Source organism: Erysipelatoclostridium sp. An173 (assembly GCF_002160495.1).
GTDB lineage: Bacteria > Bacillota_I > Bacilli_A > Erysipelotrichales > Coprobacillaceae > Thomasclavelia > Thomasclavelia merdavium.
In genome coordinates, this window is sequence record NZ_NFKR01000004.1 from 57,672 (window position 1) to 115,342 (window position 57,671).

Consider the following 57,671-nt stretch of genomic DNA (forward strand, 5'->3'; position numbering starts at 1 on the left):
TGAAAATATACTCAATCCATAGTGATTCCCGATATGTTAAACCGTATTCAGTATTCTTTTGTATTGAAGGATTAAGTGTTGATGGTCATCGTTATGTTGAAGATGCTATCTTTCAAGGTGCTAAAGTAATTGTTCATTCTAAAGAACTAGACTATTATCATGATAAAATTATTTATTTTAAAGTAGCTGATACATTAGCAGAATTAAATCGTGTCTCTAATGTATTTTATGATAATCCTAGTTCTAAGATGAGAATTATTGGTGTTACTGGAACAAGTGGAAAAACAGTTGTTGCTTCAATGATTAAAGATGCGATGTCGAAGTTTTGCAGTACCGGATACATTGGTACAATTTCTCTTGAATACAATGGTCGAAAAGAGGATTGTCCTTACACGACTCCAGAATCGTTATTTTTACAAAGAAAGCTATTTGAAATGAATCGTGGTGGGGTAAAAGTTGTAGCGATGGAAGCTTCAAGTCATGGTTTAGCACTTGGAAGAGTTGATGGTATTAATTTTAATATTGCTGTTATGACTAATATTGGAGCTGAACACTTAGACTTTCATGGAACTAAAGAGCAATACGTTCTAGCAAAACAAAAACTATTTGAAAAAATCAAACCATCAGGATGGGCAATTTTAAATAGTGATGATTTGAATTTTCCTCAAATCAAGGATAGCACTCAAGGGCGAATTTTAACTTATGGAATTGAAAATGAAAGTGATGTTATGGCTAAAAATATTAAATTATTTTTAGACCATAGTGAATTCGATATTTCTTTTAAAGGCAATACATTCCATGTAAGTTCACCAGTACTGGCATTATTTAATGTTTATAATGTTTTAGCGCTTGTCAGTGTTTTAATTGCTATTGGTTGTGATGATCAAATGATCATTGATGCAATTGAAAATGTTAAACCGATTGAAGGAAGAATGGAATTAATTGAAACTGGTCAGGATTTTACTGTAATAGTAGATTATTGTCAGCATATTGCTAATTATGAAGCGGTATTTGAATATGTTGATAGTGTCCGTCAAAATCATGGTCGTTTAATTGCCGTTTTGGGAGCTCCTGGTAAACGAAATTACAAATTGCGTAAAGAATTAGGTAAGCTCGCTAATAAATATTTAGATCACGTTATTTTAACTAGATTAGATGATCGTGGTGAAGATGTACAAACAATTTGTGAATCAATTCAAGAAGAAATTACCGATATTAGTAGTGTGATCATTGAATCTCGTCAGGTTGCTATTGAACAGGCAGTAGAATTAGCATGTAAAGACGACATTATTCTTGTTTTAGGTAAAGGACATGAAAAGTTTATTTCTTTAGAAGTTGGTCAGGTTGATTATCCTGGTGATAAAGAAATTATCCAAGAGGCCATAAAACGAATCTATGGAGGTAGTGATGATGAAATATAATAAACTGATAGACCATACTATTTTAAAACCAGATGCAACAAAAGAAATGGTAAAAAAAGTTATTGAAGAAGCAAAAGAATATCAATTTGCTTCAGTTTGTGTGAATCCTTATTGGGTTAGTTATTGTGCCAAAGAACTAATTGATAGTGATGTAAAAGTATGTACAGTAATTGGTTTTCCTTTAGGAGCTAATACTAGTAGAGTTAAAGCTTTTGAAACTAAAGAGGCTATTGAAAATGGTGCTGATGAAGTTGATATGGTTATTAATATTGGGGCATTAAAAGATGGTAATGATGATGTAGTTTTAAACGATATTAAAGCTGTGGTTCAAGCGGCTAATGGTAAATGTGTTAAAGTAATTATTGAAACATGTTTACTAACTGATGAAGAAATTATAACGGCTTGTAAACTTGCTCAAGAAGCTAATGCTGCATTTGTAAAAACATCTACTGGTTTTTCAACTGGTGGGGCTACTGTTGAAGCTGTTGCTTTAATGAAGCAAACGGTTGGCTCAAATCTTCAAGTCAAAGCTTCAGGTGGTATTAAAACTAAAGGAGATTTAAAATCAATGGTTGATGCAGGGGCTAATCGAATTGGTACTAGTAATGGAGTTGTTTTAGTAAAATAATTTTGGAAGATGATTTTTAATCATCTTTTTTTGAAAAAAAGTAAAATAAAAAGGAAGTTTTACTTCCTTACATATTATTTTAATCAATTCGATTATTAGCAACAACAAAATGTAATGCAAGAAATGCTAATTCATCATCATCAAATGATAAATTTAATTGTTGTTTAACTACTTGGTTTAAAACTTGGCTATATTCAAATTCTGTTGGATGCCGTTTAATGATTTTTTCTTTTAAAGGGTTTTTTACAGGTTCATTTTTTGATAAGCGTTCTAAAGCTGGTTCTAAATGTAAACCGATAGCAACAATTAGTTTATTGTCACTGCGATAGTCTTGCTGGTATTCTTTATATATATTTTCCATTGTTTGATTTAAAATTTGATAAACATGATCATCTAATAAATCTAATCCTGAATTAAGTTCAAAATCCAGTTTTTGATTTTTTGATAAATACATAGATACTAACGAAACTTCAGCTTCAGGAAAACTAATACCAAATTCTTTTTCTAAACGATCACAAAGCATTTTAGCATATGGATAACTATATTGTTGTTTGTATGAAGAAATTTGACTATTGCTTAATGGAATATAGTTATCAGATTTAATTCTAATAATTGCAATAGATAAATGAACTGCTAAATTATTAATTGAATTATCAGAAAGAGTAAAATCATAGTCATTAATTGTGTCGTTTATGATATTGGTTATATGAGCTTTCGTTTGATTAAAAGCTTCATCAGAGTTGATTGTTAAATCCATTATGAAACCTCCTACAACATTGATAATACTATATAATAAAATGAAAAAAAAATCTACTATTAAATTAATTAATTTTATTAATAAAAAACAATATTATTTATTTTAAGTTTATGGCAATCGGATAAAAAAATTCTTTTTATTAATTAAAAAAAACATGTAAGCGCTTACAATTAGAGCGTTTTTTTGCTTATTAATTGCGAGTATGGATTTGTTAAAAATAATTTGTTTTTTTGGTGCAAATTACTTGAATTGTAAAATCATTTTATAATATAATGCAGACGTGGATAACAAAGGGAAAATAAAAAATTTCCCCAAATATAGTGTGTGTTATTCTTAAAATGTAAATGCTTACGGTAAGTAGATAATAATCTGAAATATCCCTTGCTTGAACAGAAAATTATTTTGCTTATGTAAGATTGCATTTAAAAAATTTCAAGGAGGAAAAAATTTATATGTTAAAGAAAGAACAATGGAATGGCTTTAAAGGTAGACTTTGGAAAGAAGAAATTAACGTTCGTGATTTCATCCAAAATAACTATAAACCATACTATGGTGATGAATCATTCTTAGCCGGACCTACTGAAGCAACAAATAAGTTATGGGGTAAACTTCAGGAATTACAAAAAGAAGAACGTGCTAATAACGGGGTATTAGATATGGAAACTCATGTAGTTTCTGGATTAACTGCTTATGGGCCTGGATATATTGATGAAGAACTTAAAGATTTAGAAAAAGTTGTAGGTCTTCAAACTGACAAACCATTAAAAAGAGCATTTATGCCTTATGGTGGTATCAGAATGGCTGAACAAGCTTGTGAAACTTATGGATATACACCAGATCCAGAATTACACAAAATTTTTACTGAATATCACAAAACACATAACCAAGGTGTATTTGATGTATACACACCAGAAATTAGATTAGCTCGTCGTAACAAAATTATTACTGGTTTACCAGATACTTATGGACGTGGACGTATCGTAGGAGATTATCGTCGTGTTGCATTATATGGTATCGATGAATTAATCAATTTCAAACAACATGATTTAGCTATTTGTGGTAGTGGATCAATGACTGATGATATTATTCGTCGTCGTGAAGAAATCGCAGAACAAGTAAAAGCTTTACAAGGTATGAAAAAAATGGCAGAAATTTATGGATATGATATTTCTGAACCAGCAAAAAATGCTCATGAAGCTGTTCAATGGTTATATTTTGGATATTTAGCAGCTATTAAAACTCAAAACGGTGCTGCAATGTCTGTAGGACGTATTTCTACATTCTTAGATATCTATATTGAAAGAGACTTAGCTGCAGGAGTACTTACTGAAGAAGAAGCTCAAGAATTAATCGACCATTTCGTAATGAAATGTAGAATGGTTAAATTCGCACGTATTCCTTCATACAATCAATTATTCTCAGGTGACCCAGTATGGGCTACACTAGAAGTTGCTGGTATCGGTTGCGATGGTCGTCCAATGGTTACTAAAAACTGTTTCCGTTTCTTACACACATTAGAAAACATGGGACCTTCACCAGAACCAAACTTAACAGTATTATATTCTTCTAGATTACCTGAAAACTTTAAGAAATATACATCAAAAATTTCTATTGAAACAAGTTCAGTTCAATATGAAAATGACTGTGTAATGCGTCCTGTATGGGGTGACGATTATTCAATTTGCTGCTGCGTTTCTGCAACTCAAACTGGTAAAGAAATGCAATTTTTCGGAGCTCGTGCTAACTTAGCTAAATGTTTATTATATGCTATTAACGGTGGTATTGATGAAAAAACAAAACAACAAGTAGCTCCTGAATATCGTCCAATTACTTCTGAATATTTAGATTATGATGAAGTAATGAGAGCTTATGATCAATGTATGGATTGGTTAGCTGATATTTATGTAAATACACTTAACTTAATTCAATATATGCATGATAAATATTACTATGAAGCAGCTCAAATGGCTTTAATTGATACAGATGTAAAACGTACATTTGCAACTGGTATTGCTGGATTCTCTCATGTAGTAGACTCTTTAAGTGCAATCAAATATGCAAAAGTTAAAACAATTCGTGATGAAGATGGAATCGTTGTTGATTACGAAACTGAAGGAGATTTCCCTCGTTATGGTAACGATGATGATCGTGCAGATGATATCGCAGTATGGTTATTACAAACTTTCTTAGAAAAAATCAAAAAACATCATACTTATCGTGATTCAGAAGCAACTACTTCTATCTTAACTATTACTTCTAACGTAGTTTATGGTAAAGCAACTGGTTCATTACCTGATGGACGTAAAGCTGGTGAACCTTTATCTCCAGGTGCTAACCCATCTTATGGTGCTGAAAAATCTGGTTTATTAGCTTCATTAAACTCTGTAGCTAAATTACCATATGAATGGGCATTAGATGGTATTTCTAATACTCAAACAATCAGCCCTGATACTTTAGGACATGATCTTGAAGAACGTAAAAATACATTAGCAAGAGTATTAGATGGATACTTTGATCAAGGTGCTCATCACTTAAATGTTAACGTATTTGGAACTGAAAAATTAATTGATGCTATGGAACATCCAGAAAAAGAAGAATATGCAAACTTCACAATCCGTGTATCTGGATATGCTGTTAAGTTCATTGATTTAACTCGTGAACAACAAATGGACGTTATTTCAAGAACTTGCCATAAATCAATGTAATTTATTCAAGAATATTGAAATAAAACAGCCTCTTAGTTAAAGAGGCTGTTTTGATAAATAATATGTGAAATGGAGAATAATATGGACAATGTAATAAAAGGACAAGTACATTCAATTGAAAGCTTTGGTTCTGTTGATGGTCCTGGAATTAGATATATTTTATTTTTATCTGGATGTCCATTACGTTGTAAATATTGCCATAATCCAGATACTTGGGCTAATGCTAAGCCAACAATGGAAATGACACCACAAGAAGCTTTAGAAAAAGCGATGAAGTATCAAAGCTATTGGGGTGAAAATGGTGGTATTACTATTAGTGGTGGAGAACCTTTATTACAAATCGATTTTTTAATTGAGTTATTTAAATTAGCTAAAAAAGAAGGAGTTAATACTTGTATAGATACTAGTGGAGGTAACTTTACACGTGAAGAACCTTTCTTTTCTAAGTTCAATGAATTAATGAAATACACTGATTTGTTATTAGTAGATATTAAACATATCAACGATCAAGAACATCGTGAATTAACAGGAAGAAGTAATGCTAATATTTTAGATATGGCTCGTTATTTATCAGATATTGAAAAACCAGTTTGGATCAGACATGTTTTAGTTCCTGGAATAACTGATAAAGATGAGTATTTAATGGAATTAGATAAATTTATTAGTTCATTAAAAAATGTAAAAAAAGTAGAAGTATTACCATACCATACATTAGGTACATTTAAGTGGGAAGAATTAAATATTCCTTATCAATTAGAAGGAGTTAACCCACCAAGTAGCGAACGTGTTGAAAATGCTAATAAAATTCTACATACTGATAAGTATAAATAATGATGGATAAACTTTAATGGTTTATCCTTTTTTATTCATTTATAATTAAATTTAAGTTATAATATAAGAGGTATATGACAAGGAGGAAAATTGAAAATGAAATTAGGTGCAATTGAAGCCGGAGGAACAAAATTCGTCGTATGTATCGGTGATGAAAATGGTAATGTTTTAGAAAGAGATTCATTTCCAACTGAAACGCCAGAAAAGACATTAGCAAATATCTTTAAATTTTTTGATGGTAAAGATATTGAAGCACTAGGGGTAGGATGTTTTGGACCAATCGATCCTGATTTAAATAGTCCAACTTATGGATATATTACTACTACACCAAAACCTGGTTGGGGTAATTTTAATATCATGGGTGCTTTAAAAGAACGTTATAATATTCCTATGGGATTCGATACTGATGTAAATGGAGCTTGTTTAGGAGAAGCTTATTTTGGTGCTGCTAAAGGATTAGACAGTGCTTTATATATGACTATTGGAACTGGAATCGGTTGTGGAGCTATCGTGGAAGGAAATTTAGTTCATGGTTTATTACATCCAGAAATGGGACATATGAAAATGATTGTTCGTGAAGATGATAATTACGCTGGAAAATGCCCTTTCCATGGAACATGCTTTGAAGGATTGGCTGCTGGACCAGCAATTGAAGCTCGTTGGGGTAAAAAAGGACAAGAATTACCAGAAGACCATCCAGCTTGGGATTTAGAAGCATATTATATTGGACAAGCATTAGCTACTTACGTGCTAGTATTATCACCAAAGAAAATAATATTAGGTGGTGGGGTATCTAAGCAAAAACAAATGTTCCCAATGATTTTTAAATATTTAAGAGAATTCTTAAATGGATATATCCAAAAAGATGAAATCTTAACTGATAAAATTGAAGATTATATTGTTTCACCAGCTTTAGGTGATAATGCAGGTGTATGTGGTGCCTTAGCACTTGCAAAACAAGCTTTAAGTAAAAAATAACAGGAAATTCCTGTTATTTTTTATTGAAACCAGTAATCATTATAATCATATTTGAAAACTCGATACCACCAGGTAGCTCCAGTACCTTTAACAGTTTGAATAAGCTGATTATTGCTATCGTATTCAGATGCTTCAAAAGCACCACCACTATCGATTAAAACATTATCACCTAATTTCTGGACAGAACTAACATATCCAGAATAAGTAACTGGAATTCTTTCCACCAATGAAAAAGTTCTATTGTTTTCATCAATTAAATATTTGTCATAATAAGAAGTTTCTCCATCGGAACCAACACCAGTATTATAATAACTGTTGTCTGATGAATAGTTATAATCTCTAGTAGAACAAATAGTATTATTGTTATTGTAGAAATACAAATAATATTGACCTGCTGGTAGGCTTTGATCTTCTTGATAAACTACACAGTGTTGACCAGCATTTATTGAAAAATCACCAATTTGATTTAATACTAAATTATCGTAATTACTTTCCTGCCAGAATTGTTTTGAACCAATAATATAATCAATTTCTGGTTCATCATAGATATTGTTAATTTTTATGATTGATGATGTTTCTCTCGAACTGATAATTATTGTATCGTCACCAACTAATTCAATAGAATTAATATGAATCCAATCTAATGGTTCATCATCACTGTTATTTGATAAATTAGAATAATAATTTTTAAATAATTCTTTTAAATCAATAAGTTCTCTTACTTCGCCACTAGCTTTATCAATGCTAATAATGATATCTTCTTCAGTAGAACTATCTTCCTTTGATGCTAATACTAAAAAGTTATTATCATTTCCAAAAATGTAGTCATGATGTAAATTGTAATTAGAAGTATCATAGATAGCAGTAATTTGACCAGTTTGATTCATAGCAGCAATTTTACTAGCGCTAATGCTAAAATACATCGTATTATCTTCAAATAATAAACGACAACTGCGATAACTAATAATCGGTATTTCACTGCGGATAGTACCATCGTTATCATAGATCAAAATAAAATCAATTTCTTCGTTATCTTCGGTAGTGCGATTACCTAGCATTGTATAAAGACCATCATCTAAAGCTTGTGTACTTTCCCCGCTAGTAACATCAAGCTGGATGTTATCTTCACTACCAACTAACTCTGGTGCATCGTAGCTCCAGCTTAAGGTGTCAATAACTTCATCGTTTTGATTAGTTAATGTTACAGTTATGAAATTTTTGACCCCTGGAATACTGCCAACTAACAAATATTCATGTTCATTAGTATAGCCATCTTCACTATTGTTGTTTAATGTTTTTGAAAAAGTGCTATAACCATCAGCTTCTATTGTATAACTGGCTTTACAAGCTTCATCACTTGAAAAATACATATAAATACCAGTTGTGTTAGTACCGTAAGGATTAGCAATTAATAATGGATTTTGCAAAGTATAATCATTTTTATCGATTAAATTACTTATCTGCTCATTAATTTCATTTTGATAATCTAAATCATAGATATCTTCAATATCATCATAATCTTTATTTAGATTTATATAAGTGATACTGTTATTGTCATCACTAGATTGTTCGCTAGTAATTGTTTCTCTATTTAGTATCAAAACGGCTCCTACAACAATCACTACAACAATAGCTAAAATAAATATTTTCTTTTTTGCCCTCTTCATTTTTACCTCCTTGTATTTATTATCAAATTGAATTATGGGAAAAATACCACTTAATTAACTAAAAAAACCAAATATTAAAATATTTTATTAGATATGTATTATAAATCTATAACAATATAATATTAATTGACAGATAATATTATACATCATATAATATTATTGAAATAAAAGTTAGGAAGGGGTTTGACTAATGATATTTAATACTGGAGCGGCATTATTAGATACAATTGTTTTATCAGTTATATCTAAAGAACCTGAAGGTACTTATGGTTATAAGATTACTCAGGACGTAAGAATGGCTTTAGATGTATCTGAGTCAACTTTATATCCGGTTTTAAGACGTTTATTAAAAGATAATTGTTTAGAAACATATGATCGACAATATCAAGGTCGTAATCGTCGGTATTATAAAATAACACCTCAGGGGAAGGCTCAATTATCTTTGTATAAAGAGCAATGGTATATCTATGTAAACAAAATTAATAAAATTATAGGTGGGGGAAATTAAAATGAATCGTAAGGAGTTTATAGAGCAGTTGTCTTATTTACTGCAAGATATTGAAGATGAAGAACGTCAGGCTGCTTTAGAATATTATGAAGATTATTTTGATGAAGCGGGAATTGAAAATGAAGCATTGATAATTGAAGAATTAGGGTCACCTGAACGAGTAGCGGCTATAATTAAAGCGGGTTTGGAAAATCGCTTTGATCAGGATATTGAATATACTGAAAGTAAGATGGATAATGCTTATTATCAACAAAATCAAGAAATTATTGAAGCCAAGATTGTAGATGACAAAACTAACCAAACAAAAGATAGTCATTTTAAAGGCAATCCTGAACGAAATCGGATATTATTAATAGGTATAATTGTTGGAGCAATATTTCTTTTTGGAATAGCAGGCAGTGCTTTAATATCGATAGCTTTTGCCTTATTCATGGCTATATTAGGAGTTTGCTTAGGTATCTTGATAGGTGGTTTTGCTTGTCTTATTGGTGCTGTTGTTTGTTTTATTAAAGGAATTATGCTATTAGGAAGTTATTTAGGTGCTGGATTGCTTATATTAGCAACAGGATTTGGATTATTAGCGTTATCATTATTGTTTTTCTATCTTGATGGCTGGATCATTAAGTTAATACCAAGAATTTTTAAAGCTTGTGTAAAATTGGCTCGAGAAGCGTTATATTTTTTACAACAATTTTTTAATCGGGGAGGGCAAACAGAATGAAGAAATTGAAGTATTTCATTTTAGGTTCAATCATAGTGTCTGTTGTTTTGCTTGTTTCGGGATCAATTTTAGGAGGCTTTGATCAATTGGATACTTTGTATCAACGTGGTGAGTTTGATATCGAAGTACCGTTTGTTGAAACTGTAGACATAAAAAATGAATATAGTAATATTGAGAACCTGGAAATTGATTGTCAAATTGGAACTGTTGATATTGTTGAATATGAGGGAACAGTTATTAAAGTAGAAGGCAAAAATATTAGTTCAACAATTAAAGTTGAAAAAGATAATGACACATTAGTTATTAAAGATGGTTCGCAGTTAAATCGTTTGATAAATTTTAATGATGATAATACTGGAATTACTATATTTGTACCATTTAATTATCATTTTGATAAAGTGGAATTAGAAGTTGATGCTGGTAAAATGAATGTAGCTAATATTTATGCTCGTGATTTAGAAGTGAATGTTGATTTAGGATCTTTCGATGCTGATAATCTAGTTGTTGAAAATGCTAAAATTGATGTTGATGCTGGAGATATCAAGATTAATTATCTTGATAGTCTTGATAGTGAATTTAAATGTGATTTAGGGGATATTGATGTCACCCTAGCTGGTTTAGAAAGTGATTATGATTATAAAACAGATTGTGATTTAGGTGATATCACGATCAGTAACTATGAAAGTGATATTTTAAAAGATAGTAATCAGCGTGGTAAGCGCAGTTTTACAGCTGATTGCGATGCTGGTAAAATAACGATTAATATGGGGGTGTAGTAAGTGAAAAGATTATATCGTTCAACTCATGATCGAATGATATTTGGTGTTTGTGGTGGTTTAGCTGAGTATTTTGATGTTGATCCTACTTTAGTAAGATTGGCTTGGGTTATTTTTTGTGCATTTGCTGGTAGTGGCATTTTGGCTTATATTATTGCTGCAATTATTATTCCAAATCGTTAAAGATAATAAAAATAGTGCTCGTATGAAGCACTATTTTTTATAGATAGTAAAATTAGTATTACTATTAATGTCATTTGATAAGTTGTAAACAATATTTGATAAAACATATTCACCATTATTAATATAGATTTCAATAATGTGCTGGTCATAGAAAATTTTTAACTCACATTTATCTAATTTGGGTGATGATAATTGTTTTAAACCAGCATCATAATTATAAACTAAGCTTCGATCAATATTTAATTTACCATCAAAACTGATTTGATAACCACCAATATTTAAATAATCCCCGATATCTAATTTAGTTGTAATTTTACATGCAATTTCATTATTAAAATCATTTGTTTCACTAACAAAAAGGTTATCGACATTAGGATGTATATCACTATAGATATGATTGTTTCGATACGTGATTATTCGAGGATAAGTAATTAATCCAATCCAGTTTTCATCATCTGGTGCAGGCATCCGCATCCAGGCAACATAAATTCTACGACCATCTTCATCAATTGTTGATTGTGGAGCGTAAAGATCCAAACCATAATCTAAATAATTTAATGGACCAGTAATTTCTAACTTACAATTTTCATGATCAAAATTAATAGTTGTAATTCGACCATGTGATGGGTAACCATCTTTATTAGTTCGTTCTGGAGACATAATTAAAATATCCTGACCATCAACATTAAATATATCTGGACACTCCCACATATCACCGTATTTAAGACCACGATAATTATTTACATATTTCCAATCTTTACCATCGGTAGAATTATAAAATAACAATTGACCATTGTAATTATTTGTTTCATCTAAATACTTACTTGCAAGAACCATATAATATTTATTGTCATGATACCAGACTTTTGGATCACGGGTGTGAGTAGGATGTCCGATTTGACCTTCTTTAAAAACAGGGATAATCATTTTTTTACTATTTAGATTATCGAATTTAAACCCATCTTCACTAATGATCATACTCTGACTTGATAAAAATTCATCACCGGTAAGAGTAGTATGGATATTTTCAGGATTTGTTTTAGTATATCTTACTGAAGTATAATAAATATACATTTTACCATCTATTTTAATGCTTGAACCAGAAAAACAACCATTAGCGTCAAAGTTTTTGCTTGGGTATAAAGCAATTCCTAAATCTTGCCAATTAATTAAGTCTTTACTTATTGCATGACCCCAGTGCATTGTTCCCCAACGGTTTTCATAGGGAAAATATTGATAAAATAAATGGTAATTACCTCGATAGTAGATAAAACCATTAGGATCATTGATCCAATGTTTAGGGGCTGTTAAATGATATTTTGGATGCATAAGTTCCTCCTTTTTATATAATATTTTCAGTTTTTATTTTACTATAGATAAAAAATAATTTAAATCTTATCTTTAATATTACAAAAAAATTACTGACTATATTATAAAATTAAAATAAATTTTAATACGTCGATATTATCATGATAATAATTTTATGTTGACTAATAATCCGTTTTGTAGTATTCTATAACTATACTAAGAATTGTATACATGTATGAAGTGATACAATTTGGAAGAAGGGGGATAAAAATGAAGAAATTTTTAGCAGTTCTTGCTAGTCTAGCAATGATGGTTTCACTAACAGGCTGTGGTGGTGGAAGCGATGAAAATGTTTTCTACTATGCTCTAGATACTGAAGCTAGTTCACTAGATTCTACAGTAGCTACTGACGGGGCATCATTTACTGCAATTCATCAATTTATTGATGGTTTAACTTGCCGTGGTGAAGATGGTGAAATTACTAAAGCTTTAGCTGAAGATTATAGTACTAGTGAAGATGGTCTTACTTGGACTTTTAAAATTAGAGATGATGCTAATTGGGAAAATGGAGACCCAGTTACAGCAAATGATTTTGTTTACGCTTGGACAAGATTACTTAAAAATGGTGGCGAATATTCATCAATGTTTGGACCAGATGGTGCTAACATCGTAAACGCTACAGCTATTATGGAAGGTACAATGGAAGCCGACCAATTAGGTGTAAGCGCAGTTGATGATAAAACTTTAGAAATCCATTTAGTTACTCCATGTACATTCTTCTTGGAATTAATGAACTTTGCGGTATTCTATCCACAAAATCAAGCATTTGTCGAAAAAGTTGGGGAAGACAAATATGCAACTTCTGCAGATAATTTATTATCTTGTGGCGCATTTAAAGTAACAGATTATCAACAAGGTTCTCGTATTTCTTATGAAAAGAATGAAGAATATTATGATGCTGATGCAGTTCAGTTAGATGGTGTGGAAATTTATCAAGCAGTTGAATCTGATACAGGTACAATGGGATTTGAAAATGGTGATTATGACTTTGTACCAATTAGTTTTGAAATGGTAGATAAATATACAGATTCAGATGCTTACTACACTTACCAACAAGGATATATGCACTTTATCATGTTCAATTATCAAAATGAACAATTACAAAACATTAACTTACGTCGTGCTATTTCATTAGCAATCGATCGTAGCGATTTTGCAAAGAACGTCTTAAAAGATGGTTCAGTTGCTGCTCAAGGTTTTGTACCTAGCAACTTATCAGAAAGTTCTGCAGGAACTGATTTCCGTGATGATTCTGGAAGTTATTTAAGCTATGATTTAACTCAAGCTCAACAATATTTAGATGCTGCTTTACAAGAATTAGGAGTTTCTGAAATTACATTAGAATTATTATATGGTAACAATGAAGCACCTAACGATACTTGTGCTGAATACTTAGAAAGTGCTTTAAGTAAATTAAATGGTTTAAATATTGAAATGAAAGTAGAAACTAAAACTGCTCGATTAGATGATATGACAAATGGTAACTTTGATATGGCAGTAACTCGTTGGGGACCAGATTTTGCCGACCCTACAACATATTTAACATTATATAACTCTACAAATAGTAATAATGATGGTAAATATTCAAATCCTGAATTTGATGCTATTTTAGAGCAAATCACTAATGAAAACAACGTTGATGCTCGTTGGCAATTAATGATTCAAGCTGAAAAAATGTTAATGGATGATTGTGCTATGGTACCTATCTTTGAAAAAGGTGGTACAGCTTTAATGAATACAGATTATGAAGGTTTAGTAATTAGAGTGACTGGACCAAACGTATTAAAATATGTTCATAAAGCTAAGTAATAAATAAAAAAGTAGGTAGAAACACATTATAAATTTATCTATAATGTGTTTCTTTATTAAAGGAGGAAAAAGATATGGATAAAGCAATGACTAAATATATAGCTAAGCGATTAGCCATTTCTCTAATAACTCTGTTTGTTATTATCATTGTATTGTTTGTGATGATCAGATCACTACCCGGTACTCCTTTTAATTCAGAAAGGATGACAGATGCCCAGCTTGCTGCGGCTAATGCTAAATATGGTTTTGATCAGCCGTTATTAGTACAATTTGTTATGTATTTAAAAGATATGGTAACTGGGGATTTTGGTATTTCATTTACATTATATAAAAATGTGTCAGTTGCTTCTTTAGTAGGTAATGCTGCTAAAATTTCATTTATTTATGGTATTGCAGCTTGTATTTTTGGTACTTTAGTAGGAATGCTTTTAGGTGTTATTGCTGCATTAAAAAAGAATACAATCTGGGATACTATAACTACTACGATTTCAGTATTAGGGGTTTCTATTCCATCATTCGTTTTTGCGTTATTGATGGTTATGATTTTTGCTTATGAATTGAAAATTTTACCACTCCAATATAGTAATCGAAATCCGTTTTTTAGTTCGATACTGCCGGTTTTAGCCTTGTCTATGAGTGTTATTGCCAATGTGGCTAGGTTTACAAGAACAGAAATGATTTCGGTGTTAAATAGTGATTATATTACTTTAGCTAAGGCTAAAGGGTTAGATGGTAGAACTTTAATTTTAAAACATGCTTTAAGAAATGGGTTAATTCCAGTAATTACAATTTTAGGACCTATCTTAGTTAACTTGATGACTGGGACAATGGTCGTTGAACAGATTTGCGGGGTACCTGGTTTAGGTAAATTGTTGATCAATGGTATTTCAGCAAATGACTATGATATTGTTTTAGCATGTGCATTCTTATATGCAGTTATGTATATAGTAATTGTTTTTGTTATTGACGTTTCTTATGGATTGATCGATCCAAGAATTCGTTTAGGAAGGGGGTAAGCTATAATGACTGAAAAATATGAATTTTTAGCTGATGATTTTGAATTTGTTAGTGAAAATAAAGATGATATTAAAGACGTCGTTATGCCAGCTAAACCTTTTTGGAAAGATTCAATAGGACGTTTTATTAAAAATAAAGGATCAGTAATTGGAATAATCTTTATTGCTGTATATATTCTTTTAGCAATAGTTGTACCAATGATAAGCAGCTGGGATTATGCGGCAATTGATACATCACTTGCTAATATTGAGCCTAATGCAACGCATCTTTTTGGTACTGATAACTTCGGACGTGATTTATTTGTACGTTTGTGGCGTGGTGCTCGTGTTTCATTGATGATTGCTTTTTTAGCAGTATTTATTGATGTTATTGTGGGAATGACTTATGGTTTAATTTCTGGATATTTTGGTGGTAAAGTCGATATGATTTTACAAAGAATTCAAGAAGTTTTAAACTCAATTCCAACATTAGTAGTTTTAACATTATTATTAACAGTAATGAAATCATCATTATTCACGATTGTAATTGCATTGTCATTTACTGAGTGGATACCGATGTCACGAATTACTAGAGCTCAGGTTCTAAAAGTAAAAGAAGATGAATTTGTTTTAGCTTCAAGAACACTAGGAGCTTCAAATTTCTTTATCATTTTTAAAGAAATTTTACCAAATATTATTAATCAGTTAATTATCATGTGTATGATGACAGTTCCAAATGCGATTTTCTATGAAGCATATTTATCATTTGTTGGATTAGGATTACCAGTTCCAGAAGCTTCACTTGGAACATTGATAAATGATGGTTTTGAATTCTTCTTGATCTATCCTTATCAAATGTTAATTCCTGCTGTTGCCTTAGCAATCTTGATGTTATGCTTCAACTTAGTTGCTGATGGACTTCGTGATGCATTAGATCCAACGATGAAGGAGATGTAATGATGGAAGCAAGTAAAAAAAGAGAAAGAATTTTAAAAGTTAGAGATTTGCATATCTCTTTTAAAACAGATTCCGGTAAAGTAAATGCAATTCGTGGTGTGGATCTTGATTTATATAAGGGTGAAACAATAGCTATTGTTGGTGAATCTGGTTCAGGTAAAAGTGTTACTACAAAAGCTATTTTAGGTATTTTAGCAAACAATGGTACTATTGACAGTGGTTCAATTGAATATGTCTGGTATGATGAATATACTGGTGAACGTCAAGAACGTGATATTGTTCAAATGAGCGAGCGAGAAATGCAAAAAGAAATTCGTGGTCGTAAAATTGCCATGGTATTCCAAGATCCAATGACTTCATTGAATCCAACAATGACAATTGGAAAACAAATCATGGAACCAATGATTTACCACTATAAACGTTCTAAGGAAGAAGCGTATGCTAAAGCAATTGAATTATTAGAATTAGTTGGTATCACTGATGCCCAAAAGAGAATGAAAAACTATCCGCATCAATTATCAGGAGGGATGCGTCAAAGAGTTGTTATTGCTATTGCTCTTTCATGTGATCCTTATGTATTGATTTGTGATGAACCAACAACTGCGCTTGATGTTACCATTCAAGCAAAAATCCTAGAATTAATTAAAGAAATCCAAACTAAAAAGGATTTATCAGTAATTTATATTACTCATGACTTAGGTGTTGTTGCAAAAGTAGCGGATTTTGTTAATGTTATGTATGCTGGTAAAATAGTTGAACAAGGAACTATTGATGAAATATTCTATGATCCACGTCATCCATATACATGGGGATTATTATCATCGATGCCAGATCTAGATACAAATGATGATGTTTTATATACAATTCCTGGAACACCACCAAACTTAGCTTATGAAATAGTTGGGGATGCTTTTGCTCCTCGTAATCCATATGCTTTAAATATTGATTTACGATTAGAACCACCGATGTTCGATGTACCTGGTTCAAAAACTCATAAAGTAGCCAGCTGGCTAATGCATGAAAAAGCACCAAAGGTAGAAATGCCAGAATCATTGAAAAAAAGGTTAGAAAAAATGAAAGTTGAGGGACTGTAAGATGGAAACAAGAGAACCTGTATTAGAAGTTGAAAACTTAAAACAATACTTTCGAATCAATCGTAAATTTACAGTTAAAGCAGTCAACGGTATTTCTTTTAAAATTTATCCAGGGGAAACATATGGTTTAGTAGGTGAATCTGGTTCTGGAAAATCAACTACAGGTCGGAGTATTATTAGATTATATAAGCCAACTGATGGTAAAGTACTATTCAAAGGTAAAGATATTTCTGGTAAGATGTCTAAAAATGATTTGAGATTATTAAGAACTAAGATGCAGATGATTTTTCAAGATCCAATGGCTTGTTTAAATCCTCGTAAAAAGGTTTTAGATATAATTGCTGAAGGTTTAGATATCCACCACTTGTATAAAACTACTGAAGAAAGAAATCAAAAAGTATATGAAATTTTGGAACTGGTTGGGTTATCTAAAGAACATGCTAGTCGTTATCCGCATCAATTTTCTGGTGGACAACGGCAAAGAATCGGGATTGCTCGAGCATTAATTATGGATCCTGATTTAGTTATTGCTGATGAAGCTATCTCTGCTTTAGATGTTTCAATTCAAGCTCAAGTGGTAAACTTGATGAAGAAAATTCAAAAAGAAACTAATACTGCTTATTTATTCATCGCTCATGATTTGAGTATGGTTAAATATATTTCGGATCATATTGGTGTTTTACATTTAGGGCACTTAGTAGAAACAGGAACTACTGATGAAATTTTCAATAATCCGATTCATCCATATACTAAATCATTATTAAGTGCAATTCCTATTCCTAATCCAAGGGTAGAAAAAACACGTACTTCAATCAGTTATGATTATGATAATAATGATATTGATTATGAAAAAGGAACTGAACATTTAGTTGAAGGAACTCATATGGTTTTAGCAACTGATGAAGAATTTGAAGAATGGACAAAACGGGTTTAGTTATTAGAATGCCTCGATCAAATTAAAAGATTAAATAATCAAAATTGTATTCCTACTAGTTTACTAGTAGGAATATTTTTTTATTTAGTAATTATATTGATTGCTCATTTTTCCAAATAAAAATCTCCTAGTAAATAGTATTTGCTTTTACTTTTTTCTAGGAGATTATCAAATTAAACTTAAGTTATACAATAAAGATTAAGGAATTAAGATATTAAGAGCTTGAGGAACAACTTCGATAGTAACTGGCAATGGTGAACCTTCTTCACCATCAATATCAATTACTAACTCTTGTTTAGTACTGATAGTAATTTTTTTGGCTTGAGTATAAAAAATAAACGGACTTTTAGCGTGTTTATGCAACAAATAATCTTTAGATAAAGTCATTAAATCAGTAACTGAACATTTTTTTATAATAATTAAATCCAATAAACCATCTTGAACATCGGCATAAGGAATAATACGATCAAAGCCACCCACGCGATTAGTATTACTAACCATAAACATTTTTGCTTCAAACTCTTTAGTTTCGTAATTGTCAATAACGACTTTTAAATCAATATTAGTGTTTAACTGACTTGGTAAATTAGCAATTCCATTAATGTAATATGCTAACGGACCTAATCTTTTTTTATCTGCTTTGCTAACGGTAAAAGAAACATCGCTAAACATTCCCCCTGCAGCAACATTCATAAAATAACGATCATTAATTTTACCAACATCTAAGCATAATGTTTTAAATTGTTTGATCATGGCACATACTTTATCAACCTGATTAGGAAGATTTAAGTAATTAGCAAAATCATTTACTGTTCCAGCTGCCAAAATACAAAGTGGAATTTTCTTGTTGGTGCTTACCATACCGCTAACAACTTCGTTAATGGTGCCATCACCACCGACAACAATGATAAAATCATAATTTTTTTCATCGACATTTAATACATGATTGTAAGCATCATCTTTTTTTTTGGTGTAAAAGACATCAATGTGATTTACTAATTGTTGTAAAATCAGTTGACCGGTAAGTTTATCTAGTGAATTTTGAATTGTTCTTTGACCAGAAGAAGGATTAATAATTAATAAACAACGTTTCATTTAGTTATTCTTTTATTAATTCTTTTAAAACTTCTACTGCTTGTTTCATCATTGTCAAGGAAACAAATTCAAAAGGACCATGGAAATTAGCACCACCAGTTCCGATATTAGGACAAGGTAGTCCCATAAAAGTTAAACGAGCTCCATCAGTACCACCACGAATTGGAGTTGCCTGGGCCTTGATGCCTACTTTAGTCATTGCTTGATTTAAATTATCAATAATATAATAATTATCTTTAATTATCTTTGCCATATTAAGATATGATTCCTGAATATCTAATTTTACTAATTCATAACCATATTTTTCATCAAGATATGTTTTGATTCGTTTAAAATCAGCAATTTGTTTTTGAGCAATATCGTAGTCGTGGTTACGGATGATATATTCCATTGTTGCTTTTTGGCAACCACCTTCTAAATGATGAAGATGATTAAAACCATCGTAATTATCAGTATAATATGGTTTCATTTGTTCTGGTAACATATTTTCAAATTCAATTGCAACATTAATGGCACTAACCATTTTATTTTTAGCATCACCAGGATGAATTGATTTTCCAGTAATTTCTACCTTTGCGCTATAAGCATTGAAGTTTTCATAATTATATTCTTCAATATCACCACCATCTAAAGTATAAGCATATTGAGCGTTAAATTTTTTAACATCAAAGTTATCAGGTCCCCGACCAACTTCTTCATCAGGCGTAAAAGCTATTTTAATATCATTATGTTTAACTTCAGGATGTTCATATAGATAATTAGCTAAATCCATAATGATAGCAACACCAGCTTTATCATCAGCACCTAATAATGTCGTACCATCAGTAGTGATTAAATCATGACCAATCATTTTATTTAAAATATTAAATTTATCAGGATCTAGTGTTAATCCTAATTCTTTGTTAATAGTAATGATTGAACCATCATAATTAGTTATTTTTTGTGGTTTTATGTTTGTACCACTAGCATCAGGTGAGGTATCCATGTGGGCGATAAAACCAATGACATCACCTTGACCACCATTGCCTTTAATAGTTCCATAAACAATTCCGTATTCATCTAAATGAGCATCACTAATACCAATTTCCAACATTTCTTTAACTAGTTCTTTTCCTAGTTCTAATTGTTTTAAAGTTGATGGGGTAGTATTTGAGTATTCATCTGATTGTGTATCAAAACTTACATATTTTAAAAATCTTTCTTCAATATTCATTTTTAGTACTTCTCCCTTATTTGATATTTAATAATAATTATACTCATAAATTGATTTTTTAACAATGTTTAGATTTTTTTTATATATAAATTTGATGAGAAGTGGTAGTTTTAAAAGAAAAGTTAATTTTTTTTAAAATATTATTTTAAGTTGTATTCTGATATTGTTGTATACAAATAAGTGGAAATAAATGATTATTTTAGGATTTTAATAAAATATGTGGAATAAAATTGTGTTTTATAGTAAAGGTTATGTAAAATTCAAGTAATTTTTGTAGGATATTGTCGCAATTAAAGGTTGACAAGAAAAAAATTTTTTATTACACTAGAAAAAGGCAATATCATATTTGATTGCTTAAAAAAAGGAAGGGGAATAGATATGAAACTAAAAAAACTAGTTGCCTTAGCATTAACAGCAACTATGTTGGTTGGTTGCGGTGGCGGATCTGGTTCTAGCGATGAAAATGCTATTAGTATCGATTTGACACAAGAACCACCACAAATGAATTCGATTCTGACTTCAAGTACAGGATCAGGAAACGTATTAAGACATTGTATGGAAGGTTTGGTTTCATTAGATGAAAATAGTGAACCTGTTCCAGGAATGGCTGAAAGCTGGGACGTAAGTCCAGATTACAGAACTGTAACTTTCCATTTAAGAAAAGGAGCTAAATGGTCTTCTGGTGAAGAAGTAACTGCAAAAGACTTCGTATTTGCCTTAGATCAATTATTTACTACTTCTAATGCAGCACCTTATTCTGGTACTTGGGCACCTAGAATCGTAGGAGCTGAAGATTATATGGCAGCAACTGAAAAACTTGCTGAAGCTGAATCTGCATTATCTAAAGCTAAAAAAGATAAAGGAGATACATCATCAGCAGAAGCAGCTGTAGCAGCAGCAGAAGCAGAAGTTGCAAGAGTACACGAATCAATCGGTTATAAAGCTGTAGATGATTATACTTTAACATTTAATTTAACTGGACCTTATGAATATTTTGTTGCTTTAACAGCATTCTATAATTTCTTACCTGTTAATGAAGAAGAATTCAACAAATTAGGTGGAGTTGAATCATATGCTACTGAAGCAGATAAAATGGTTTATAACGGACCATTCGTTATTACAGATTGGACTCATGAAGATTCAATCGTTCTTGAAAAGAATCCAGATTACTGGGATGCTGATTCTATTAAATTAGATAAAATCACATTCAGAATGATCAAAGATTCAAATACTCGTTTAAATGAATATCAAGCAGGTTCAATCGATGTTATTGAATTAACTGGAGATCAAGTACAAGATTTACAAAAAGAAGATCAATATAAAGACTTAATTAAAGAATTTGATGATGGTTCAAACTTCTATTTACAATATAATGTAACTAGACCTGGTTTAAACAATGCTAATATTCGTAAAGCAATCACTTATGCAGTAGATGCTCAACAATTTATTGATAGTATTGTTAAAAATGGTTCAACTGTAGCAAACTCATTTACACCACCTGCAATTAATAATGGTGAATTTACAGCTTCAGTTGGAGATGTTTATCATCGTGATAGTGTAGATCCAAAAGCTTTATTAGAACAAGGATTAGCTGAAACTGGATTAACTGTTGATGAATTAAAATTCACAATGATCGCTGATGATACTGATTCAGCTAAAACTTATGCTGCTTTCGTTCAAGAACAAGTTAAATCTAAATTAGGTGTAAATATTGAAGTTAAAGCAGAAACTTATAAAGCACGTATTAATGATATGAACAATCATAACTTTGATATCGTATTCGCTGGATGGGGACCTGATTATAACGACCCAATGACTTTCTTAGATTTATTTGTTACTGGAGCTGGAAATAACTCTGGATTATATAGCAATCCAACTTATGATAGTTTAGTAGAACAAGCAAATGCAGAAGCTGATCAAACTAGACGTAATGAATTAATGGTTCAAATCGAACAAATTCTAGCTCAAGATTGCCCAATCGGTTATGTATATAATAGAAAGAAAAGTTATATTACTTCTGAAAGAGTAAAAGGATTAGTACGTACTGCATTCTCTGATATTGATGCAAGACATGCTAGTGTAAAATAATTAATTGATTAAAGTTTGTGTGCAAAATTGTTTAAGTGGGCTGTATGTATCCATACAGCCCGCATATGTTTATTACTTAAATTTTTAAAGGATGTGAATTTATGGCGAAATATATAGCTAAAAGAATTTTTTACGCACTAATTACAATCTTTGTATTAATTTCCCTAACCTTTTTAATGATGCATTTATTACCGGGTGAACCATTTTTAGGTGATAAAGCGATGTCTGAAGCCACAAAGCAAGCAATGCGTGTAAAATATGGCTTAGATCAGCCGGTATTAACGCAATATATTAACTATATTGGTAGTGTATTACATGGTGATTTAGGAACTTCTATTACTTCAAATCGTCCTGTAGCTACAATTATTATGGAATCATTCCCAATTTCATTTGATTTAGGTGTTCGTGCTATTATTTTAGCAGTTGTATTTGGAATTGGTTTGGGATCATTAGCTGCAATCAAACGCGGTAGAAAAGCTGATACATTTGCTATGTTAGTTGCAGTTATTGGTGTTTCTGTACCAAGTTTCATTATTGCTGCCTTATTGCAATTCTTTATTGCTTTAAAATTAGGTCAATCTTTGGGAACGTACATATTCCCAGTCAGTGGCTGGACAACGTTTGCTTCTAAGATTTTACCACCGATTGCCTTATCATTTGGTTCAATGGCAACTATTTCACGATTAATGCGTACAAGTATGTTAGATGTTTTAAGTTCGGATTATATTAAAACAGCTAAAGCAAAAGGATTATCACAAAAATTAATTGTTTGGCGTCATGCTATTCGTAATGCTGTTATGCCAGTTATCACTGTATTAGGACCAATTACTGCTAGTGTATTAACAGGGGCTTTTGTTGTTGAAAAAGTCTTTGTAATTCCTGGCTTAGGACAATTCTTTGTTAACTGTGTAACTCAATTAGATTATCCGATGATTTGTGGTAGTACAATTTTCTATGGCGTATTTTTAATTATTGCAACATTAATTGTTGATATCTTATACGGTGTAATCGACCCAAGAATCAAAATTCAAGGAGGTAAGAAATAATGGATATGAAAAAAAATCAAGATTTAATTGATGAAAATATTGCAGCCGATGAATTTGAATGGGTTGGTCAAGATAAAGATGCAATGAATGCAATCTCTCGTGAAAGTATTAGTTTCTGGAAAGATTCATTGAGACGTTTAAAGCAAACAAAATCTGCATTAGTGTTTTTAACTATCTTAATCATTATTACTTTGTGTGCAATTTTTATTCCAATGTTCTATCCAATTGAACAATCAGTTCAACATTATGATTGTATGAATTTAGGGATGTTTTCTTCTTGTAACGAAGGTGGATTTATGCATATCTTTGGTACTGATTCATTAGGTAGAGATATCTTTATTCGTATTTGGGAAGGAGGACGTGTTTCTCTTACAATTGCCTATTCTGCAATCGCTATTGACTGTGTAGTTGGTGTTATCTATGGTGGTATTGCTGGATACTTTGGTGGTATGGTTGATAATGTTATGATGCGTATCGTTGAAATCGTAACTGGTATTCCATATATCTTAGTTGTTATCTTGTTTATGATGGTTATGTCTCCAGGTATTGGAACATTAATTATCGCTTATGCTATTACTGGTTGGGTTAGTATGGCTCGTCTGGTTCGTGGACAAGTTATTCAATTAAAAGAACAAGAATTTGTTGTTGCTTCACAAACCATGGGTGCTTCAACAAAAAGAATTATTTTGAAACATTTAGTACCTAATTTACTTTCTATTATTATTATTCAATTAACATTAGAGATTCCTTCTGCAATCTTTACAGAAGCATTCTTGTCATTTATTGGTTTAGGTGTACCTATTCCAAATTCATCTTGGGGTACTCTTGCAAACGATGGTATTCAAGTATTTAGAAATTATCCAACACAATTGCTTATCCCAGCATTCTTTATTAGTATTACAATGTTAAGTTTCAACTTATTAGGGGATAAATTAAGAGATGCATTTGACCCTAAATTAAGGAGGTAATTAAATGGCTAAAAATGTTTTAAATATAAAAGATTTATATGTATCATTTGATACATATGCAGGTGAAGTCCAAGCAGTGCGTGGGGTTTCTTACCATGTTGATGAAGGAGAAGTTTTAGGAGTAGTAGGTGAATCAGGATGTGGTAAATCAGTAACTGCTCAAACTATTATGAAATTAAATCCAATGCCACCTGCAAAAATCAAATCTGGAGAAATTACTCTAGATGGTATTGATATTATCGCTACATCTGAAGATAAGATGCAAGAAATTCGTGGTAAGGAAGTTAGTATGATTTTCCAAGACCCAATGACATGTTTGAATCCAACAATGAAAGTTGGTCGTCAAATTACCGAAGCAATTAAGCATCACCAAAAATTATCTAAAGAAGAAGCTGAAAAAAGATCAATTGAAATGTTGAAATTAGTGCAAATTCCAAACCCAGAAGAAAGAGCACAACAATATCCTCATGAGTTTTCAGGAGGAATGAGACAAAGAGCGATGATCGCGATGGCTTTATCTTGTAATCCAAAATTATTGATTGCCGATGAACCAACAACAGCGTTAGACGTTACAATCCAAGCGCAAATTATTGATTTATTAGGTGATATTCGTAAAAAAACTGGTACAGCAATTATTTTGATTACTCATGACTTAGGAGTTGTAGCTTCATTAGTTGATCGTGTTGCTGTTATGTATGCTGGTAAAATCGTTGAGACTGCAAAAGTAAATGATATCTTTAAAAATGCAGCTCATCCATATACAAAAGCACTTTTAAGTAGTTTACCTTCTCATGATACTTCAAAAGAAGATAAATTAACATCTATTCCAGGAACACCACCTGATTTGATCAAACCTCCAGTTGGTTGTGGTTTTGCAAGCAGATGTGAAAAATGTATGAAAATTTGTAAAGCAAAACAACCACCTGTATTTGATTTAGGTGATGGTCACAGTGCATCTTGCTGGTTATTACATAAAGATTGCCCTCAAGGAGGTAATAAATAATGGCAGATAATATTTTAGTTAAAGTAGATAATGTTTCTAAACATTTCCATACTGCTGGTGGAGTAGTAAAAGCTGTTAATAATGTTTCTTTTGAAATCGCTAAAGGTGAAACAGTAGGTTTAGTAGGTGAATCAGGATGTGGTAAGTCAACTTTAGGACGTACTCTTATGGGAATCTATCAACCAACTGAAGGTAAAATTTATTTTAATAACGAAGAAATTAATATTAAAAAAGCTAAAGATCGTTATAAATACGCTAAAAAAGCTCAAATGATCTTTCAAGATCCATATGCTTCATTAAATCCACGTATGACAGTAGGAAGTATTATTTCTGAAGGTATGGAAATTCACAACATGTATACTCCAGAAAAGAGAAAAGAACGTGTTGGTGAATTATTAGACTTAGTTGGGTTAAATAAAGAATATGCTAACCGTTTCCCACATGAATTCTCAGGTGGACAACGTCAAAGAATTGGAATTGCTCGTGCTCTTGCAATTGAACCAGAGTTTTTAATCTGTGATGAACCAATTTCAGCATTAGATGTTTCAATTCAATCACAAATCATTAACTTGTTAATTGATTTACAAAAAAGATTAGGATTAACATATTTATTTATTGCCCACGATTTGGACATTGTAAGATATATTTCTGATCGTATTGTTGTAATGTATCTTGGACATGTTGTGGAAATTGGTGAAAGTAATGAAGTTTATTCAAATGCATTGCACCCATATTCACAAGCATTATTATCAGCAGTACCTATTCCAGATCCAGAATTAGAACGTGAAAAGAAAAGAATTATCCTTGAAGGTGATATTCCAAGTCCAATTAATTTACCTAAAGGATGTCCTTTTGCAGGTCGTTGTCATTATGCAAAACCTGAATGTAGTGAATCTATGCCTGAATTAAAAGAAGTTTCTGCTGGTCATTTTGTGGCTTGTCATAACATAAATAAATAAGATATTGTTTTTAAATAAGCAATATCTTTTTTTTTGCAAAAAAAGCAGCGAACTGCTTTTAATGATTATTATTTACTATTTTTAATAAATGATTAAATAGTTGTTTAGAGTTTTTGTATTTTGGTGAGATTATCATATTTAACTTACCATCTAAAAATTTATTGCTTTCATGATCTTTTTCACGAATATCTAAACAGACTAATTGTTTTTTTTGCTTTAATAAAGTTGCTTTTTTAATGATACGGACATTAACTCCTTCAAGATAACGATCACTATTTAATACTTTTTCATAAGCCTGTTTTTCATTCAAAAAGTCACCAAGATATTCATTTTCATCAAAATACCGTTTTAACATCGGACCAGCAATTGGTTCTTGATTTTCATTGTAGACAAGATAAAAGTTACCATTAGTATCTTCAACAAATACAAATAAATAAGCTAGAAAATCATATTTATTATGATTTAAAATAAAATATGTTATTGCTATAACAAATAAAAAAGCAATCAAATAACTAACTATATATGGAAATGGAGCAAATAACATCAATAAAGTAAGTAAAATAATTGTTAAAGCGACGATAATAATTATATGAGGAATTTTAATACCAGACATAATATTTGGCTCATCATATAGCCTTAAATCATAAGTGTAAATTTCTTCTATTTCAACAGGTGATTTTTCTAAATAATATAATGATTTCATATAATACTCCCTTTACTATTTTTATATAAAGTATATACTTTTAGACTATTTTTCGCAACTAACATTTTAATATCTTTCGAAGTTTAATTTAGTTTATATTCTATTTATTTTAGTGTATAATGATGTCCTGTACTTGGATTGTAAAATAAAAGGAGTGAATTAGATGGCAAAATATTATGCAGTAAAAAAAGGACACAAACCTGGTATTTATACTAGCTGGGATGAGTGTAAAAAACAGGTAGAAAAGTTTAGTGGAGCTGTTTATAAGTCTTTTACATCATTAGAGGATGCTAAAAACTTTATCAAATTAGAGGAAGAAAAAATAGTTGATTATAGCTTGATTGCTTATGTTGATGGTAGCTATAATATTAAAACTAAAGAATATGGATTCGGCTGTATTTTAATTGAAGGACAAAAAGTCATTAAGGAATTATCAGGAAAAGGAGATAAAGAAGCTTTAGTATCAATGCGTAATGTTGCCGGTGAAATTTTAGGTAGTTTAGCTGCGATGAAATTTGCTTTAGAAAATGGCTATCCAGGAGTTTGTATATATTATGATTATGAAGGAATCGAAAAATGGGCTAATGGACTTTGGCGTGCTAATAAGATTGGAACACAGAATTATCAAAAACTAGTCAATGAATATCGAAAAAAAATCAATATTTCATTTATAAAGGTATTAGCTCATAGTGGTGACTTTTTTAATGAACGTGCTGATAAATTAGCTAAAAAGGCGGTGGGAATCAATGGCTAAAAAAATTAAGTTGACTAAAAGAAAAAAACGCTATTTAGCTAAAAGCTGGTTAGGGCTATTAGTTTTAGCAATTATTGCGGGTTATAATTTTTATCAAGATCATAAAACAATTAAGCCTGGAGAACGCTTCGAAGTTACTTTAAATGAATGTATTGATGGTGATACAGCCTGGTTTGATGTTGATGGCAAAAATACTAAGGTTCGTTTTTTATACATCGATACCCCTGAATCTACTAATCAGATTGAAGCTTATGGAAAAGAGGCGAGTGAATATACTAAAAATGAATTAACTACTGCTAAAACTATTGAGTTAGAATTAAACAATGATGGTGATCAAACTGATAAGTATGATCGATTGTTGGCATGGGTTTTTGTTGATGGTGAATTATTACAAGAAAAACTAGCTCGTGAAGGTTTAGTGGAAAAATTTTATGACTACGGTTATGATTATACCTATAAACAAAAAATAATTGCTGCTGATAATCAGGCTAAAGAGGAACATTTAGGAATTTATAATAAATAAAAAGAACTGAAATAATTAACAGTTCTTTTTATTATTTTTTATTTTTCTTTTTTGCTCTTCTATTGCAAAAATAGGCAATACCAATAGTAATTACAGCAACAATTGGTAAGATCCAAAGGAAATTTGAATTAATATAACGATAATCTCCTGACCAGATTGAAGTCCATTCACCAATCTTTTTAATTAAAATGGCAATTGCATAAGAAGTTGTAACTACTTGTACTGCTCCAACAATAAACTTAATTATTTTTGGGAATACTTCTGCAAATAGAATTAGTGAGATAATACATACTGCACTAATAAAACAGTTTATTACAAAATACATAGCGATTCTCCTTTTATAAGTACCTAAATAAAATACCATAAAATGATAAGAAATGCAATATCAACTACATATTATCAAATAAATATGCTAAGATATAATCATTAGGGGGTTATTAATCGTGAAACTATTAACAATTTGTATTCCTTGTTATAATGCAATAAATTATATGCATAAAGCATTAGGATCTTGTTTATTATTAAAAGATGAATTAGAGGTCATTGTTATTGATAAAAATTCAACTGATGATACATATCTAGCAGCATTAGAGTACCAAAGAGACTATCCAGATACATTTAAAGTAATTAAAAATACAAATAATGAAGATGATATAAAATTAGCTTACCAGCATGCTACTGGTTTATATTTTAAATTATTGAATAGTTATGACTGGCTTGATCGCGCCTCATTAGTTAGAGTTATTGAAACTATCAATGATGTTATCCGAGTTCAAGCTAATTTAGATGTAATTGTGACGGATTATTGTTATCATTATGGCAAGAAACCACAAAAAGTTAATTACCATAAATTATTGCCAACAGATAAGATATTTGGCTGGCATGAAATTAAACGTTTTAAAAAGAATCAATATTTATTAAGTCCAGCTTTAATTTTAAAAACACAAATAGTAAAAAACATTATTGATCATTTTTCAATGGACACTAGTTTCCATATGGAAATGTTAGCTTATGCACCACTTCCATATATTAGATCTTTTTGTTATATCGATATGCCACTATATTGTTTCGGTAGAGATCCTTTTAGATGGGTTAAAAATAATTCTTTAAAAAGTGATGAATTGTTGAAGGTAGCTCGATTATACTATGATTATTTTGATATTTATAGTTTACGTTCACGTAAACAACGTAATTATATGATTAAATATCTGGCGATGGTTAGTTTAGTAGTTTCTATTTTGTTATGTAAAGAAAACAGTGAGGAAAGTATGCAGGCTAGAGAAGATATGTGGAATTATTTAAAATATACTAATGCTCGCTTGTATAATGATTTAAAAGGTACTTTATATGGTAAGTTATCAATTGTTGATGGACAGCTTCCAAATAAGGTTATTAGCAAAGGTTATGAGCTTATCGCTAAGGTTTATGGGCGCTAATTGTATACATATTTATGATTTTACCTTTATAATTTAGGGAATAGCTAAATATAGATAAAAAAATTAGATTTTTTCAATATTTATGTTGACATTTTTTAAATGATAGATATAATCTATGTATAAATCAGAAATGGTTTATAGGTAGGGGAAGAAAGATACACACTATAATAGTATCTAATAATCATAGACAGAACTCATGGGGGATGGGCTCTGTTTTATTTTTGCCTAAAAGAAATGTATTTTAAAACATAAATATATACTATATTAGTTGCAATATTTTAAAAATATCAGTATAGTAACTAGAAGGAGTGAAAATTATGAAGAATAAAAGTTTGATAAAAAAGGTTATTGAAACTGATCCAGCTGCTCGATATGCCTTGAATGTAATCATTAATTATCCAGGAGTCCATGCGATGTTTTGTTATCGTATTAATCATTTTCTGTGGACTAAATTGCATTTAAAACTATTAGCTCGCTTATTAAGTCAGGTTGCTAGATTCTTAACAGGAATTGAAATTCATCCAGGAGCAACAATTGGAAAACGGTTATTTATTGATCATGGTATGGGAGTTGTAATTGGTGAAACAACGATTATTGGTGATGATTGTGTTTTATATCAAGGGGTAACTTTAGGTGGAGTAGGTACTGGTGAACATAAAGTAAAGCGTCATCCAACATTATTGAATAATGTTATGGTATCAGCAGGTGCTAAGGTTATTGGTGATGTAACAGTTGGTAATAATTCTATTGTTGGGGCACAGACAGTTGTTTTAAAAGATGTTCCTGATAATTGTACGGTTGTTGGTGTTCCAGCGTTTATAGTTAAAGAAAATGGTATCAAAGTTAAAAAAGAATTATAGACGTTATCTATTTTTAATACCATTAGTTTTATTTATCGCTGATTATTTATTGATCGTTAATGGCTGGATGAAAATAATTGATCAGTTTGTTTTTGAATCATTGCGTTTTTTTGCTAGTGATCAATTAAAAGAAATTTTTAAAATTATCACCAACTTAGGTAGCTTTTGGGGAATTTTAATTGTAATCTTCTTAGTTTTTTTGGTTAATAGAAAAGTAAGTTATATTTGTTTAGGTGCTTCGATAATCCAAACATCTTTAAACAGAGTGATTAAAGCAATTGTTAGACGCCCTAGACCAAATGTAGATGTTTTTATTAGAGAGAGTAATTTTAGTTTTCCTAGTGGACATGCTATGGCTATTACGTGTTTGTATGGTTTATTAATATATTATTTATATAAAAGTGAAATAAGATATCGAAAATTATTAATAGTCATTTGTGTTTTAATAATTGTTTTAGTATCATTAAGCAGAGTATATTTAGGAGTACATTATTTTAGTGATATTATTGGTGGTATTTTGTTATCATCAAGTTTAGTTTTATATATTAGTGATATTCCCTCTTGTCAGGCATAAGGTTATGATAAGAGGTTTTTTATGTTTTAATATCTAGAACAAAATGAAGAAATGTCTAAAAAAATGTGATATAATATTACTACTGATTTAAGGAGAAAGGTTAGCGATGCAAAAATTTAATTTAAAACAATATAGTAGTTTTTTAATACTAGGTATTCTTTTTATAGTTTTATTTAAGGTGTTTGATCCGTCATGGTTTTCAACTATCTTAAATGCTTTTTATCCAGTAATTATTGGAGCTGTACTTGCTTATTTTTTAGATCCAATAGTTAAAATAATTGCACGCTTATTAAATAAAAGCCAAAATAGTTTTTTGATAAAACATCAACGAGTAATCAGTGTTTTAATTGTATTTATTGGGTTAATTTTGTTGTTGATACTATTATTAAACTGGCTGATTCCTACTATGATGGGTTATGTAGTGGAGTTAATTAGTAATATTGATACATATGTTCTAAATTTTGAAAATACGATTAGAAGCACTTTTGAAGATGAAAAAGTAGTTAATTTTATTATAATGGCTGCTGATAAATTTGGTGATTCGATAAAAGTATTATCAACTAATGATTATATAGAAATGATTGCTTTTGCTGGTAAAACAGGTAGTACGTTATTAACAATATTAATGGGTTTGATTTTTTGTCCATATATTTTAGTAGAAACAAAGAAATTATTAAATATTTTTGATCGCTTGATGTTATGTTTTATTAGTGAACGGAAACTAGCATTAATTCATGAATATGCTTATAAATCGCATCAGATTTTTGGTAGTTTTGTTTATGGAAAGTTTATTGATTCATTAATTATTGGAATAATTGCTTTAATTGGATTTGGATTAATGGATTTACCGTTCTTTCCATTATTGGCTTTTGTAATTTTCATAACTAATATTATTCCATATTTTGGACCGTTTATCGGGGGAATTCCAGTTACATTTGTTGTATTTTTAATCGATGGTTTAATGACTGGAATTGCAACAGGATTATTCATCTTTGTTTTACAACAATTTGACGGTTTATTACTTGGTCCTTATATATTAGGTGATACGGTTGGTATTTCTCCATTTTGGATTATTACTTCAATAACTGTTTTTGGTAGTTTATTTGGTTTTTTTGGAATGTTTTTGGGAGTACCAATGATTTGTGTAATTAGAATGTTTTTTGATGATTTTGTAGCTTATCGAAAAAAGAAAAAAGCTACTTAACCTTTGCATTAGCAAAGGTTATTTTTGTATAAAAAAAGCGAGATTAATTCTCGCTTAATTTTTCAATAGCTGCAATTTGAACGCAGATTGATAATAACAAAGCTGCTTTAGTTAATTCATCTACCGAAGGATATGATGGAGCAATACGAATGTTACTATCTTGAGGATCTTTACCATAAGGGAAAGTTGCTCCAATAGTTGTTAAAGTAACCCCAGCTTCTTTACATAATTCACCAACTCTTTTTGCACATCCTGGCATAACATCTAAACTAATGAAATAACCACCATTAGGTGTTGTCCATTTAGCTACTTCTTTTCCTGCTAATTCTTTTGTTAGAGAATCAATAACGCAGTCAAATTTAGGTTTTAGAATTTCAGCATGTTTTTGCATGTGTTTTTTTAATGTCGGAATATCTTTAAAGAATACTAAATGACGTAACTGATTCATTTTATCTTGAGAAATAGATTGAATAGTTAAACGTTTCTTTATATCAGCAATATTGTTATCACTAGCAACAATACATGATACCCCAGAACCAGCAAAAGTAATTTTTGAAGTTGATGCTACCATGATTACTAAATCTTCATTATTATATTTTGGTAATTCATCAAAAATATTTAATAGCTGATCACCTGGTTGAGATAAATCATGAACATAATAAGCATTATCATAAATAATTCTAAAATCTTTGGCAGCAGGTTTTAATGCTGCTAACCCTTTAACAATTTCATCACTATATGTAGTTCCAGTTGGATTTGAATATTTTGGTACACAGAACATTCCTTTTACATGATCGTCTTTTATATATTCTCTAATTACATCTAAATCAGGGCCATCTTCATTCATTGGAACAGTTATCATTTCAATACCAAAATACTCTAAAAAAGCAAAGTGACGATCATAACCTGGAGCGGGACATAAAAATTTAACATGATCTAGTTTTGACCATGGTGTATTTCCTAAAACTCCTGATAACATTGCTTGAGTTAAATAGTCAAACATCAATGTTAAACTAGATGTTCCACCAATAAGTACATTATCAACATTTACTGATAATAATTCAGCAAAGAATTTTCTTAAATCCATTAATCCTTCTAAACCACCATAATTTCTACAATCAACACCATTGCTTAGGTATTCATGGCAATTTAATAATTCCATTGATAAATCAAGCTGTTTACTAGAAGGTTTCCCTCTTGACATATCAAGGTTTAAATGTTGTTGTTTAAATTCATTATATTTTTGATCTAATTCAATTTTAGTTGCTGCTAATTCTTCTTTAGTCATTTCTATAAATGCTTTCATGATATTCTCCTTTCTTCTCTATATAAGTCTAATGTATTGTACCTATTATATGGCAAATTTTCAAGATTTATAATTGAATTTAAGCTAAAATATTTATTATTTTTTTTAGAAATATTGACTTAAAGTTAACTATAAGTATTAAAATTATTTTATAGTAAAGTTGGAGGTTCAAAATGGAAACAAAAATATTGGGTAAGGATTTTAAAGTATCAGCAACTGGTCTTGGCTGTATGGGAATGACTCATGGTTTTGGAGATGCTTCTAATCAAAAAGAAATGATCGAAGTAATTAGAAAAGCTTATCAAGAAGGAATTACAATGTTTGATACAGCAGAATGTTTGATAGCCAAGGTAATAAATTATATAACGAAGATTTATTAGGAGAAGCTTTAAGTATCTATCCTCGTGATAGTTATCAAATAGCAACAAAATGCGGTATAAAGGTTGTTAACGGTCAACAGGTCTTAGATGCCCGTCCAGAAGTAATTAGAGATTCTTTAGCAAATTCATTGAAAAGATTAAAAACAGAATATGTTGATTTATATTATTTGCATCGTGTTGATCCTAATACCCCAATTGAAGTTGTTGCTAAGACAATGAAAGAATTAATGGCTGAAGGTAAGATTAAACATTGGGGATTAAGTGAAGCTGGAAACGAAACAATTAAAAAAGCACATGCAATTTGTCCATTAACAGTTGTTGAAAGTGAATATTCGATGATGTTTAGAGACCCTGAAAGAAATGGTTTATTAAAAACATTAGAAGAATTAAACATCGGTTTTGTTCCTTTTGCTCCATTAGGAAAAGGATTTTTAACAGGTACAGTTGATGTTAATCAAAGATTCCCAGCTAACGATACTCGTAGTAAACAGCCAAGATTCAAACCAGAAAATATGAAGGCAAACCAGGTTTTACTTGATTTGATAAAATCTATTGCTGCTAAGAAAAATGCTACACCAGCTCAAATTGCTTTAGCATGGGTGATGGCAAAGGCACCATGGATCGTACCTATTCCTGGTAGTCGTAAATTAAGTCGAATCAAAGAAAATATCGAAGCTACTAATATAAAATTAACAGCACAGGAATTAATGGAAATTAATGAAATGTTAGATAAGATGGAACTAAAAGCTGAGCGCTGGGATCTTGATTCACCAAATGCTAAAAGAGTAGGTAAATAATTATAATCTTTAAATTGCTCACTATTTAAAAGTGTTTTATAATATATTTATGAGGTGAGTTTAATGACAATTGCAGAAGTAAGCAAGAAATTTGATATAAGTTCGACAACATTAAGATATTATGAAAAAATTGGTTTAATGAATCCTGTTTCTAAAAATGCTAGTGGACATCGTGATTATCAAGAGGCTGATTTCCGTCGGATTAATTTTATCAAATGTATGCGAAAAGCGGGAATGACAATAGAACAGATAAAGTTATATGTCGATTTATTTAATGAGGGTGAGCATACTATTGCTAGACGTAAAGAAATAATGATTGAACAGCTTGGTAATTTAGAAGCACAAGTAAGTGAATTAGAAAATATAATTGCTTATTTAAAACATAAAATTGATAATTATGAAAATACATTAGTAAAACGTGAGATGGAACAACGTCATAAACAAGCAGTTGCAAAATAACAAAAATCTCGTAGATTAAAATAGTTCTACGAGATTTTATATGTTATAATGAAATAAGTAAAGATAAACAACTTAATATTTAGTTGTTTTTAATGGAGGGTCGAAAATGGGAATAAATCTAATTATTGGAATCGTTATTGTTGTTGTTTTATTAATTATATTAATAATATTTTTAAGAAAAAGATCACATCGACCAAAATATTATGTATTATTAGTTAGTTTTGATGATGGATATTACGTTGATTTATCTAATGATGAACGTTTTAAAAAAATGGCTCGCTTTGAAAAAGATAAAGATGGATTTATTGCCGAAACTAATTTAAATGAAGTACAACTAAAAAAAGAAATTGGTCATATCTTAGAAATGGATTTAGCGAAAATTCATGTTATAGTAAAAAGATGGTGGTTAAATCGTAATTATGACGATTTTATTTAAGCGTGGTAGTTGCCATGCTTTTTATATTATAAATTTGTTTATATAATAAATTTTAAAATAAACGTGTTTGATAAGGAGGATAGCATTAATGGAAATTCGGGTCTTAGAGTATTTTTTAGCGATTGCCAGAGAAGAAACTATATCAGGAGCTGCAAAAGCATTGCATATTACACAACCAACTTTATCGAGACAAATGAAAGATTTGGAAGATGAAATTGGTAAGCAATTATTTATTAGAAGTAATAAAAAAATAACATTGACAGATGAAGGAATTTTACTTAGACAAAGAGCTGAAGAAATTGTTAGTTTGATAAATAAAACTGAACAAGAATTAATAACAATGGATTCAGTTTTAAGCGGTAATATTTATATTGGATCAGGTGAATGTCAAACATTAAGAATCATTACAAATGCAATGAAAAAAATGCAAAAATTACATCCTGGAGTAAAGTTTAATATACATAGTGGTAATGGTCCTGATATTATTGAAAAGATTGATAATGGTTTAATTGACTTTGGAATGATTACAAAACATCCTAAAATTTCTAATTACAATCATTTAGAAATGCCAATCAGACATCATTGGGGTGTACTAATGTTAAAAGATGATCCACTAGCACAACTTGAAACAATATCTTTTAATGATATTAAAGATAAACCACTGATTATTTCTAAAGAAACAAGTGAAAACTCTGAATTGGTAGAATGGTTTAATAATGATATCGATCACTTAAATATAATTTCTAAGTATAGTCTGTTATTTAATGCGACTTTGATGGTTGAAGATGGACTAGGATATGCGATTTGTTTTGATAATCTAGTCAATACTACTGGTAAAAGTAATTTATGTTTTCGACCATTAGAAGCTTCAATAGAAGTTACTTACTATTTTATTTGGAAAAAATATCAAGTTTTAAATAAAGTTTCTCAATGTTTTTTAGATATTGTAAAAAAGACAATTGATGAATATGGTAATTTAGATATTAAAGGTAAATAATGCAAAAACTAGTATATGCTTATAAAGCATATGCTTATTTTTATTATAGGTATTTGATATTAAGAATATGCAAAGTTAAAATAATAATTAAGGAGGGCTGGTGTGATGAAAAATCAATTAGATGAAAATGAAATAAAGTCTTGTTTATTAGAAATTGGGTGTAAACAGGTTGAAGATGTTATTGAAAATTTAAAGAATGATAATTTAAAAAATGCTATTCATCTTTTAAAAATTGAAAGATGTCATTTATTGGAAAAATTACATCATGAACAAAAGAAAATTGATTGTTTAGATTATTTAATTTATAGCCTGAAGGATAATAATCAAAAATAAGGAGAAAGACAAAATGGAAGATAATTTGGTTATTAAAGAAATAACAGTTGAAAATTTAATAGAGCCAATTGGAATTGATAGTTACAAGCCACGTTTTGCATGGAAACTAGAAAGTTTTGAAAGTAATGTTTTTCAAAAAGCCTATCAAATTCAAATATTTGATGAAAATAAATTAGTGATTGATACCGGAAAAGTTGAAAGTAATAGTAGTATTGAAAATATTGTAAAAGGATTTATTCCTAAACCAATGGTTAGATATATAATTAAACTTAATGTTTGGGATAACTATGATCATAAAGCTTATTATGAAACTTATTTTGAAACTGGGCGTTTAAATATACCGTTTGAAGCTAGCTGGATTGAACCAGAACAGGAACCAACACCTTAAAGTTTGGAAGGAAAACAGATGGACCGGGAATCTGTTGCTTCTAATACAAATTTAGATAGAGAAAGAGATTTTGCTGAATTTAGACCATCTAAATATATTCGAATCCCTTTTGAATCAAAAAAAGCAATTAAAAAGGCACGTGTATATATGACAGCACATGGTATTTATCAGTTTTATGTTAATGGAGTGCGCTATGATAATAGAGAATTTGCACCAGAAAATACATCTTATCATAAATTATTACAATATCAAACTTATGACATTACTCCATTATTACAAATGGGTAAAAATGTTTTTGGTATTATTATAGGTGATGGCTGGTGATGTGGTCGAGTAGGAACAACAGGTGATAGTTGTCAATATGGAAATAAACTAGGATTATTATTTGAAAGTGTTATTACCTATCATGATGGTTCTAAACAAATTATTACTGGTAGTCAAGGGAAATCAATGAGCGGTCCAATTATTTTTTCAGATTTATTTGTAGGCGAAAAATATGATGCTCGAAAAGAGTTATCTGGCTGGTTAAAAACAGATTATGATGATAGTAACTGGGATGAAGTTAAAGAAGTTGATTATCCAATTGATAATTTAGTTGGCCAAAGTAGTGAGCCAGTACGGATAATTAATAGTTTTAAGCCAAAAAGAATTATTAAAACACCAGCTAACGAAACAGTTATTGATGCTGGTAAAATTGTTGCTGGATTTGTTGAATTTTCATTAACTGCTAAAGCTGGAATTGAAATTAAACTAGAACATTCAGAAGTTTTGGATACTAATGGAAATTACTATAATAATATTTTAGGTACTAATAAAGAACAGACTGATATTTATATTACTAAAGATGGTTTTCAAACGTTTCGACCTCATTATACTTATCATGGTTTCCGTTATATTCGAATTACTAACTGGCCACAAACAATATCCCTTGATGATTTTAAAATTAATGTAATAAGTAGTGATATGGAATCAATTAGTTCTTTTAAAACTAATAATCAATTAATAAATCAATTACAACATAATATTGTATCTAGTCAAGTAGCTAATTCAATTTCAATTCCAACCGATTGTCCTCAGCGTGAAAAAGCTGGCTGGACTGGAGATATCATGGCTTATGCTCCAACAATGTGTTTTAATTCTAATGCTCACTCTTTTTTAAGAAGCTGGATGAATAATGTTCGTGTTGATCAGTTAAAAAATGGAGAAATCCCCGTAGTTGTTCCTTATTTGAAAGCTTATGAAATTTTTATTAAAGGAATGACTGGTTTTGAAACTAGCTGTGGCTGGGGTGATGCTGTTTTAACAGTGCCATATGCCATTTATGAGGCTTATGGTGATAAACAGGTTTTAATTGATAATTATGATGCTATGAAAAAATGGATGAATTATATTGAAGAGCGAATGCATAATCATCATCCTAAAGATTATGATACTTATGATCAGGCTAGAAAGAAACGTAGTTATTATTTATGGAATACTGATTTTCATTTTGGTGATTGGCTAATACCAAGTCTAGTTTTAAATAATCCTGATGGTGGAGCAATGATGGATACTGCATATGCAACAATGGAAATTGTTGCACCAGCCTATGCTGCTTTTAGTTGTCAATACATGGCTAAAATTGCAACTATTTTAAAAAAAGAAGATGATAGTCAAAAATACAAGCAATTATATGATAAAATTCGCCAGGCTTTTATTGAAGAATATGTTCATGAAGATGGTACTATTGATGCTGATTTTCAAGGAATATATGTTATTGCTTTAAAAAATAATTTAGTTAGTGAAACAGTGCGTCCTAAAATGGTTGAACATTTATGTAAATTAATAAAAGATAATAATAATTGTTTAGATACTGGTTTTTTAAGTGTGTTATTTTTAATGGATGTATTGTGCGAAAACGGAAAACGTGATGTTGCTTATCAATTGTTATTTCAAACAAAATGTCCAAGCTGGTTATACATGGTAGAACATGGAGCTACATCAATATGGGAAAGCTGGGGTGCTGTTGGTGAAGATGGAACAGTAAGTACCTATAGTTATAACCATTATGCTTTTGGCTGCATTGGTGACTGGATGTATAGAGAATTAGGAGGATTACAAATAATTGAACCAAGTTATAAAAAATTCAAAGTTGCACCAGCACTTGATTGTGGTTTGGAATTTGTATCGATTCAAGAAAACAGTCCTTATGGAAAGATTAAAGTTGATTGGCAACGAATTAAAAACCAGATAATTGTTCATGTAACAGTTCCAGTTAATACTACAGCTGATATTGTTTTATCAAATTTTGTTAAAAAAGATGTTGGCAGTGGAAATTATACATTTGTAATTACAATTTAATATGTTTAAGTTTATCTTATATTAAAAAGTACTGTTATAAAATGCAGTGCTTTTTATATATAAGATAAAGTTAATTTGGATCTGTTGTTATTGACTTAAGATTAGAAAAAATGGGTAATATATTTTATGGAGGCGAAATTTTTATAGTGATTAATAAAGTCAAGCTTTTTTTAGGTGCTCAAGACATAAGAGGATTACCTTTATCTACTAAAGAATTATATATAATAATTGCAACAGGTTTTTGTTATAGCGTTATCGAAGATCAAAATAGTCAGCAGTATTACATTAATAATAAATATATTGATTTTGAGTCTGAAAATTAAATTCAGGCTTTTTTAATAAATTAAAAAATACCCAACTTTTATTAGTTGAGTATTCTATCTATTATTAACAATAAATCTAAGTAATCTTTCTACCTAATTTAAAATGCCTTAATAGCCAAACACAAACAAAGGATATAATAGCAATCGTTATTGTAAGCATAGGTATCGCAATCCATGCTGATAAATCAGCTGCTTGCATATGATTTTTATAAATATCTAAAAAGATAATATGGATTAGATATATCCCAAATGAACAACCGCTTAATAAATCAATAATTTTTTTTGTTTTTATACTAGGCGTTATTTTATACTTCGCAAGCCGCAATACAAAAAGGAAAAAGGCAGCACTAGCTAAGATAATTAATGGATTGCCATATTCTAATATTTCTTCATAGTGATCACCAATTGAATATGATATTGATGCAGTTAGAAATGCTGTAATTGCCATTGAACCTAAAAATGTAATTATTAAATTTTTTTGATTTATAGGTATGTGTTTTTTATATTTGTAAATATAATAACCGATAAAGAAATAATAAGAATATACTCGATCACCAATTAACGGTAAGTCATAATATGGCTTTAGTTCATCTAATGATAATATATAATTAAATATAACAGTGATTGTAATTATTATCAAAAATGCTCGTTCTGTTTTTAATGACATATGGCGACACATTATTTGAAAGAACGGTAATACTATATAAATTGGAATTATTGCATATAGATACCATAGATGCTCGGTTATTGGAAAATATAAAATTTCTCTAAATAACTGAGGTTCTTTTAAATAATAAATATTCCAAAAATAATAAATTATGCTCCATACGATAAAAGGAATGAGAAATCTTATAAGACGATGCCAATGTTTTTTTAATGGCTCATCCCTTCCTAGTAATAAAGCACCTGAAATCATGAAAAAGCATGGAACACTGACCCTAGCTAATGTATCAAGAATCAAAGAAAATATATACTCATTTTGAGGTATTTTATCAAATGCTCGACAGTAATAATTTGCTATATGAATTATAATAACCGATAGAAATGATATATTACGGATAATCTCTAGATTATAATCTTTTTCTTTCATTGTTCTTCATCACCTGTTCTTATTTAAAATATTTCTTTGTTGAAAAGAATTGTACGGTAGAATTTTACAAAAATTTTTATTATTAATAAAGTTTAAAGTTAAAATTTCTATAAATATTATATTACAAAATACAATGCTAGTCACTATGATGAATCATTCATCATGATTTGAAAATATATTATCTATAAAAAACTTTAGCTATTATAAAATGAAATAGTTAACTATAATAAATTTTACTGCCATGCTCAATTTTCAATAAAAACCCCGCACTAGAATACGGTATTTAGTCAATATTGAAGATAAGTATCACAAATTGTATTATGTAAATAACAAATACATTGAAAGATCCTAGGGCTTATACTCTAGGATTTTTTATATCTTTTTTAACAAGAGTTTTGTCTATTTTATGTTTGATGATAATAAATAAAATTATGCATGAGTTATGCACAACGATATTTTCAATAAAAAAAACCGCACTAGAATGCGGTATTTAGTCAATCTGGCATCCTCAGTAGGAATCGAACCTACAACTTAACCTCCGGAGGGTTACGTGATATCCATTTCACTATGAGGACATTACTAGACAAGTATAACACTAATATTGATAAAAATAAATAAATATATAAAAAATTATCTTAAATATTTAAGGATAAATTATATAATATTAATAGTTATAATTCATTAAATAAAAAAATTTTTAAAAGAATGAATGGATTTTTACTTACCAATCGTATTATTTATGAAGGCACAAGTTAATGTCTAAATAATCGAGGAGGGATATCAATGAAAAAAATAGTAGTTAGTATTTTAACAGTTGTGATAATGTTAACAGTTGGAGTAAAAATTCTAAAGGCAGATTCACCAGATACGTATACGCCTGAAAACGAAACTAAATATAGTTATGTTACTAGTAAAGAAGGTGTGAATAATTATATTAATAGTGGTTGTTTTCATGTTGATAGTGATAATAATGGGATTTGTGATGGCTGTGGTATATGTCAAAATAATGTAAGTACATCAAATAATGGCAATAATTGTGATATTTGTGGTAAGAGCAATTGTAATCATAAACATAATTCTTGTCATTACAGTGATTCAAATAGTGATGGTATTTGTGATAATCGGCATAGTCATCACCGACAACATAATAGACATCATTAATAAAAAGGATAGTTTTAATGCGAAGCGAACAAGAGGTAAATAGAGTAATTGAGTTATATGGCGATACTGTTCGACGATTATGTATGATTTATTTGAAAAATTATGCGGATACCGAAGATATATTTCAAAATGTTTTTTTGAAATATGCTACAAGTTCAATAAAGTTTGAAAACGATGAACATGAAAAAGCGTGGTTTATTCGAGTTACAATTAATAAATGTAAAGATTTACTCAAAAGTTTTTTTAGAAATCGCACAGTATCATTGGATGATATAGTTGAAAAGCCTGAAGCGATACCATCAGAATATAGAGAAGTTTTAGAAGCTGTTCTTTCGCTTCCTCAAAAGTATCGCAATGTTGTTTATTTACATTATTATGAAGGCTATAGTGCACCACAGATTAGTCATATTTTAGGTAAAAATGTAAATACTGTTTATACGCTCCTAACTCGTTCTAAAAAAATGCTTCGAGAAAAATTAGGAGGTGATGAGTATGAATGAAAAAATTAAAAAGGCTTTTGATCAGATTCAAGCTGAAGATGAACTAAAAAATAAGACTAAGGATTTTATTTTAAATAAAACTAATGGTTACAATCAAAAACCTAAAAAGACTAGGTATTGGCGTTTAGTCCCAATTGCGATATGTGTGTTATTTGCTTTTTGGGGTGGTTATTGGCTTTATTTTACACCAACAGTAGAGATTAGTATGGATGTCAATCCATCAATTGAATTGAGTGTTAATCGCTTTGATAGAGTAATATCAGTAACAGGTTATAATGATGATGGTCAAGAATTAATAGAGTCATTGGATATAAAACATATGAATTATAATGATGCTATTGATAAGATATTAAATAGTCAGGATATTATAGAGCTTTTATCTAATAACGAAGTCATGACTATTTGTGTAATTGGCAAAGACGGTAAACAGTCAACTAGAATTTTTTCTAATATAGAATCATCTACAGCAAAAACAGAAAATACCTATTGTTATCATGCTCAAATGGAAGAAGTTGAAGAGGCTCATGATGTAGGTCTTTCATATGGTAAATATAAGGCATATTTAAAAATTAAAAGTTTAGATCCTGATATAACACTTGAACAGGTACAAGAGATGACGATGAAAGAAATACATGATCTAATTCATTCTTTATCAAATAATAATCAAAATGACACTGATGCTGACCAGCATGGACATCAAGGTAGTCATCATGGTCATCATGGACATAAATAGAAAACTAACAAGTTGCGATATGTAATTCATATCGCAATTTGTTTTATGGTGAATGTTTTTTAATTAATAAATATTGGCTAGGAAAATAAAATAACCACGAAAACTTACATAAAGAAGGAGGTAGTATTTTTAAGTAAGTTAAGGCAATAATAATATCACAACATAGTAAAAGAGTAATTACCATTAACATATTTGTGTTTTTACTTTTAATACAATAAATTAAATTAGTTAAACTAAAAAATAAATAAACTAATGCTAGACTAATAAGAGAATCAATAAAAATTATAATTAAAAATAACCATGGTAAATAACTTTGATAAGATAGTAATTTCATATATTGAATTTGCACTAAGATAAAAAAGATAATACCTAAAATATAATAATCTGTAAATAATAAAAGATAATCAGCAATAAGTGAAAAAAATACTGCTTTTAATATAAAAGAATTTTTTAAATAAAGAATGGAATAAATAAAGTTGTTTAATGTCGTAAACCATTTTATATAACTACTATTAATATTTAAAATATCAAAAAAGATAAATAATCCAAAAAGCATTAAATTAATAAATAACATCATGTCACCAAAATAATTATTAACGATTAAAACTATTATTAGTATCAAAAAATTAATAAATTTGTTAAAATATAGATACATTGGAGGTTAAAACATGAATCAAAAGCACATATTTATAATAAAGCCCAATCCTAATAACGTAAAAATAGAAACATTAATCGTAAAAAATATGCAGGGTTATCCCTATGAAATCAAATATACAAAATATCCTAAACACGCAAGTGCTATAGCAGCTAGTTATCAAGGCTGTCATCATCGTATTTATGCAGTTGGCGGTGATGGATTGATTCATGAAGTTGTTCAAGGTTTAGCAGGCAGTGATAATGAATTAGTAATTTTGCCAGCTGGTACTGGTAATGATTTTATTAGAATAATTGCCAATACCCGAGATTTAGAAACTTTGTTAAAAAAATCATTAAAACTACCAGCCCAGCCAATTGATTTGATCAAAGCTAACGATATTTATTGTATCAATGTTTTTTGTTTAGCACTTGATAGTGATGTAGCAAATAATGTTCATAAATATCGTCAAATTAAAGTATTACCACGTTCATTACAATATGTAAATGTACTAGTTCGACGCTTTGTAAAATACCATCCTCTACCAGTTACTTTGCGTTATCAAGGAAAGACTATATATAAAGATAAGCTACTAATAGGTGCTTTTTGTAATGGTAAATATTTTGGTGGTGGATTTAAAATAGGCAAATATGCTGATGTTAAAAATGGTTTAATTGATATTAATTTAGTACCACAGTTAAAAAAATCACAGTTACCATATTATGTAACGTTATTGTTAACTGAAAAGTTAGAACAAGGTAAATTGTATTATCATAAGCAATTAAAAGAAGTTGAAGTTGAAAGTAACAAGGAAGTAAATATTGACGGGGAAGTTTATCCAGCGGGAATTTATCAACTTAAAATTGTAAATAAAGCAATAAATGTTGTTTTATTTGAAAAAAATGATTGACTTTAGTCAAGTTTAAGTTTAGAATGATTTTCATAAAAGGGAGTAGCTGACACAGTAGTGTTTACGATTTCGTCAATACGATGATTTAAATCATCCGGAACGTGATTAAATAGCGAGACTTTTATTGCAAAATTATTATGCAATAAAAGGGCTCGCTTTTATTGTGTTAAAAAAGGAGAAAAAAGATGAAAGCTTATTACAACAAAAGTAAAACAGAGGTAAGAAAACAAGTTAATGGATCCCTAAAACCGTTAACAGAACAGCAGGTTAAAGCTAATCAAGAAAAGTATGGTTTAAATGAGCTTGTTGAAGCTAAAAAGAAAAGTCTGCTGATGGTATTTTTAGAGCAATATAAAGATTTCTTAGTTATAATCTTGATTATTGCAGCGATAATTTCAGGATTTTTAGGAGATTTTGAAAGTGCAATCGTAATTTTAATTGTTATTACAATTAATGCTATTTTAGGAACTGTTCAAACAGTTAAAGCAGAACAATCTTTAAATAGTTTAAAAGAATTATCGTCACCGACTGCTAAAGTCTTAAGAGATGGTAAGATTGTTGAAATTCCTAGCAAAGAAGTAACTATTGGTGATGAAGTTCATCTTGAAGCTGGTGATTATATTCCTGCTGATGGAAGAATTTTAGAAAACGCTAGTATGAAAGTTGATGAAAGTGCATTAACTGGTGAAAGTGTCGCTGTTGAAAAAGATACTGATGCTATTGAAGGCGAAGTTCCACTTGGAGATCGTACTAATATGGTTTATTCAGGAAGCTTTGTTACTTATGGACGTGGAACATTTTTAGTAACTGCAATTGGTATGGAAACTGAAGTTGGTAAAATTGCTCAGTTATTAAAATCTACTTCAGAAAAGAAGACACCTTTACAAGTTAACTTAGATAATTTTGGAAAAAAATTATCAATTATCATTATTATTTTCTGTGCTATTTTATTTGGTTTAAATATTCTTCAAGGTGGTAATGTTGGCGATGCCTTCATGTTTGCAGTTGCATTAGCTGTTGCTGCAATTCCAGAAGCATTAAGCTCAATCGTTACAATTGTATTGTCATTTGGAACTCAAAAAATGGCTCGTGAAGGAGCAATTATTCGTAAATTACAAGCTGTTGAAGGTCTTGGAAGTGTATCAATTATTTGTTCTGATAAAACAGGAACATTAACACAAAACAAAATGACTGTTGAAGATTATTATGTTGAAGGACAAAGAATTCCAGCTGATCAAATTGATCCAAATATTCCTTTCCATAAAGATTTAATGCGAATGAGTGTTTTATGTAATGACTCTTCAAATGTAGATGGTAAAGAAATTGGTGACCCTACTGAAACAGCACTTATTAATTTAAGTAAAAAATTAGGAGTACCAGCAAGTAGAGTTCGTGGTGTTTACCCACGTTTAAGCGAATTACCATTTGATAGTGATCGTAAAATGATGTCAACTTTCCATTTATTAAAAGATGGCTATACAATGATTACTAAAGGGGCTGTTGATGCCTTGATGGGTCGTATTAAATATATTCGTAAAAATAATCAGGTAGTTGAAATTACTGATCAAGATAGAGAAGATATTTTAGCAATGAACATGGAATTTTCTAAAAATGGTCTTCGTGTTCTTGCTGTTACTTATCGTAAATTTGACCAAGAAAAAGTTCTTGAATATGAAGATGAAAATGAATTAATTTTCTTAGGATTAATCTCTATGATGGATCCACCTCGTCAAGAAAGTGCTGAAGCCGTAAGAAAAAGTAAAATGGCAGGAATTACGCCAATCATGATTACTGGTGACCATAAAATTACAGCTGCTGCAATTGCAAAAAGAATTGGTATTTTAACAGATATTTCTCAAGCCGTTGAAGGTAGTGCAATTGATAAGTTAAGTGATGAACAATTACGTGAATTTGTTGAAGATAAACGTGTTTATGCTCGTGTTTCTCCTGAACATAAGATTCGAATTGTTAAGGCATGGCAAGATAAAGGTAATATCGTAGCCATGACTGGTGATGGTGTAAATGATGCTCCAGCATTAAAACAAGCTGATATTGGTGTTGCTATGGGTATTACTGGTAGTGAAGTATCTAAAGATGCTGCAGCAATGGTATTAACTGATGATAACTTTGCTACAATTATCAAAGCAGTTGAAAATGGTCGTAATATTTACGCTCATATTAAAGATGCTATTCAATTCTTATTATCTGGTAACTTTGGAGCTATTTTAGTAGTTTTATATGCATCTGTATTGGCATTGCCGGTACCATTTGCTCCAGTTCATTTGTTATTTATTAATTTATTAACTGATAGTTTACCAGCAATTGCTTTAGGGTTAGAACCTCATGATAGTTCAGTAATGAATGAAAAACCTCGTCCAATGAATGAATCAATTTTAACTCGTACTTTCTTAACAAGTATTGGATTAGAAGGTTTAGTAATTTCTATTATGACTATGATTGCTTTCATGATTGGTTATCAAGAAAATGCATTACTTGCAAGTACAATGGCATTTGGAACTTTATGTTTATCAAGATTAGTACATGGTTATAACTGTAAATCTAAAGCACCAGTGTTATTTAAACGTGGGTTCTTTAATAATAAGTATTTACAAGGTGCATTTTTAATCGGATTTGTTTTAATTACTTGTGTCTTAATGGTACCATTCTTAGATTCAATGTTTAAAGTTCAAACTCTTACAATCCAACAATTAATGATTGTTTATGGTTTAGCGTTAGCTAACTTACCAATTATTCAAGTAATTAAATGGATTAGAAATAGAAAATAAGTTAGAAGCGGTCAATTTGATCGCTTTTTTTGTAACCTTTATTAAATATTAATTGTCTATATAGTGAATCGATTCAAAGGAGGTATCAATTTGAAGAACAATGTTGAATTAAACATTGATTTAATTATTGAAGAATATAGTCACTATGTATTTACAATTATTTATAATCTTGCGGGAAATAAATTATCTTATCAAGATATAGAAGAAATTATTGCTGATACTTTTTATCTTTTTTGGAAAAATCAAGATAATATTAAAAACATTAAATCATATCTGGCAGTTATAGCTAAAAACTGTACTTATAATAAATTAAAACAAACTAAACAATACGTTGAATACAATGATCAGATTTTAAACAAACAGGGATATTATCAAGAAGATTTTAATTATATGTTGCTTATTGAAGAAAAAATGCAACATCTAACTGATGATGAAAAAGAAATATTTCAACTTTATTATATTGAAGGATATAAGATTAAAGAAATTGCTAAAATAAAAAAGCAGAAAACTAATTATATGAAAGTAAAATTACATAGAATTAGAAAAAAACTAAGGAGGAAAGAGTAAATGCTACAAATTGATACTGACAAAATTAAAATGATGACCGGTAATAAAATTGCTTATACTCTTTATGAAAGAAGGTTAAATATGAAAAAAAAGAAATTAAAAAAAGTAATGTTTAGTATGGTTACTTGTTTAGTATTATTAGGTGGAGTAAAAACTGTTGATGCTTTAACTGAAGGTAAAATCAGTAATACTGTTAAAGATACTATTAGAGTTTTTTTTATTGGTGAAGATAATCAACAACAAGAAATGATCGGGGAACAGTATGTTGATGAAAATGGTGATATTTGGGTTAAATTTAAAGATCAAAGTGAAAATAAAGTAGATGTAAATGACAGTGAGTTAGAAAAAGAAGGATTACAGAGTAATACTGAAATAGATAAGTCAAGTGATGAGATAAATACGGATATAAAAGATAATCAAACTAAATAAAGATATATGCACACATATTCATAAAAAAACGAATATGTGTGTTTTTACTTAAATTACAATTATTATCATGATATAATTAGCGAGTGTAAACAAGATGTTTATAAACAAAAAACATTATAGTTTTTTAGACATTTTATAATACAATAAAGATAAATGAGGTGGAAATTGTGGAAGTTGCATTAAAAACAGATTCAAGAAAAGTAAAACCAGGTGATACATTTATCGCTATTCCTAATGTTGTAAGAGATGGACATGATTATATTGAACAAGCTATAAAAAATGGAGCGATTAAAATAATTGCTGAACATGGAAAGTATAGTGTTGAGACAATAATAGTTGAAAGTACTCGAGAATATTTAAAAGAATATTTATATAAAAATTATTATCCATTAATTAAAGATATGAAATTAATTGGATTAACAGGGACTAATGGAAAAACAACTACATGTTTAATGATTTATCAGATTTTAAAAATGTTAGGGCAAAAAGTAGCTTATATGGGAACAGTTGGTTTTTATTATGGTGATGTTAAAAAGCCAATGGTTAATACAACTCCAGATGTTGATGTACTATATAATATGTTATTAGAAGCTAAAGATCATGGTGTAGAATATTTTGTTATGGAAGTAAGTTCACATGCTTTAGATATGGAAAGAATCTATGGACTAGAATTTGATGAAGTTGCTTTTACTAATTTGACGCAAGATCACTTAGATTATCATAAAACTTTAGAAAACTATGCTAATGCTAAACAAAAATTGTTTAAAAAAACACGTAATAACAAAGTTGCAGTTATCAATGGTGATGATCTTCATTATCAACACTTTGTTTTAGATAATAATAACAATATTATTATTAGTGCTAATGAAGGGGATTTATTAATTGAAAAAATTACTTTCAGTCATTTAGGAACTAGCTTTAAATTTAACTATCAAGGCAATGAATATAAAACATCATTAAATATGGTTGGCCGTTATAATGTTTATAATTATTTAATTGCCTTGTTATTAGTTCATTGTTTAGGTTTTAAAATAGAAGATATTTTACAATTAAATGAAGAATTAAAGGCACCAGCAGGACGAATGGAACTTATCAAGTATGGCACTAACAGTATTTTTGTTGATTTTGCCCATACCCCTGATGCAGTTTTAAATGTCTTAAGAAGTGCTCATGAATTTAAAGCAGGTAAAATTATTACAATTATTGGTTGTGGTGGTGATCGCGATCCTTTAAAACGACCTATAATGGGTAAAATAGCTGTTGAAAATAGTGATTATGTTATTTTTACTAGTGACAATCCTCGAAGCGAAGATCCTTTAAAGATTCTTGATGATATTACTGCTTCGCTTACAAATGATAATTATGTAGTAGAAGTTGATCGTGTTAAAGCAATTCGTCAGGGAATTGATTTATTAAAAGGTAATGATGTGTTGATGATTTTAGGAAAAGGACACGAAGATTATCAAATTACTAAAGAAGGAAAACATCATTTTAGTGATCAAGAAGAAGTAGCTAAGTATCTTGCAATCAAATCAGGAAAGTAGCTAGATATGAGAATTCATCAGTTAGATATTAATGATATTCAATATCAAAAAAAGGAATTTTCAGATAGTTTATTATCGTCAGTAAAACGAATTGGCTTATCGATTCCAGTTAAAGTAAGATACGAAAATGGCCAATATTATTGTCAAGATGGTCATAAAAGATTAAGTGCTATTGCTAGTATTGAAGATCCTGTTTTATATGATAAACGGCGGAAAATTAATGTTATAATTATTAATAATGGTGATTTGCGTTCTAATGATTGCTGGCGCAGTCGTAATATGCATTAAAGACGAGGGGACTCCTCGTCTTTTAATTTATAATTTTAATCAATGATACGATTTAATAATTCAACAGCATCCATAGCATCTTTTGAATAATAATCGGCGTTGATTTCTTTAGCATAATCAGCAGTTAAGACAGCACCGCCAACAAAAATCGGACACATATTATCAATCTTTTTCAACATTGCAATCGTTTTTTCCATTGAAGCAACAGTAGTTGTCATTAAAGCACTTAAACCGATTGCTTTAGGATGATATTGATAGAAAGCATCAACAACTGTTTCAGGTGGTACATCTTTTCCTAAATCGATGATTTTATAACCATAACTTTCTAATACTACTTTAACGATATTTTTACCAATATCATGAATATCACCATGGACAGTTGCCATAATTACTGGACCTTTAGTAGCTGTTGTTTCTTTAAAAGTATCTTTGATTACACCAAAAGCAATTTTTGAAGTTTCAGCAGCTTGAATTAACTGTGGTAAGAAAATTGTATTATTTTCATATTGTTTTCCTACTTTATCTAAAGCAGGAATTAAAATGTTATTGATAATTTCTAGACCATCTTTAGTTTCTAATTGTTTTTTTGTAGCTGTTTTTACTTCATCTTTTAAACCACGAATAATAATATCTTCTAATGTAAAATCAGTTGTATTTTTTATAGAAGTAACAGTTTGATTAGATTGATTTTGAATATAAATAGTAGCATCTTGATCATAATTATATAAAACATTGAAAGCATCAATAGCATCCATTAGTTCTTTATCTAAAGGATTAATTATTGGTAAGTCTAATCCAGCTGCCATAGCCATAGTTAAAAAGGTTTTATTTAAAAGTGGTCGATTAGGAAGCCCAAAAGAAACATTGCTAACGCCTAATACGGTATGAACACCTAATTCTTCTTTAACCATTCTAACAGCTTTAATTGTTTCCATTACTTCTTTTTGTTGAGCAGAGACCGTCAAAACTAAACAGTCAATAATTATATTTTCTTTACTAATTCCATATTTAGCAGCAGTTTTGATAATTTTTTTAGCGATTTCCAGACGATCTTTAGCTTTAGGTGGAATACCATTTTCATCTAATGTTAAACCAATAACAACACCACCGTATTTTTTAACGATTGGGAAAATAGCTTCCATGGTTTCAGTCTTACCATTTACAGAGTTTATTAATGGTTTACCATTATAATAACGACATGCCTGTTCAATTGCTTGTGCATTAGAACTATCAATTTGTAATGGTAAAGAAATAACTTCTTGTAATAGTTTGATTACATGTTTCATTGTTGCTACTTCATCAATTCCTGGTAAACCAACATTTACATCAAGAACATGAGCCTTAGCCTGATCTTGTTTAATAGCTTCGATAACTAATTCATCATAGCGCTGCTGTTTTAAAGCTTCTTTTAATTTTTTCTTTCCGGTTGGATTTAAACGTTCACCACAAACAACAACATGATGACCAAATTCAACAGTTTTGCTGCCACTAGATACTCTAGTAGCTTTAACTGGAGTAGTAATAACTGGTTTGGCTGGTATTGCTTTTTTTAATTTGGCGATAAATTCTGGTGTTGTTCCACAACAACCACCAATAATGCGGACACCATTTTTGACATGTTTAATACTTTCAGCAACGAATGTATCGCTATCCATGTTGTAGCAGGTTTTACCGGCAACTAAACATGGTAAACCAGCATTTGGTTGTAAAATAACCGGTAATGAGGCTGTTTTTAAGACTTCATTAATAATCGGTGTTAATTCCACTGGCCCTAATGAACAGTTTATACCTAAAGCATCAACATTTAATCCTTCAAGAATATTGACCATTGTAACAGGATCGCAGCCTGAAAGAGTTCGCTGGTTAGTTTCATAAGTCATAGTAACAAAGACTGGTAAATCACTATTTTCTTTAACAGCCAAAACCCCAGCTTTAACTTCATATATATCAGTCATTGTTTCTAATAAAACTAAATCAACCTTATCTTTAGCGAGCAATACTTGTTCTTTGATAATTTCATAAGCCTGGTCAAATGATAAAGTACCCATTGGCTCTAATAATTGACCAATAGGACCAATGTCTAAAGCAATATAACTATTATTTTGACGATTGGTATTTTTTTGAGCTGCTTTAGCATTATCGATTGCTGCTTCAATTATTTCTTTTAAACTATAGTTAACATCTTTCATTTTTAAAGCATTGGCACCAAAAGTATTAGTTGTAATAAAGTCAGCACCAGCATTTAAGTATTTTTGATGAATAGATTGGATTAATTCAGGATGAGTAATATTTAAACATTCTGGAATTTCACCAGCTTTTAAGCCGGCTTCTTGTAATTGGGTCCCCATGGCACCATCAAATACTAATATTTCTTTTTTTAATCGTTCTTGTAACATCTTTGACCTCTTTTCCGATAATTACAATTATCTTTAAGTTTACATGAAAAACAATGTTTTTTAATTTTATCATCACCAATACCAATTAAACCAATCATTGATTTTTGAGGTAATAATAAATCATTGGGTAAAACAGTTAGACCAATATGTTTATCACATTGTAGAGCGCTAGCTAATTGATGATTAAGTTCTAATGGCACATTACCATAACCAGGACAAAATCGAAAAGTACGTTTACCAAAATTTTGCTGTTTTTCAAATTCATCAGCTTTATATTCAAGATAGCTGCTTGCAAGAGCATCTAATATTGTCATTCTAGTTACATCAATAACTGAGTAATACTTTAATTTTCGATCTAAATCAATTCCTAGTGTACATGCCATAACAACAACTTGATTGCATGAGTCAAATAAATCAATTAAATCAGGATAATCTATGTTCAAATCTAATTCTTTAATTTTTAAAGGCTTTTTAGATAAGGTATAGATTTTATACATGTATTTAAATGAGAACTGTTTAAGTTCTTCTAATTCCTGATCTAATAACAAATTAGTTTGTTGATCAAGTTTTTGATTTTGATAACCTAAGTATTTTAAAGCATTTTCTTTAATCATTTTTAAATTCCGCAAATATATTATTAGTTCTCATCAATATTTCTTTAGCTATTTCAGGACGATTCATTGTATATAGATGGATACCATCAACACCATTAGTAATTAAATCAATAATTTGATTAGTAGCATAATTTAATCCTACTTCTTTCATTGCTTTTGGATTATTACGGAAACGTTCTAAAGAAGCAGAAAGATTATAAGGAATATTACCACCGCTTAATTTAGCGATATTTAATAATGAGCGCGCATTAGTTGCAGGCATAATTCCAGCGATAATTGGAACATTAATTCCTTTTAAACGTGCTTCACGAACAAGACGATAATAATAGTTATTGTCATAGAATAATTGAGTAATTAAATATTGTGCTCCTGAATCAACTTTTTTCTTTAATGCTTCTAAGTCGGCTTCTAAGGAAACTGCTTCTTGATGTACTTCAGGATAACAAGCTCCACTTAAACAAAATGTATCAGGATAATTTTTGTTGATAAATGTATTTAATTCACTAGCATATTTAAATTCGTGTGGTGCAGTTTTAGGATCGTAATCTTTAGGGTAGTCACCACGTAAAGCTAGAATGTTTTGAATATTATTATCTTTTAGTTCATTTAATATTTTTGTTAGTTGTTTTGATGTAGCATCAATACAGCTTAAATGAGCTACCGCTTCAATACCGTATTGATTTTTAATTTTAGAAGCAATTTCAACAGTATGTTCAGTTGTTGATCCCCCAGCACCATAAGTTACTGATATAAAATCAGGTTTTAATGCTGATAATTCATCTATTGTTTTATAAATTGATGAAATGTCGCCATCATGATTTTTTGGTGGAAAAATTTCAAAAGACAAAGTCGGTTTTTTTAATAACATATCAATAATTTTCATTTGTATAACCCCCATTTAATAAATTAGGTATATTATAAAAAATAGCTTGATTTTCGTCAACTATCTTCATCTGGATTATCGTTGTCAATAATTCCTTGAATAATACTGGTTATTTGATTAGAAAGTGATGCTAAAGCTAATACAGTCAATAAGCGATTGTTATGATTATCAAGGTTGAGATCATAATCAGAAATGATTTGATTTAAAAATGTATTTAATGCTTCACTTTGAGTTTTTTTGAGAGTGATAAATTGATCATAGATTGCTTCTAAATCTTGATCTTGTTCATATATTGGTGATAATAATTGTTTAATTTCTTGAATTGTAATTGTGTTTTTTAAATTATAGATTATTAACATGCCAATTATTTGTTCTTTAGTATATTTTTTTCCTTTAACCGGTTTAATAACGCCAGCTTTAGAATAATTATTGATCATTGTTTTAGTAAGTAATTTATCATCTTTGAATCTTTTATTGTCGCTTAGATTGTTTTCAAATAAAGTCATTATTTGATCCATATATAAATCTAATTCTGGTATATCCTGAGTTTTTAAATCACTTTTATTGAGTGATTGTGTGATTATTGTTTTAAAATCCTTTTGTTCCATAATTAGTCACCTCGAAATAATTGTAGCTTAATTTTTAAATATCTTCAAGATGTGGTTGACATAGATAATATTAGTGATATTATAGATACATAATGTAGTATTTAAAACTACATAAGGAGGTTTTGACATGAAAATATTTAAAAAAGCAATGGATCCAATAAGTAGTGAAACGCATTTTATTGGGGCTATATTATCACTGGTTGCCTTGATTATTATGATGATCGTTGCAGCAGTTGAAAATTCTCCATCTTTAACTAAAGTAGGGATTACAGTTTTTGGTTTATCATCAGTAGCGTTATATAGTGCTAGTAGTATTTATCATTATTTTAATGGTAATGAAAATAATAAAATAAAACAATTTTTAAGAAAAATGGATCATGCAATGATCTATGTTTTGATTGCTGGAACATATACACCAATATGTTTAACATATCTAGATTATCCTCATAGTATTTATTTTTTGATAGTTATCTGGTCAATTGCAGCAATTGGTATTTTAATAAAGCTTTTTTGGATAAATGCACCTAGATTTTTATCAACACTATTTTATTTATTAATGGGCTGGGCAGTAATTTTTGATTTTCCCGCATTTTCAAAAATACCATTAGGATGTTTGGCTTTAATTGCTTGTGGTGGTGTTAGTTATACGATCGGGGCTATTATTTATATTTTGAAAAAGCCTAACTGGTTTAAAAATTTTGGTTTCCATGAATTATTTCATATTTTTGTAATGATTGGATCAGCTTTCCATTTTGTTGCTATTTTCTTTTATGTATTATTGTAAAATAATAAAATGATTAGAGGTTCCTTTTTTATCAAGGGACCTTTTTAATAAAGAGGAAACCTGCTTTTTCTTGTGGTTAGTTTTCAATTATTGTATAATATTTTTGGGTGATATAAATAATGAAATTAAGTAAAAGAGATAAGATAATATATTTAATTACGATGTTTGTGGTTCTTGGGGGAGATCAGTTTACAAAACATCTAATATCTTCATCAATGCAATTAGGACAGTCACATGAGATAATTGATGGCTTGTTTTATTTTACCTATGCTCAAAATACTGGTGTTGCCTGGGGGATGTTTGCAGGTCACTTAGCACTTTTTATTTTAGTTGCTTTAATAGCAGCAGTGGTTATGATTATATATTTTAGAAAAACTAAAAAAGAAGAAGTATTAACTCGTTTTGGTTTAGTTTTGGTTTTTGCTGGGTTATTAGGAAATTTAATTGACCGGGTATTTTTTGGCTATGTTCGAGATTTTATTGATGTAATTATTTTTAATTATAATTTCCCGATTTTTAATATTGCCGATATGGCAGTTGTTATCGGAGTAGCATTAATTATTATTGAAATTATTTTTGAGGAGTATATACATGGAAAAAATTAATATTGTAGTTGAAGAAAATGCCAATTGGCGATTAGATAAGATCGTTGCAAAAAAAATGCCGGAATTTTCTCGAACTAGGATACAGGAAATGATAAATCACGGACTTGTATTAGTTAATCAAAAAATGGAAAAACCAAGTTATAAAATAAAAATTGGTGATCAAATCGAAATTATAGTTGTTGATAATACTGATTTAGATTTGGAACCGGAAAATATACCTTTAAATATAGTTTATGAAGATAACGATATTATAGTTGTAGATAAACCATCGGGGATGATCGTTCATCCTTCGCCTGGTATCGTTCATGGTACTCTAGTTAACGCACTGCTTTATCATTGTGATGATTTATCAGGAATCAATGGTGTTAATCGACCAGGTATTGTTCATCGTATCGATAAGGAAACAAGTGGTTTGTTAGTTGTTGCCAAAAATGATCATGCTCATCGAATGTTATCACAACAATTAAGAAATCATGATATGACTAGAAGTTATATTGCTTTAGTTCATGGTTTAATTCCTCATCAACATGGTAAAGTTGATGCACCAATTGGTCGTGATAGTAAAGATCGTCAAAAAATGGCTGTTACTATGCATAATAGTAAACGGGCTGTAACGAATTTT

At 29.7% G+C, this 57,671-nt stretch carries 58 protein-coding genes, 1 tRNA gene and 2 pseudogenes (2 of these 61 cut by a window edge); 46 read left to right on the plus strand and 15 right to left on the minus strand.

The genetic code is table 11. From position 1 onward, the window contains the following. Both B5F09_RS02745 and deoC read left to right on the plus strand, forming a co-directional pair. Positions 1–1,421: the 3' portion of a UDP-N-acetylmuramoyl-L-alanyl-D-glutamate--2,6-diaminopimelate ligase gene (locus tag B5F09_RS02745; RefSeq protein WP_087298956.1), read on the plus strand. The gene continues 40 nt to the left of window position 1, outside the view; only the last 1,421 of its 1,461 coding nucleotides appear in the window; the start codon falls outside the window, past its left edge; it ends in the stop codon at positions 1,419–1,421. Then, the gene (gene deoC / locus B5F09_RS02750) at positions 1,411–2,049 is read left to right on the plus strand and encodes a deoxyribose-phosphate aldolase (RefSeq protein WP_087371331.1); all 639 of its coding nucleotides are present in this window, start codon (positions 1,411–1,413) and stop codon (positions 2,047–2,049) included. Before B5F09_RS02745 ends, deoC begins: the two co-directional genes overlap by 11 nt. A gap of 79 nt (positions 2,050–2,128) precedes the next feature. Here the strand turns inward: deoC and B5F09_RS02755 are convergent, their stop codons facing one another. Next, complete coding sequence (locus tag B5F09_RS02755; protein ID WP_087298952.1) at positions 2,129–2,806, minus strand: transcription antiterminator; 678 nt, start codon at positions 2,804–2,806, stop codon at positions 2,129–2,131. A gap of 452 nt (positions 2,807–3,258) precedes the next feature. On the opposite strand from B5F09_RS02755, the gene pflB reads away from it, so the two are divergent. The 3 genes from pflB to B5F09_RS02770 all read left to right on the plus strand — a co-directional run bounded on the left by pflB (position 3,259) and on the right by B5F09_RS02770 (position 7,320). Further along, the gene (gene pflB, locus B5F09_RS02760; RefSeq protein ID WP_087298950.1) at positions 3,259–5,511 is read left to right on the plus strand and encodes a formate C-acetyltransferase; all 2,253 of its coding nucleotides are present in this window, start codon (positions 3,259–3,261) and stop codon (positions 5,509–5,511) included. 81 nt (positions 5,512–5,592) lie between these two features. Continuing rightward, positions 5,593–6,342, plus strand: coding sequence for a pyruvate formate-lyase-activating protein (gene pflA, locus B5F09_RS02765; RefSeq protein ID WP_087298949.1), 750 nt, complete (start codon positions 5,593–5,595; stop codon positions 6,340–6,342). A gap of 96 nt (positions 6,343–6,438) precedes the next feature. Then, on the plus strand, positions 6,439–7,320 hold the full coding sequence (locus tag B5F09_RS02770) for an ROK family protein (protein WP_087298946.1): 882 nt from the start codon (positions 6,439–6,441) through the stop codon (positions 7,318–7,320). Between the two features lie 20 nt (positions 7,321–7,340). Here B5F09_RS02770 and B5F09_RS02775 read toward each other — a convergent pair whose 3' ends face one another. Further along, positions 7,341–8,987: an aryl-sulfate sulfotransferase gene (locus tag B5F09_RS02775; protein WP_087371334.1), complete on the minus strand. Its 1,647-nt coding sequence runs from the start codon at positions 8,985–8,987 to the stop codon at positions 7,341–7,343. A gap of 190 nt (positions 8,988–9,177) precedes the next feature. Between B5F09_RS02775 and B5F09_RS02780 the strand changes: the two genes are divergently transcribed. Genes B5F09_RS02780 through B5F09_RS02795 form a run of 4 tightly spaced genes read left to right on the plus strand, consistent with a single transcriptional unit; the run spans position 9,178 to position 11,175 of the window. Then, entirely contained in the window at positions 9,178–9,495 is a 318-nt protein-coding gene (locus B5F09_RS02780; RefSeq protein WP_087371336.1) for a PadR family transcriptional regulator, read from the plus strand. A gap of 1 nt (position 9,496) precedes the next feature. Continuing rightward, positions 9,497–10,216, plus strand: a complete 720-nt coding sequence (locus tag B5F09_RS02785) for a DUF1700 domain-containing protein (protein WP_087371339.1) — start codon at positions 9,497–9,499, stop codon at positions 10,214–10,216. Then, positions 10,213–10,992: a DUF4097 family beta strand repeat-containing protein gene (locus B5F09_RS02790; RefSeq protein ID WP_087371343.1), complete on the plus strand. Its 780-nt coding sequence runs from the start codon at positions 10,213–10,215 to the stop codon at positions 10,990–10,992. Before B5F09_RS02785 ends, B5F09_RS02790 begins: the two co-directional genes overlap by 4 nt. A gap of 3 nt (positions 10,993–10,995) precedes the next feature. Then, positions 10,996–11,175, plus strand: a complete 180-nt coding sequence (locus B5F09_RS02795) for a PspC domain-containing protein (protein WP_087298935.1) — start codon at positions 10,996–10,998, stop codon at positions 11,173–11,175. 30 nt (positions 11,176–11,205) lie between these two features. On the opposite strand, the gene B5F09_RS02800 is transcribed toward B5F09_RS02795, so the two are convergent. Then, positions 11,206–12,504 (minus strand): glycoside hydrolase family 32 protein, encoded by a 1,299-nt coding sequence (locus B5F09_RS02800; RefSeq protein WP_087298933.1) that lies wholly within the window; start codon positions 12,502–12,504, stop codon positions 11,206–11,208. Positions 12,505–12,753: 249 nt separating this feature from the next. On the opposite strand from B5F09_RS02800, the gene B5F09_RS02805 reads away from it, so the two are divergent. The 5 genes from B5F09_RS02805 to B5F09_RS02825 all read left to right on the plus strand — a co-directional run bounded on the left by B5F09_RS02805 (position 12,754) and on the right by B5F09_RS02825 (position 18,332). Next, complete coding sequence (locus tag B5F09_RS02805) at positions 12,754–14,352, plus strand: peptide ABC transporter substrate-binding protein (protein ID WP_158095798.1); 1,599 nt, start codon at positions 12,754–12,756, stop codon at positions 14,350–14,352. A gap of 74 nt (positions 14,353–14,426) precedes the next feature. Next, positions 14,427–15,368 carry an ABC transporter permease gene (locus B5F09_RS02810; RefSeq protein ID WP_087371351.1) on the plus strand — a complete coding sequence of 314 codons (942 nt, stop codon included), beginning with the start codon at positions 14,427–14,429 and terminating at the stop codon, positions 15,366–15,368. Positions 15,369–15,374: 6 nt separating this feature from the next. Further along, complete coding sequence (locus B5F09_RS02815; protein ID WP_087371354.1) at positions 15,375–16,304, plus strand: ABC transporter permease; 930 nt, start codon at positions 15,375–15,377, stop codon at positions 16,302–16,304. Positions 16,305–16,306: 2 nt separating this feature from the next. Further along, a complete protein-coding gene (locus tag B5F09_RS02820; protein WP_204215192.1) occupies positions 16,307–17,398 on the plus strand; it encodes an ABC transporter ATP-binding protein in 1,092 nt (363 codons plus the stop codon). 1 nt (position 17,399) lies between these two features. After that, positions 17,400–18,332, plus strand: coding sequence for an ABC transporter ATP-binding protein (locus B5F09_RS02825; protein ID WP_087298923.1), 933 nt, complete (start codon positions 17,400–17,402; stop codon positions 18,330–18,332). A 198-nt stretch (positions 18,333–18,530) separates the two neighbouring features. Here the strand turns inward: B5F09_RS02825 and B5F09_RS02830 are convergent, their stop codons facing one another. Together B5F09_RS02830 and pepT are read right to left on the minus strand one after the other, a co-directional pair. After that, positions 18,531–19,427, minus strand: a complete 897-nt coding sequence (locus B5F09_RS02830; RefSeq protein WP_087371357.1) for a diacylglycerol kinase family protein — start codon at positions 19,425–19,427, stop codon at positions 18,531–18,533. 4 nt (positions 19,428–19,431) lie between these two features. Beyond that, entirely contained in the window at positions 19,432–20,640 is a 1,209-nt protein-coding gene (gene pepT, locus B5F09_RS02835; RefSeq protein WP_087298919.1) for a peptidase T, read from the minus strand. A 378-nt stretch (positions 20,641–21,018) separates the two neighbouring features. On the opposite strand from pepT, the gene B5F09_RS02840 reads away from it, so the two are divergent. The 5 genes from B5F09_RS02840 (at position 21,019) to B5F09_RS02860 (ending at position 26,704) form a co-directional block, all read left to right on the plus strand. Next, the gene (locus B5F09_RS02840; RefSeq protein ID WP_087371360.1) at positions 21,019–22,728 is read left to right on the plus strand and encodes a peptide ABC transporter substrate-binding protein; all 1,710 of its coding nucleotides are present in this window, start codon (positions 21,019–21,021) and stop codon (positions 22,726–22,728) included. A gap of 101 nt (positions 22,729–22,829) precedes the next feature. After that, entirely contained in the window at positions 22,830–23,774 is a 945-nt protein-coding gene (locus tag B5F09_RS02845; RefSeq protein WP_087371363.1) for an ABC transporter permease, read from the plus strand. Beyond that, positions 23,774–24,742 (plus strand): ABC transporter permease, encoded by a 969-nt coding sequence (locus tag B5F09_RS02850; RefSeq protein WP_204215194.1) that lies wholly within the window; start codon positions 23,774–23,776, stop codon positions 24,740–24,742. Before B5F09_RS02845 ends, B5F09_RS02850 begins: the two co-directional genes overlap by 1 nt. Before the next feature lie 4 nt (positions 24,743–24,746). Beyond that, positions 24,747–25,745: an ABC transporter ATP-binding protein gene (locus tag B5F09_RS02855; protein ID WP_087298913.1), complete on the plus strand. Its 999-nt coding sequence runs from the start codon at positions 24,747–24,749 to the stop codon at positions 25,743–25,745. Continuing rightward, entirely contained in the window at positions 25,745–26,704 is a 960-nt protein-coding gene (locus B5F09_RS02860; protein ID WP_087371366.1) for an ABC transporter ATP-binding protein, read from the plus strand. The genes B5F09_RS02855 and B5F09_RS02860 overlap by 1 nt, the downstream gene beginning before the upstream one ends. Before the next feature lie 58 nt (positions 26,705–26,762). Here the strand turns inward: B5F09_RS02860 and B5F09_RS02865 are convergent, their stop codons facing one another. After that, positions 26,763–27,407: a hypothetical protein gene (locus B5F09_RS02865; RefSeq protein ID WP_087371369.1), complete on the minus strand. Its 645-nt coding sequence runs from the start codon at positions 27,405–27,407 to the stop codon at positions 26,763–26,765. Positions 27,408–27,570: 163 nt separating this feature from the next. Here B5F09_RS02865 and B5F09_RS02870 point away from each other — a divergent pair, with 163 nt between their 5' ends. Both B5F09_RS02870 and B5F09_RS02875 read left to right on the plus strand, forming a co-directional pair. Beyond that, positions 27,571–28,161: a viroplasmin family protein gene (locus B5F09_RS02870; protein WP_087371372.1), complete on the plus strand. Its 591-nt coding sequence runs from the start codon at positions 27,571–27,573 to the stop codon at positions 28,159–28,161. After that, positions 28,154–28,684, plus strand: coding sequence for a thermonuclease family protein (locus tag B5F09_RS02875; RefSeq protein WP_087371376.1), 531 nt, complete (start codon positions 28,154–28,156; stop codon positions 28,682–28,684). The genes B5F09_RS02870 and B5F09_RS02875 overlap by 8 nt, the downstream gene beginning before the upstream one ends. A 31-nt stretch (positions 28,685–28,715) precedes the next feature. Here B5F09_RS02875 and B5F09_RS02880 read toward each other — a convergent pair whose 3' ends face one another. Next, positions 28,716–29,009: a hypothetical protein gene (locus tag B5F09_RS02880; protein WP_087298903.1), complete on the minus strand. Its 294-nt coding sequence runs from the start codon at positions 29,007–29,009 to the stop codon at positions 28,716–28,718. Between the two features lie 118 nt (positions 29,010–29,127). Here B5F09_RS02880 and B5F09_RS02885 point away from each other — a divergent pair, with 118 nt between their 5' ends. The 4 genes from B5F09_RS02885 to B5F09_RS02900 all read left to right on the plus strand — a co-directional run bounded on the left by B5F09_RS02885 (position 29,128) and on the right by B5F09_RS02900 (position 32,758). Continuing rightward, the gene (locus tag B5F09_RS02885; protein ID WP_087371379.1) at positions 29,128–30,120 is read left to right on the plus strand and encodes a glycosyltransferase family 2 protein; all 993 of its coding nucleotides are present in this window, start codon (positions 29,128–29,130) and stop codon (positions 30,118–30,120) included. Between the two features lie 317 nt (positions 30,121–30,437). Beyond that, positions 30,438–30,980: a serine O-acetyltransferase EpsC gene (epsC, locus tag B5F09_RS02890; protein WP_087298899.1), complete on the plus strand. Its 543-nt coding sequence runs from the start codon at positions 30,438–30,440 to the stop codon at positions 30,978–30,980. Then, a complete protein-coding gene (locus B5F09_RS02895; protein ID WP_087298897.1) occupies positions 30,952–31,554 on the plus strand; it encodes a phosphatase PAP2 family protein in 603 nt (200 codons plus the stop codon). Before epsC ends, B5F09_RS02895 begins: the two co-directional genes overlap by 29 nt. Before the next feature lie 106 nt (positions 31,555–31,660). Then, a complete protein-coding gene (locus tag B5F09_RS02900) occupies positions 31,661–32,758 on the plus strand; it encodes an AI-2E family transporter (protein WP_087371382.1) in 1,098 nt (365 codons plus the stop codon). Between the two features lie 43 nt (positions 32,759–32,801). On the opposite strand, the gene B5F09_RS02905 is transcribed toward B5F09_RS02900, so the two are convergent. Next, a complete protein-coding gene (locus B5F09_RS02905) occupies positions 32,802–34,064 on the minus strand; it encodes an aminotransferase class I/II-fold pyridoxal phosphate-dependent enzyme (RefSeq protein ID WP_087371385.1) in 1,263 nt (420 codons plus the stop codon). Positions 34,065–34,237: 173 nt separating this feature from the next. On the opposite strand from B5F09_RS02905, the pseudogene B5F09_RS02910 reads away from it, so the two are divergent. The 9 genes and pseudogenes from B5F09_RS02910 to B5F09_RS14815 all read left to right on the plus strand — a co-directional run bounded on the left by B5F09_RS02910 (position 34,238) and on the right by B5F09_RS14815 (position 40,517). Next, positions 34,238–35,241, plus strand: a pseudogene (locus tag B5F09_RS02910) (aldo/keto reductase). Between the two features lie 63 nt (positions 35,242–35,304). After that, on the plus strand, positions 35,305–35,700 hold the full coding sequence (locus B5F09_RS02915) for a MerR family transcriptional regulator (RefSeq protein WP_087371388.1): 396 nt from the start codon (positions 35,305–35,307) through the stop codon (positions 35,698–35,700). Between the two features lie 106 nt (positions 35,701–35,806). Continuing rightward, entirely contained in the window at positions 35,807–36,136 is a 330-nt protein-coding gene (locus B5F09_RS02920; protein ID WP_087371392.1) for a hypothetical protein, read from the plus strand. Positions 36,137–36,224: 88 nt separating this feature from the next. Continuing rightward, positions 36,225–37,133, plus strand: a complete 909-nt coding sequence (locus B5F09_RS02925; RefSeq protein WP_087371395.1) for a LysR family transcriptional regulator — start codon at positions 36,225–36,227, stop codon at positions 37,131–37,133. Positions 37,134–37,238: 105 nt separating this feature from the next. Continuing rightward, positions 37,239–37,466, plus strand: a complete 228-nt coding sequence (locus tag B5F09_RS02930) for a hypothetical protein (protein ID WP_087301532.1) — start codon at positions 37,239–37,241, stop codon at positions 37,464–37,466. A gap of 13 nt (positions 37,467–37,479) precedes the next feature. After that, positions 37,480–37,854 carry a hypothetical protein gene (locus B5F09_RS02935; protein WP_087301530.1) on the plus strand — a complete coding sequence of 125 codons (375 nt, stop codon included), beginning with the start codon at positions 37,480–37,482 and terminating at the stop codon, positions 37,852–37,854. An 18-nt stretch (positions 37,855–37,872) separates the two neighbouring features. Beyond that, positions 37,873–39,927: pseudogene (locus B5F09_RS02945) on the plus strand (family 78 glycoside hydrolase catalytic domain); the annotation flags it as partial. Then, the gene (locus tag B5F09_RS15145; RefSeq protein WP_239404231.1) at positions 39,928–40,194 is read left to right on the plus strand and encodes an alpha-L-rhamnosidase C-terminal domain-containing protein; all 267 of its coding nucleotides are present in this window, start codon (positions 39,928–39,930) and stop codon (positions 40,192–40,194) included. Positions 40,195–40,340: 146 nt separating this feature from the next. Further along, positions 40,341–40,517, plus strand: a complete 177-nt coding sequence (locus tag B5F09_RS14815) for a hypothetical protein (RefSeq protein WP_158095213.1) — start codon at positions 40,341–40,343, stop codon at positions 40,515–40,517. Positions 40,518–40,593: 76 nt separating this feature from the next. Here the strand turns inward: B5F09_RS14815 and B5F09_RS02950 are convergent, their stop codons facing one another. Further along, on the minus strand, positions 40,594–41,607 hold the full coding sequence (locus B5F09_RS02950) for an acyltransferase (RefSeq protein ID WP_087371407.1): 1,014 nt from the start codon (positions 41,605–41,607) through the stop codon (positions 40,594–40,596). 500 nt (positions 41,608–42,107) lie between these two features. Then, a tRNA-Arg gene (locus B5F09_RS02955) sits at positions 42,108–42,182 on the minus strand. A gap of 208 nt (positions 42,183–42,390) precedes the next feature. On the opposite strand from B5F09_RS02955, the gene B5F09_RS02960 reads away from it, so the two are divergent. From B5F09_RS02960 to B5F09_RS02970, 3 genes are read left to right on the plus strand one after another with little or no spacing between them, the layout of a single operon-like run. Then, complete coding sequence (locus B5F09_RS02960) at positions 42,391–42,768, plus strand: hypothetical protein (RefSeq protein WP_087371410.1); 378 nt, start codon at positions 42,391–42,393, stop codon at positions 42,766–42,768. A 17-nt stretch (positions 42,769–42,785) separates the two neighbouring features. Continuing rightward, on the plus strand, positions 42,786–43,268 hold the full coding sequence (locus B5F09_RS02965; protein ID WP_087301520.1) for an RNA polymerase sigma factor: 483 nt from the start codon (positions 42,786–42,788) through the stop codon (positions 43,266–43,268). Beyond that, on the plus strand, positions 43,261–44,001 hold the full coding sequence (locus B5F09_RS02970; RefSeq protein WP_087371413.1) for a hypothetical protein: 741 nt from the start codon (positions 43,261–43,263) through the stop codon (positions 43,999–44,001). Before B5F09_RS02965 ends, B5F09_RS02970 begins: the two co-directional genes overlap by 8 nt. A gap of 43 nt (positions 44,002–44,044) precedes the next feature. Here B5F09_RS02970 and B5F09_RS02975 read toward each other — a convergent pair whose 3' ends face one another. After that, entirely contained in the window at positions 44,045–44,575 is a 531-nt protein-coding gene (locus B5F09_RS02975; protein ID WP_087371416.1) for a hypothetical protein, read from the minus strand. A 94-nt stretch (positions 44,576–44,669) separates the two neighbouring features. On the opposite strand from B5F09_RS02975, the gene B5F09_RS02980 reads away from it, so the two are divergent. The 6 genes from B5F09_RS02980 to B5F09_RS03005 all read left to right on the plus strand — a co-directional run bounded on the left by B5F09_RS02980 (position 44,670) and on the right by B5F09_RS03005 (position 51,159). Further along, entirely contained in the window at positions 44,670–45,545 is an 876-nt protein-coding gene (locus B5F09_RS02980) for a diacylglycerol kinase family protein (protein ID WP_087371421.1), read from the plus strand. Between the two features lie 185 nt (positions 45,546–45,730). Further along, positions 45,731–48,331, plus strand: coding sequence for a cation-translocating P-type ATPase (locus B5F09_RS02985; protein ID WP_087371423.1), 2,601 nt, complete (start codon positions 45,731–45,733; stop codon positions 48,329–48,331). 90 nt (positions 48,332–48,421) lie between these two features. Next, complete coding sequence (locus B5F09_RS02990; RefSeq protein ID WP_158095212.1) at positions 48,422–48,898, plus strand: RNA polymerase sigma factor; 477 nt, start codon at positions 48,422–48,424, stop codon at positions 48,896–48,898. Continuing rightward, a complete protein-coding gene (locus tag B5F09_RS02995; protein WP_087301509.1) occupies positions 48,899–49,327 on the plus strand; it encodes a hypothetical protein in 429 nt (142 codons plus the stop codon). Between the two features lie 167 nt (positions 49,328–49,494). Then, on the plus strand, positions 49,495–50,871 hold the full coding sequence (locus B5F09_RS03000; RefSeq protein ID WP_087371426.1) for a UDP-N-acetylmuramoyl-L-alanyl-D-glutamate--2,6-diaminopimelate ligase: 1,377 nt from the start codon (positions 49,495–49,497) through the stop codon (positions 50,869–50,871). A gap of 6 nt (positions 50,872–50,877) precedes the next feature. After that, positions 50,878–51,159, plus strand: coding sequence for a ParB N-terminal domain-containing protein (locus B5F09_RS03005; RefSeq protein WP_087371428.1), 282 nt, complete (start codon positions 50,878–50,880; stop codon positions 51,157–51,159). 35 nt (positions 51,160–51,194) lie between these two features. On the opposite strand, the gene B5F09_RS03010 is transcribed toward B5F09_RS03005, so the two are convergent. Genes B5F09_RS03010 through B5F09_RS03025 form a run of 4 tightly spaced genes read right to left on the minus strand, consistent with a single transcriptional unit; the run spans position 51,195 to position 55,660 of the window. After that, positions 51,195–53,555 carry a homocysteine S-methyltransferase family protein gene (locus tag B5F09_RS03010; RefSeq protein WP_087301503.1) on the minus strand — a complete coding sequence of 787 codons (2,361 nt, stop codon included), beginning with the start codon at positions 53,553–53,555 and terminating at the stop codon, positions 51,195–51,197. Continuing rightward, the gene (locus tag B5F09_RS03015) at positions 53,537–54,169 is read right to left on the minus strand and encodes a vitamin B12 dependent methionine synthase (RefSeq protein ID WP_087371431.1); all 633 of its coding nucleotides are present in this window, start codon (positions 54,167–54,169) and stop codon (positions 53,537–53,539) included. The genes B5F09_RS03010 and B5F09_RS03015 overlap by 19 nt, the downstream gene beginning before the upstream one ends. Then, entirely contained in the window at positions 54,162–55,052 is an 891-nt protein-coding gene (gene metF, locus B5F09_RS03020; RefSeq protein WP_087301499.1) for a methylenetetrahydrofolate reductase [NAD(P)H], read from the minus strand. The genes B5F09_RS03015 and metF overlap by 8 nt, the downstream gene beginning before the upstream one ends. A gap of 56 nt (positions 55,053–55,108) precedes the next feature. Then, entirely contained in the window at positions 55,109–55,660 is a 552-nt protein-coding gene (locus tag B5F09_RS03025) for a DUF1836 domain-containing protein (RefSeq protein WP_087301497.1), read from the minus strand. 127 nt (positions 55,661–55,787) lie between these two features. On the opposite strand from B5F09_RS03025, the gene B5F09_RS03030 reads away from it, so the two are divergent. The 3 genes from B5F09_RS03030 to B5F09_RS03040 form a co-directional block, all read left to right on the plus strand. Continuing rightward, positions 55,788–56,444 carry a hemolysin III family protein gene (locus tag B5F09_RS03030; RefSeq protein WP_087301495.1) on the plus strand — a complete coding sequence of 219 codons (657 nt, stop codon included), beginning with the start codon at positions 55,788–55,790 and terminating at the stop codon, positions 56,442–56,444. A 119-nt stretch (positions 56,445–56,563) separates the two neighbouring features. Further along, positions 56,564–57,049, plus strand: coding sequence for a signal peptidase II (gene lspA / locus B5F09_RS03035; protein ID WP_087301493.1), 486 nt, complete (start codon positions 56,564–56,566; stop codon positions 57,047–57,049). Continuing rightward, positions 57,036–57,671, plus strand: the 5' portion of a protein-coding gene (locus B5F09_RS03040) for an RluA family pseudouridine synthase (RefSeq protein ID WP_087301491.1). It continues 288 nt past the right edge of the window; the window shows 636 of its 924 coding nt (coding positions 1–636); the start codon lies at positions 57,036–57,038; its stop codon lies off the right edge, out of view. Before lspA ends, B5F09_RS03040 begins: the two co-directional genes overlap by 14 nt.

Coding starts and splice junctions, on each gene's coding strand:
- B5F09_RS02865 (WP_087371369.1), bottom strand. CDS start 27,407: ATGAAATCATTATATTATTTAGAAAAATCACCTGTTGAAATAGAAGAA.
- B5F09_RS02980 (WP_087371421.1), top strand. CDS start 44,670: ATGAATCAAAAGCACATATTTATAATAAAGCCCAATCCTAATAACGTA.
- B5F09_RS02800 (WP_087298933.1), bottom strand. CDS start 12,504: ATGCATCCAAAATATCATTTAACAGCCCCTAAACATTGGATCAATGAT.
- B5F09_RS02790 (WP_087371343.1), top strand. CDS start 10,213: ATGAAGAAATTGAAGTATTTCATTTTAGGTTCAATCATAGTGTCTGTT.
- B5F09_RS02935 (WP_087301530.1), top strand. CDS start 37,480: ATGGAAGATAATTTGGTTATTAAAGAAATAACAGTTGAAAATTTAATA.
- B5F09_RS02950 (WP_087371407.1), bottom strand. CDS start 41,607: ATGAAAGAAAAAGATTATAATCTAGAGATTATCCGTAATATATCATTT.
- B5F09_RS02920 (WP_087371392.1), top strand. CDS start 35,807: ATGGGAATAAATCTAATTATTGGAATCGTTATTGTTGTTGTTTTATTA.
- metF (WP_087301499.1), bottom strand. CDS start 55,052: ATGAAAATTATTGATATGTTATTAAAAAAACCGACTTTGTCTTTTGAA.
- B5F09_RS02840 (WP_087371360.1), top strand. CDS start 21,019: ATGAAACTAAAAAAACTAGTTGCCTTAGCATTAACAGCAACTATGTTG.
- epsC (WP_087298899.1), top strand. CDS start 30,438: ATGAAGAATAAAAGTTTGATAAAAAAGGTTATTGAAACTGATCCAGCT.
- B5F09_RS02780 (WP_087371336.1), top strand. CDS start 9,178: ATGATATTTAATACTGGAGCGGCATTATTAGATACAATTGTTTTATCA.
- lspA (WP_087301493.1), top strand. CDS start 56,564: ATGAAATTAAGTAAAAGAGATAAGATAATATATTTAATTACGATGTTT.
- B5F09_RS02975 (WP_087371416.1), bottom strand. CDS start 44,575: ATGTTATTTATTAATTTAATGCTTTTTGGATTATTTATCTTTTTTGAT.
- B5F09_RS02830 (WP_087371357.1), bottom strand. CDS start 19,427: ATGAAACGTTGTTTATTAATTATTAATCCTTCTTCTGGTCAAAGAACA.
- B5F09_RS02770 (WP_087298946.1), top strand. CDS start 6,439: ATGAAATTAGGTGCAATTGAAGCCGGAGGAACAAAATTCGTCGTATGT.
- B5F09_RS02965 (WP_087301520.1), top strand. CDS start 42,786: ATGCGAAGCGAACAAGAGGTAAATAGAGTAATTGAGTTATATGGCGAT.
- B5F09_RS02915 (WP_087371388.1), top strand. CDS start 35,305: ATGACAATTGCAGAAGTAAGCAAGAAATTTGATATAAGTTCGACAACA.
- pepT (WP_087298919.1), bottom strand. CDS start 20,640: ATGAATATTGAAGAAAGATTTTTAAAATATGTAAGTTTTGATACACAA.
- B5F09_RS02875 (WP_087371376.1), top strand. CDS start 28,154: ATGGCTAAAAAAATTAAGTTGACTAAAAGAAAAAAACGCTATTTAGCT.
- B5F09_RS02870 (WP_087371372.1), top strand. CDS start 27,571: ATGGCAAAATATTATGCAGTAAAAAAAGGACACAAACCTGGTATTTAT.
- B5F09_RS03030 (WP_087301495.1), top strand. CDS start 55,788: ATGAAAATATTTAAAAAAGCAATGGATCCAATAAGTAGTGAAACGCAT.
- B5F09_RS02900 (WP_087371382.1), top strand. CDS start 31,661: ATGCAAAAATTTAATTTAAAACAATATAGTAGTTTTTTAATACTAGGT.
- B5F09_RS02775 (WP_087371334.1), bottom strand. CDS start 8,987: ATGAAGAGGGCAAAAAAGAAAATATTTATTTTAGCTATTGTTGTAGTG.
- B5F09_RS03010 (WP_087301503.1), bottom strand. CDS start 53,555: ATGTTACAAGAACGATTAAAAAAAGAAATATTAGTATTTGATGGTGCC.
- B5F09_RS02785 (WP_087371339.1), top strand. CDS start 9,497: ATGAATCGTAAGGAGTTTATAGAGCAGTTGTCTTATTTACTGCAAGAT.
- deoC (WP_087371331.1), top strand. CDS start 1,411: ATGAAATATAATAAACTGATAGACCATACTATTTTAAAACCAGATGCA.
- B5F09_RS02930 (WP_087301532.1), top strand. CDS start 37,239: ATGAAAAATCAATTAGATGAAAATGAAATAAAGTCTTGTTTATTAGAA.
- B5F09_RS03025 (WP_087301497.1), bottom strand. CDS start 55,660: ATGGAACAAAAGGATTTTAAAACAATAATCACACAATCACTCAATAAA.
- B5F09_RS02895 (WP_087298897.1), top strand. CDS start 30,952: ATGGTATCAAAGTTAAAAAAGAATTATAGACGTTATCTATTTTTAATA.
- B5F09_RS02925 (WP_087371395.1), top strand. CDS start 36,225: ATGGAAATTCGGGTCTTAGAGTATTTTTTAGCGATTGCCAGAGAAGAA.
- pflA (WP_087298949.1), top strand. CDS start 5,593: ATGGACAATGTAATAAAAGGACAAGTACATTCAATTGAAAGCTTTGGT.
- B5F09_RS02850 (WP_204215194.1), top strand. CDS start 23,774: ATGGATATGAAAAAAAATCAAGATTTAATTGATGAAAATATTGCAGCC.
- B5F09_RS02845 (WP_087371363.1), top strand. CDS start 22,830: ATGGCGAAATATATAGCTAAAAGAATTTTTTACGCACTAATTACAATC.
- B5F09_RS02905 (WP_087371385.1), bottom strand. CDS start 34,064: ATGAAAGCATTTATAGAAATGACTAAAGAAGAATTAGCAGCAACTAAA.
- B5F09_RS02880 (WP_087298903.1), bottom strand. CDS start 29,009: ATGTATTTTGTAATAAACTGTTTTATTAGTGCAGTATGTATTATCTCA.
- B5F09_RS02820 (WP_204215192.1), top strand. CDS start 16,307: ATGGAAGCAAGTAAAAAAAGAGAAAGAATTTTAAAAGTTAGAGATTTG.
- B5F09_RS03015 (WP_087371431.1), bottom strand. CDS start 54,169: ATGATTAAAGAAAATGCTTTAAAATACTTAGGTTATCAAAATCAAAAA.
- B5F09_RS02855 (WP_087298913.1), top strand. CDS start 24,747: ATGGCTAAAAATGTTTTAAATATAAAAGATTTATATGTATCATTTGAT.
- B5F09_RS02805 (WP_158095798.1), top strand. CDS start 12,754: ATGAAGAAATTTTTAGCAGTTCTTGCTAGTCTAGCAATGATGGTTTCA.
- B5F09_RS02755 (WP_087298952.1), bottom strand. CDS start 2,806: ATGGATTTAACAATCAACTCTGATGAAGCTTTTAATCAAACGAAAGCT.
- B5F09_RS02995 (WP_087301509.1), top strand. CDS start 48,899: ATGCTACAAATTGATACTGACAAAATTAAAATGATGACCGGTAATAAA.
- pflB (WP_087298950.1), top strand. CDS start 3,259: ATGTTAAAGAAAGAACAATGGAATGGCTTTAAAGGTAGACTTTGGAAA.
- B5F09_RS15145 (WP_239404231.1), top strand. CDS start 39,928: ATGTATAGAGAATTAGGAGGATTACAAATAATTGAACCAAGTTATAAA.
- B5F09_RS02860 (WP_087371366.1), top strand. CDS start 25,745: ATGGCAGATAATATTTTAGTTAAAGTAGATAATGTTTCTAAACATTTC.
- B5F09_RS02960 (WP_087371410.1), top strand. CDS start 42,391: ATGAAAAAAATAGTAGTTAGTATTTTAACAGTTGTGATAATGTTAACA.
- B5F09_RS02810 (WP_087371351.1), top strand. CDS start 14,427: ATGGATAAAGCAATGACTAAATATATAGCTAAGCGATTAGCCATTTCT.
- B5F09_RS02815 (WP_087371354.1), top strand. CDS start 15,375: ATGACTGAAAAATATGAATTTTTAGCTGATGATTTTGAATTTGTTAGT.
- B5F09_RS02825 (WP_087298923.1), top strand. CDS start 17,400: ATGGAAACAAGAGAACCTGTATTAGAAGTTGAAAACTTAAAACAATAC.
- B5F09_RS02970 (WP_087371413.1), top strand. CDS start 43,261: ATGAATGAAAAAATTAAAAAGGCTTTTGATCAGATTCAAGCTGAAGAT.
- B5F09_RS02985 (WP_087371423.1), top strand. CDS start 45,731: ATGAAAGCTTATTACAACAAAAGTAAAACAGAGGTAAGAAAACAAGTT.
- B5F09_RS03005 (WP_087371428.1), top strand. CDS start 50,878: ATGAGAATTCATCAGTTAGATATTAATGATATTCAATATCAAAAAAAG.